We start from the raw sequence: 56,917 nt of genomic DNA, 5'->3' as shown, positions 1-56,917 counted from the left end.
CGTCTTCACCGGCGAGACCGGGGCCGGCAAATCGATCCTGATCGACGCGCTGACCCTGGCGCTGGGCGGACGCGGCGACGCCAGCGTGGTGCGCGAGGGCGCGGCCAAGGCCGACATCACGGCCGATTTCGCGCTCAGCGAGCAGGCCGGCGCCTGGCTGGCGGCCAACGAGTTCGCGGTCGAGGAGGGCGGCGCGCTGCTGCGCCGCGTGATCGACAACGCCGGCCGCAGCAAGGCCTACATCAACGGCATCGCGGCGACGGCGGCGCAGCTGCGCGAGGTCGGCGACATGCTGGTCGACATCCACGGCCAGCACGCGCATCAATCGCTGATGAAGACCGAAGCGCAGCGCGTGCTGCTCGACGGCCAGGCCGGCGCGGCGGGCGAGGCCAAGGCGGTGTCGCTGGCCTACAAGGCATGGCGCGCGCTGGCGAAACAGCTGGAGGAGTTCGAGACCAACGCCGCCAACGTGCTGTACGAGCGCGAGCGGCTGGAGTGGCAGGTCAACGAGCTGGAAAAGCTGGCGGTCAAGCCGGGCGAGTGGGCCGAGGTCAGCAACGAGCAAAGCCGCCTGTCGCACGCCGCCAGTCTGCTGGAGGGCGCGCAGGAGGCGCTGGCGACCATCTCCGAAGCCGAAGACCATCCGATCCTGTCGCAGCTGTCGTCGCTGAACCAGAAGCTGGGCAAGCTGGCCGGCATCGACACCGGCCTGCAGGCCATCGTCGACCTGATCGAGCCGGCGCGCATCCAGTTGCAGGAGGCGGTGTATGCGTTGAACGATTACCTGGATCGGGTGGAGCTGGATCCGGCGCGGCTGCATCAGGTGGAGGCGCGGATGGATGCGATCCATTCGGCGGCGCGCAAGTTCCGCGTCACCGAGGAGCAGCTGCCGGAGGAGCACGCCAAGCTGGCCGAGCGCCTGGCGCGCATCGCCGACGCCAGCGACATCGACGGCTTGCGCAAGCAGGAGCAGAAGCTGAAGGCGGCGTATCTGGACGAAGCGGCCGCGCTGTCGGTGACGCGTCTGAAGGCCGCGCGCCAGCTGGGCGAGGCGGTCACCAAGGCGATGCAGGAATTGAACATGACCGGCGGGCGCTTCGAAGTCGCGCTGAATCCTGTGGAGGCGAGCGCCTACGGCCTGGAGCAGGTCGAGTTCCTGGTCGCCGGCCACGCGGGCGTGGCGGCGCGGCCGCTGGCCAAGGTGGCGTCGGGCGGCGAGCTGGCGCGGATCTCGCTGGCGATTTCGGTGATCACGTCCAACGCCACCACCACCCCGACGCTGATCTTCGACGAGGTCGACAGCGGCATCGGCGGCGGCGTGGCGGAAGTGGTGGGGCGTTTGCTGCGTCGGCTGGGCCAGGAGCGGCAAGTGCTGTGCGTGACCCACCTGCCGCAGGTGGCCAGCCAGGCGGGCCAGCACTTCCAGGTGGCGAAAGGCACGCTGGCCAACGGCAAGACCGCCTCGCGCATCGACGTGCTGGACGCCAAGGCCCGCGTCGAAGAAGTGGCGCGCATGTTGGGCGGCCTGGAGATCACCGCCACCACCCGCAAGCACGCCCGCGAACTACTCGCCTCATGAAAAATCCGGGGTCAGGTCTGCCATTCGCACACGGACGCGGCCGTACTCTGGTCGAGCTTGTGTGCGATTGGCAGACCTGACCCCCAAGCGTGCGTTAAGATGGCGGCTGATCCCATTCGACTCCTCCGCCTTCATGACCTTCCAAAAAGAACCACCCTACAAGCACGGCGCCGTCGGCCGCAGCGCCATCGTGCTGGTCAACCTCGGCACGCCCGATGCGCCGACCCGCTCCGCCGTGCGCCGCTACCTGAAGGAATTCCTGTCCGACCCGCGCGTGGTCGAGATCCCGAGGGCGGTCTGGTGGTTCATCCTCAACCTGATCATCCTGCCGTTCCGCTCCGGCCAATCGGCTAAAAAATACGCAACGATCTGGACCCGCGAAGGTTCGCCCTTGAAAGTCCACACCGCCGCGCAAGCGCTCTACCTGCGCGGCGCGCTCGGCGAACGCGGCCATCAGGACCTGACCGTGGCCATGGCCATGCGCTACGGCTCGCCGTCGTTGCCCGACGTACTCGCCAAACTGAAGGCCGACGGCTGCGACCGCATCCTGGTGCTGCCCGCCTATCCGCAATACTCCGGCACCACCACCGCCTCGATCTGCGACGCCGTGTTCGACCACTACGGCACGGTGCGCAACATCCCGGAACTGCGCTTCGTGCGCAACTACCACGACCACGACGGCTACATCCGCGCGCTGCAACAATCTGTGCTGAACCACTGGGACGCCAACGGCCGCCCGGACAAGCTGGTGATGAGCTTCCACGGCGTCCCCAAGCGCACGCTGCTGCTGGGAGACCCTTATCACTGCGAATGCCTGAAGACCGCCCGCCTGCTGGCCGCCGCCCTCAAGCTGACGCCGGACCAGTATGTGGTCACTTTCCAGTCCCGCTTCGGCAAGGCCGAGTGGTTGCAGCCGTACACCGCGCCGACCGTGGCGCAGCTCGCGCGCGACGGCGTCAAGCGCGTCGACGTGATCTGCCCCGGCTTCATCGGCGACTGTCTGGAGACGCTGGAGGAGATCTCGATGGAGGTGCGCCACGACTTCGAACAGGCCGGCGGCCGCGAGTTCCACTACATCCCTTGCCTGAACGAATCCCCGGTCTGGATCGCCGCGCTGGCGGAAATCGCCGAGCAGCACATGATCGGCTGGCCGACCCAGCTGTCGCCGTCCCAGCGCGAGCTGCTCAAAAAAGAGGCGGAGACCGCCCGCACCGCCGCCTTGCAACTTGGCGCCGCCGACTGAAAAGAGGCAACCGCGCCACAATTCCCCTGCCGCACCGTAATCAGCACTTGCGGGCGACGAGTGCCAGCCTGTTAAAATAGCCGGCTGATGAATTGCGCGCGCTGATTAAGCGATGAGCAGAATAACCCTTGAAAAGGTAGGTTATCGCCCCATTTGCAGCCAGTGCAGTAACAAAAGTAATGTCAAACAAATACGATTGTAGGAGTCTCTAGATGCAAGATCAGGAAAACCAAGCCGTACCCCCTAATCAAGAAGCGGCCGCTGCCGCTGCGTCGGCCCCGCCATCGACCTCGGATCAGCCTTCGCTGGAAGAGCAGTTGTCCGCTACCGAAGCGAAACTGGCCGAAATGCACGACGCTTTCATGCGCGCCAAGGCCGACGGTGAAAACATCCGTCGCCGCGCCCAGGAAGACGTCGCCAAGGCGCATAAATTCGCCGTCGAAAGCTTCGCCGAGGCCATGGTGCCGGTCAAGGACAGCCTGGAAATGGCCCTGAAAGTCGAAACGCCATCGATCGAGTCGCTGAAGGAAGGCGTGGAAATGACGCTCAAGCAACTGACCTCGGCCTTCGAGAAAAACCGCCTGCTGGAGATCCTGCCGGCCCAGGGCGACAAGCTGGACCCGAACAAGCACCAGGCGGTCGCCGTGGTGCCTGCCGACCAGGAAGCGAATACGGTTGTTTCCGTACTGCAAAAAGGCTATATGATCGCGGACCGCCTGCTGCGTCCCGCCATCGTCACCGCCGCGCAAGCTAAATAAGCACTTGAAAACATACAGCTTTTCCACATATTAGTACCATCTGAACTTAGCAAAAAGGAAGAAAAATCATGGGTAGAATTATCGGTATCGATCTGGGAACCACAAATTCCTGCGTTTCCATCATGGAAAATGGTCAGCCAAAGGTAATCGAAAACGCCGAAGGTGCACGCACGACGCCATCGATCATTGCTTACCAAGAAGATGGTGAAATCCTGGTCGGCGCGCCGGCCAAGCGCCAGGCTGTGACCAACCCGAAAAACACGCTGTTCGCCGTCAAGCGCCTCATCGGCCGCAAGTTCGACGAAAAAGAAGTGCAGAAGGACATCGGCCTGATGCCTTACTCGATCATGAAAGCCGACAACGGCGATGCATGGATCGGCGTACGCGACAAAAAACTGGCTCCGCCGCAGATCTCGGCTGAAGTGCTGCGCAAAATGAAAAAGACCGCTGAAGACTACCTCGGTGAAGAAGTCACCGAAGCCGTCATCACCGTGCCTGCGTACTTCAACGACTCGCAGCGCCAGGCGACCAAGGACGCTGGCCGTATCGCCGGTCTGGACGTCAAACGCATCATCAACGAACCAACCGCCGCCGCGCTGGCTTTCGGCCTGGACAAGACCGAAAAGGGCGACCGCAAGATCGCCGTGTATGACTTGGGTGGCGGTACCTTCGACGTGTCGATCATTGAGATCGCCGACGTCGACGGTGAAAAACAATTCGAAGTGCTGTCGACCAATGGCGACACCTTCCTGGGCGGCGAAGACTTCGACCAACGCATCATCGATTACATCATCGAAGAGTTCAAGAAGATCAACGGCCTGGATCTGAAAAAAGATCCGATCGCCCTGCAGCGCATCAAGGCTTCGGCCGAGCGCGCGAAGATCGAACTGTCGTCGTCGCAGCAGACCGAAATCAACGAGCCGTACATCGCCATGGCGAACGGCGCGCCGGTCCACTTGACTCTGAAGATGACCCGCGCCAAGCTGGAATCGCTGGTGGAAGAACTGATCAACGCGACCATGGAACCATGCCGCACCGCGATCAAGGACGCCGGCGTCAAGGTTTCGGACATCGACGACATCATCCTGGTCGGCGGTATGACCCGTATGCCTAAGGTGCAGGAAAAGGTCAAAGAGTTCTTCGGCAAAGATCCACGCAAAGACGTGAATCCGGACGAAGCCGTCGCCGTCGGCGCAGCCATTCAAGGCTCGGTGCTGTCGGGCGAGCGCAAGGACTTGCTGCTGCTGGACGTGACGCCTCTGTCGCTGGGTATCGAAACCCTGGGCGGCGTGATGACCAAGATGATCCACAAGAACACCACGATTCCTACCAAGTTCTCGCAAGTGTTCTCGACCGCCGATGACAACCAGCCTGCGGTGACCATCAAGGTGTTCCAGGGCGAGCGCGAAATCGCGGCCGGTAACAAAGGCCTGGGCGAATTCAATCTGGAAGGCATCCCGCCGGCATCGCGCGGCACGCCACAGATCGAAGTGACCTTCGACATCGACGCCAACGGCATTCTGCACGTCGGCGCCAAAGACAAGGCCACCGGCAAAGAGAACAAGATCACGATCAAGGCCAACTCCGGCCTGACCGAAGCCGAGATCCAGAAGATGGTGAAGGACGCCGAAGTCAACGCCGAAGAAGACAAGAAAGTGAAAGAGCTGGCCGAATCGCGCAACCAGGCCGACGCGCTGGTGCACTCGACCCGCAAGTCGCTGACCGAATACGGCGACAAGCTGGAAGCGGGCGAGAAAGAGAAGATCGAAGCCGCGATCACCGATCTGGAAGCATCGATCAAGGCCGGCGACAAGGCTGAAATCGACGCCAAAGTGGCATCGCTGTCGACCGCTTCGCAGAAGCTGGGCGAGAAGATGTACGCCGACATGCAGGCGCAGCAGGCTGCGGCCGGCGGCGGTGCTGAAGGCGGCGCGCAGCCAGGCGCCGGCGCCGAGCAGGCCAAGCCACAGGACGACGTGGTCGACGCCGACTTCAAAGAAGTCAAAGACAGCAAGTAATCGGCAAGTAAGATCGCCGCCGCCCTTCGGGGCGCGGCGAGCGCCGAGCCGTGTGGCCGCCTAGGCGGTGCCGGCTCGGCTTTTTCACATAATCAGCACACGGTATAAATACAGCAAGGTCCCGACAATATGGCAAAGCGTGATTTCTACGAGACACTTGGTGTCGCAAAAAACGCGTCGGAAGACGAGATCAAGAAGTCCTATCGCAAACTGGCGATGAAGTACCATCCGGACCGCAATCCGGACAGCAAAGAGTCGGAAGAAAAATTCAAGGAAGTCAAAGAAGCCTACGAGATGCTGACCAATCCGGAGAAGCGCGAAGCGTATGACCGTTACGGTCACGCCGGCGTCGATCCGAACATGGGCGGCGGCGGTGGCTTCGGCGGCGGCGCCGGCGGATTCGGCGACGCCTTCGGCGACATCTTCGGCGATATCTTCGGCGGCGGTGGCCGCGGTCGCAGCCAGGGCCCGCAGGTTTACCGGGGCGCGGACCTGCGCTACAACCTGGAGATCACGCTGGAACAGGCGGCGCACGGTTTCGACACCACCATCCGTGTACCGTCGTGGGACAAGTGCGACACCTGCCACGGTTCCGGCGCCAAGCCTGGCACCTCGCCGGTCACCTGCTCGACCTGCGCCGGCCACGGCCAGGTGCGCATGCAGCAGGGCTTCTTCAGCATCCAGCAGACCTGCCCGAAATGCCACGGCACCGGCAAGATCATTCCCGAGCCATGCGCCGCGTGCGCAGGCCAGGGCCGCATCAAGCGCAACAAAACGCTGGAAGTGAAGATCCCGGTCGGCATCGACAACGGCATGCGTATCCGCTCGTCCGGCAACGGCGAACCGGGCACCAACGGCGGACCGTCGGGCGACCTGTATGTGGAGATCCATATCAAGCCCCACAGCGTGTTCCAGCGCGAAGGCGACGACCTGCACTGCGAGATGCCGATCTCCTTCGCCAAGGCGGCGCTGGGCGGCGATATCGAAGTGCCGACGCTGTCTGGTAAAGTATCGTTTACGATCCCCGAAGGCACCCAGTCGGGCAAGACCTTCCGCCTCAAGGGCAAGGGCATCAAGGGCGTGCGTTCCGGCTTCGCGGGCGATCTGTTCTGCCACGTCGCGGTCGAGACCCCGGTCAAGCTGACCGAGAAGCAGAAGGACATGCTGCGCGATTTCGAGAAGCTGACCACCGAAGGCGGCTCGAAGCATAGCCCGCAAAGCAAAACCTGGCGCGACAAGGTCAAGGACTTCTTTGAGTAACCTGGGCGTCATGCAGGGCTGGTAATATCAGACCGCCGCGCTGCCTTTTCGGCAGTCCGGCGGTCTTCTTATGTAAAAGAGGAGCATCATGAGCGATTTGGACAAGAGCACATCCCCGCTGCGCGGCCTGTTGGAAAACAATCGTCGCTGGGCGGCGTCGGAGGTCGAGCGCGACCCCGACTTCTTTAACCGCCTGGCCAACCAGGCCGCGCCCGAATACCTGTGGATCGGCTGCTCAGACAGCCGGGTGCCGGCGAACGAGCTGCTGGGCCTCGCGCCGGGCGACGTCTTCGTCCACCGCAATATCGCCAACGTGGTGGTGCACTCGGACCTGAACGCGCTGTCGGTGCTGCAGTTCGCGATCGACGTGTTGAAGGTCAAGCATGTGATCATCGTCGGCCACTACGGCTGCAAAGGCGTGCACGCGGCGATGACCGGCACCCGCGTCGGCCTGGTCGACAACTGGCTGCGCCACGTGCAGGACGTGCACCAGAAGCACGAGCGCTACATGGGCACCGTGGTCAATGAGCAGCGCCGCTCGGAGCGTCTGGTGGAGCTGAACGTGGTGGAGCAGGTGTCCAACGTCTGCCAGACCACGATCGTGCAGGACGCGTGGGAACGCGGCCAGGACCTGACGGTGCACGGCTGGGTCTACGGCATCAACGACGGCAAGCTGCAGGATCTGGAAATCACCGTCAACGGCCACGACCAGCTGTCCTCGCGCGTCGCCAAGCGACTGTCGGTGTACGCCGCCGCCTAAGCAAGTCGAGGCCATCATCCCGATGGCCTCCCTCTTGCGGCGGCTTAAATGCGGTAATCAATATTCGCTACGCTGGCTGTTCCTCCATTGAAAGGAACGCCAGATGAAATACTCCAATACAGCGCTCGCCAACGCAGCCGCCCTCACCATCTTTAACATCCGCGCTGAAGAGGCCGAGATCAAGAATGCCGATGGCAGCACTGCTGACACGCAGCCGATGAAGGTCAGCCTGACCGTGCGCTATTCGATCGAGCCGTCGCCGAAGCCGAGGCCGGCGCGATGAAGGCAACCGCCGCCGGCCAGGCCTACGTCACGCTGAAGACCGCCGCCGCGCAGGCCGACGCGCTGCCTGCCACCTTGTATGGTGACGCGCCGGTTCCTTTTCTGAACATCACCAAATAAGCCAGCAAAAATATATATAAGCGCTTATGTAAATGGTGCTAATATCGGGTCATGAAACAAGGACTCGGCACTCAACTACGTCACCTGATCGAACTGCTGGACGGCGCGGTTCAGCAGTCCTATGTGGACGCGGGCCTGGATTACCGGCCGCGCTACACGCCGGTGATGCGCGCGCTGGCGCAGCAGCAGAGCGCGACCATCGGTGAACTGGCCGAACTGGCCGGCATCACCCAGCCGGCGGCGACGCAAACCGTGGCGCTGATGAAGAAGGAAGGCCTGCTGCTGGTCGCCGCCGACGGCGCGGACGGCCGGCAGCGCATGGTGCGACTGAGCCCACAGGGTGCCGCGCTGCTGCCGCAACTGCAAGCGTGCTGGAAGGCGACCAAGCGCGCCGCCGATAGCCTCGACGCCGACCTGCCGTTCCCTTTGTCGGACTGTCTGGCGCAAGCCATCACCGTCCTCGAACAACGCCCCTTCGGCGAGCGGATTCGCGCCGCAACCAAGAAAGTACGACCAACTCCCTGAAAGCGATTATGGAAACTACGCTGAGCATGGCAACGCCCAAACCGACCCTGTCATCGCGCCTGATGGCCAACCCCGTGGTGCGCATCGTGCTCGGCCTCGTGCTGACCTTCGCCGCCGTGCCATTGACGATGATCCTCGCCTCGCAACTGGTGGCGAAGCCGTACCGCATCGTCTGGCCGCAGCTGCTGGCCGCCGTGCTGGTATGGTTCGGCTACCGCTTCTATGTGCGCCGCATCGAAAAGCGCCAGCCCACCGAACTGGCGACGCAAGGCATGGCGCGCGAACTGGGCGCCGGCCTGCTGATCGGCGCCGGCCTGGTGGCGTTGACCTTCGCGGTACTGGCCGCGCTGGGCGCCTACCGCTTCGACGGCGTCAACGCCGCCAGCGCGACCATGCTGCTGCCGCTGGCCGAACTGGTCCTGGTCGGCATGGCCGAAGAGATGATGTTCCGTGGCGTGATCTTCGGCGTCATCGAGCGTTCGCTGGGCAGCAAGGCAGCGATCGTAATCTCGGCACTGCTATTCAGTCTGGCGCATTTGCCCAACGAAGGCGTCTCCGTGCTGGCGATCTCGGTGATTGCCGCCTACGGCGTACTGCAAGCCGCGCTCTACATGAAGACGCGCCGGCTTTGGATCTGCATCGGCACCCACATCGCCTGGAACTACTGCGTCAGCCAGGTATTTTCATCGACCGTATCGGGGCACGCGGCCACCGACGGCCTGCTGCGCGGCGAACTGCTGGGCAACGCCATGCTGACCGGCGGCGCCTTCGGCATCGAAGGTTCGTTGGTGGCGCTGGTGCTGATCGCCGTCACCGCCGCCGCCTGGCCGCGCCGCGCATAGGCGCTATTCACATATCGATATCGGATAAGCTTCGTTTTCTAAATAAGCAGAGCGGCATAGACTGGGCACATACTCATTCAATGGGCAAGTGCCATGTCTGCCGTTCTCCAGGATACCTTCGAGGTCGAACTCTTCGACGCGCCACTGGGCGCCGAAATCATCGGCCTGGATCTGAACCGACCGCTGTCGCGACGCGACTTCCAGCGCATTCATAAAGCGCATCTGGACCACCACCTGCTGGTGTTCCGCGACCAGCGCATCACGCCGCAGCAGCAGGTCGATTTCAGCCGCCGTTTCGGCCCGCTGCAAATCCACGTGCTGCGCAACTTCCAGCTGCCTTCGAACCCGGAAGTGCTGATCATCTCCAACATCATCGAAGACGGCCAGCCGATAGGCCTCGGCGACGCCGGCCACTTCTGGCATTCCGATTTGTCGTACAAGGAAACGCCGAGCCTCGGCTCGATGCTGCACGCGCAGGAGCTGCCGGAAGAGGGCGGCGATACGCTGTTCGCCAATATGCACCTGGCCTGGGACACCTTGCCGACCGCGCTGCGCAACGCCGTGCAGGACGCGCGCGCCGAACACAGTTACCTGACGCAGTACGAAGAACTGCGTCGCCGCAGCCCGTTTCGTCCGGCGCTGACGCAAGCGCAGATCGACGAGGTCAAGCCAGTGGTGCATCCGGTGGTGCGCACGCATCCCGAGACCGGCCGCAAGGCGCTGTTCGTCAGCGAGCATTTCACCACCCGCATCGTCGGCATCCCGGAAGACGAAAGCCGCGCGCTGCTCGCCGAACTGTATGCGCACAGCGTGCTGCCGGAGCATGTCTACCGCCACCGCTGGGCGCCGCACGACATGGTGTTCTGGGATAACCGTTCGCTGATGCACCTGGCGGGCGGCACGCCGCCGCATCTGCGCCGCAAGCTGTACCGCACCACCATCGAAGGCGACACGCCTTTCTGACAACAAGGAAACCCATGTCCAGATTGATTCCAGCAGCAGTGCTCACTTTAATTTGCGCCATCGCCGCGCCGGCGCACGCCGAAGGTCGTATCCGCATCGCCGAGCAGTTCGGCATCGTCTACCTGCTGCTGAACATCGCGCAGGACCAGCAGCTGATCGAGAAGCACGGCAAGAAGAACGGTATCGACATCAATGTCGAACGCACACAGTTGTCCGGCGGCTCGGCGGTGAACGATGCGCTGCTGTCCGGCGCCATCGATATCGCCGGCGCCGGCGTCGGCCCGCTGCTGACGATCTGGGACCGTACCAACGGCAAGCAGAACGTCAAGGGCGTGGCATCGCTGGGCAGCTTCCCTTACTACCTGGTCAGCAACAACCCCAAGGTCAAGACCATCGCCGACCTGACCGAGAAGGACCGCATCGCATTGCCGGCGGTGACGGTATCGGTGCAGTCGCGCATCCTGCAATACGCAACGGCCAAGCAGTGGGGCGATAAGGAGTTCGCGCGGCTGGATAAGTTCACCCAGACCTTGCCGCATCCGGACGCCGCCGCCGCCGTCATCGCCGGCGGCACCGAGATCAATGGCCACTTCGGCAGTCCGCCATTCCAGGAACAGGAACTCGCGGGCAATCCGAACGCGCACATCGTGCTCAATTCCTACGACGTGCTGGGCGGCCCAAGCTCCGCCACCGTGTTGTACGCGACCGAGAAATTCCGCAAGGAGAATCCGAAGACCTATCGCGCCTTCACCGCCGCGTTGGCGGAAGCGGCGCAGTACGCGACCGCGAATCCGGAAGGCGCGACCGACGCGTATATCCGTATCAGCAAGAGCAAGATCGATCGTGCGCTGCTGCTGAAGATTATCAAGAACCCGCAGGTGCAGTTCAGCGTCGCACCTCAGAATACCTATGGACTGGCGCAGTTCCTGTACCGCGTCGGCGCGATCAAGAAGCAGCCGGCCAGCTGGCGCGATTACTTCTTCGACGATCCGGTCATCACACAAGGGGGATGAGAGCATGAGCTTCCAGGTTGTACGGCCGCCGGTCGGCGTGGCGCCTTTGCTGAAGGCGGAGGGCGTGAGCCTGGAGTACGGCGCGACGCGGGCCACGCATGACGTCAGCTTCGACGTGTATCGCGGCGACCGTTTCGTGCTGCTCGGGCCTTCGGGCTGCGGCAAGTCGTCGCTGCTGAAAGCGGCGGCGGGCTTCATCAAGCCGAGCGCGGGCCGCATCAGCATCGATGGCAAGACGGTCGAGGGACCGGGAGCGGACCGCATCGTGGTGTTCCAGGAGTTCGACCAGCTGCCGCCGTGGAAGACGGTCAAGGAGAACGTGGTGTTCCCGCTGCTGATGACCAAGCGGCTCAACAAGCAGGAAGCCGAACAACGCGCCTTGCACTGGATCGCCAAGGTGGGCTTGGGCGGCTTTGAGAACGCGCATCCGCATACACTGTCCGGCGGCATGAAGCAGCGCGTCGCGATCGCACGGGCGCTGGCGATGCAGCCGGAGGTGTTGTTGATGGACGAGCCGTTCGCCGCGCTCGATGCGCTCACGCGCCGCAACATGCAGGAAGAGTTGGGGCGCTTGTGGGAGGAGCTGCGCTTCACGCTGTTGTTCGTCACGCACTCGATCGAGGAGGCGCTGGTGATCGGCAATCGCATCCTGTTGTTGTCGCCGCATCCGGGGCAGGTGAGGGCGGAGTTGAACAGCCATCAGTTTGGCTTGCACAGCGCCGGCAGTGAAGAGTTCCAGGCCGCCGCGCAGCGCATTCACGGCTTGCTGTTCGGCGCGGAGCCATCGCGCGACGGCGCGCCGGCCGCCGCCGCGCCCGACAGTGACAGGAGCGCCGCGCTATGAGCCTGGTCCTCGATCCGCCGATCCGGCAGGAATACGAATACGCCACCAAGCCCGCCGCGCTGCGTCCCGCCGACGCCGCGCCGCCGCTGGCGCAACGGGCATGGCAGCAAGCCTGGCTGCGCAAGACCGCGATCCTGATCGTGCTGGCAGTGGCGTGGGAACTGATCGCACGCTGGCAAGCCAACGACCTGCTGCTGCCTGGCTTCCTGCAAACCGCGCAAGCCTTCGCCGACGGCATCGTCAGCGGCGAACTGCCGGACCGCGTGCGCATCTCGCTGGCGGTCCTGCTGCAAGGCTACCTGGCCGGCATCGCCGCCGCCTTCGCGCTGACCGCGCTGGCCGCGTCGACCCGCATCGGCCGAGACCTGCTGGAGACGCTGACCTCGATGTTCAACCCACTGCCCGCGATCGCGCTGCTGCCGCTGGCGCTGTTGTGGTTCGGCCTTGGAAAAGGAAGCCTGATCTTCGTCATCGTCCACGCCGTGCTATGGCCGCTGGCGCTGGGCGCCTACGCCGGATTCCAGAGCGTGCCCGAGACCCTGCGCATGGCCGGCCGCAATTATGGCCTGAGCGGCTTGCGGCTGGTGGTGCACATTCTGGTGCCGGCCGCGCTGCCGTCCATCCTGTCCGGCCTGAAGATCGGCTGGGCCTTCGCCTGGCGCACGCTGATCGCGGCGGAGCTGGTGTTCGGCACCACCGGCGGCCAGGGAGGCCTTGGCTGGTACATCTTCCAGAACCGCAATGAGCTCTACACCGACAAGGTGTTCGCCGGCCTGGCCGCCGTGATCCTGATCGGACTGTTGGTGGAGAACGTGGTATTTCGTCCACTCGAAACACTGACGATACGCCGCTGGGGCATGCAGCGCTGACGCGTTAAAAAATATTGGCGCTGGCGGGATTGCGGTTTTGTGCCGTAGAATCCCGTCATGGCCAACCTACGCATCGTCGTCGTCAACACCATCATCCACGCAGGTGACGAGGATGACGAGTTCCTGCGCGCACAGGCCGAACGCGCCCGCGTGCTGCGTATCGGCCTGCTGGAAGCGGGCTACGACATCATCGCCTCGCTGCCGCCGGACATGTACCTGCCGGAGCGGATCTCCCAGCTTCAACCCGACATGATCATCGTCGACGCCGAGTCGGACGCGCGCGATGTGCTGGAGCATATCGTCATCGCCACCCGCGACGAGCGCCGCCCCATCGTCATGTTCACCGAGAGCGACGACACCGAAAGCATGGAGGCGGCGGTGGCCGCCGGCGTCTCCGCGTACATCGTGGCCGGCTTGCAGAGCGACCGTATCAAGCCGGTGCTGAACGTGGCGCTGGCGCGCTTCAAACGCGAGCAGAAGCTGCTGGACGAGCTGTCCGACACCAAGAGCAAGCTCGCCGAGCGCAAGGTGATCGAGCGCGCCAAGGGCCTGCTGATGGAGCGCCAGCGCTTCACCGAAGAGCAGGCGTACCAGAAGCTGCGCAGCATGGCGATGAGTAAAAACCTCAAGCTGTCCGAAGTCGCCCAGCGCATCCTCGACGTCGAAGACCTGCTGGGCTAACGCCGGTCCAAAATGATGCGCTGCGCGTTCGCGGTGCGTTTTTTGCGCCATCAGGCCGCACCCGCGCGCCGCGATTTTCCTCCTTCTCCCTCTGTAAACCCTGCTGGCACGGACATTGCATAGCCTTTAGGCAAGCGCAATGGTGCGCACGATGTGTCCCGCCAACGGCGGTGGGGCCCACCAAGACAACGACGTCTACCGAAACATGAACAAGTTCATGTTGGGTAGGCGTTTTTTTTTGGACTGACTACTCAGAGGGATTACCATGGAACACAAGAAGCCTCAAGCGGACACCGTTTTGCCAGCAGCAGCCGCTGACGACGTGAATGTCACACGGAGAAAATTGATTCATGGTGCAGGTCTAGTAGCAGGAGGAAGCATGTTGGGATTGTCAACGGGTGGCGTATGGGCGGCGGGTTCCGATAAACCGGAAAAAGAAGAAATCAAGATCGGCTTCATTCCGCTGACCGATTGCGCTTCGGTGGTGATGGCGTCGGTGCTGGGCTTCGACAAGAAGTACGGCGTCAAATTCGTGTTGAGCAAAGAGGCTTCGTGGGCCGGCGTGCGCGACAAGCTGGCCAATGGCGATCTCGATGCGGCCCATGTGCTGTATGGCTTGCTTTACGGCGTGCAGATGGGCATCGGCGGCCAGAAGAAGGACATGGCGGTGCTGATGGGCCTCAATAACAACGGCCAGGCGATCACGCTGTCGAAGAAGCTGGCCGACAAGGGCGCGGTCGACGGCGCGTCGCTGGCGAAGCTGATGCAGACCGACAAGCGCGAATACACCTTCGCCCAGACCTTCCCGACCGGCACCCACGCCATGTGGCTGTACTACTGGCTGGCCGCGAACGGCATCAACCCGATGAAGGACGCCAAGGTCATCACCGTGCCGCCGCCGCAGATGGTGGCCAATATGCGGGTCGGTAACATGGACGGCTTCTGCGTGGGCGAACCGTGGGGCCACCGCGCCATCATGGACGGCATCGGCATCACCGCCACCACCACGCAGGACATCTGGAAGGACCACCCCGAGAAGGTGCTGGGCTCCACGCTGGAATTCGCCCGCAAGAATCCGAACACCTGCCGCGCGATGATGGCCGCCATCCTCGAAGCCAGCAAATGGATCGACGCTTCGCTGGCCAACAAGAACAAGATGGCCGAGGTCATCGCCGACAAGTCCTACGTCAACACCAGCAAGGACGCGATCGACCAGCGCATCATGGGCCGCTACCAGAATGGCCTGGGCAAGACCTGGGACGATGCCAATCACATGAAGTTCTACAACGACGGCACGGTCAACTTCCCGTATCTGTCGGACGGCATGTGGTTCATGACGCAGCATCGCCGCTGGGGCCTGCTGAAGGACGATCCGGATTACCTGGCCGTGGCCACCGCCGTCAACCAGATCGATCTGTACAAGGACGCCGCGACAATGACCAAGACGCCGGTGCCGAAAAGCCCGCTGCGCACGTCGAAGCTGATGGACGGTTCGGTATGGGACGGCAAGAACCCGAAAGCGTTCGCTGCCTCGTTCAAGATCAAAGCCTGATACGGGAGATGCCATGAACGCCTTGCTCAAATCCGACGGCGCCGAGCCGCCGGCAGCCGCTGCTTCGTCCGCCGTATCCTCCGAAGCCACCGCGCCGGCGCGCCGCCCGCGCCGTCCTCTCGCCGCCAATTCGACGGCGCGCGTGCGCCAGCAGGTCTCCACCACCGCCATGAAGATCGTCGCGCCGCTGGTGGGCGCCGCGCTGCTGGTGCTGGTATGGCAGCTCATCACGGTCAACAACGCCTCCTTCCCGACGCCGCTGGTCACGCTGCAGGAAGCGATCAAGCTGTTCTCCGATCCGTTCTACCGCAACAGCCCGAACGACCAGGGCATAGGCTGGAACCTGCTGGCGTCCTTGCAGCGCGTTGCCGTCGGCTTCGGCCTGGCCGCGCTGGTCGGCATCCCGCTGGGCTTCCTGATCGGCCGGGTGCAGTTCGTCGGCAGCATGTTCGGACCGATCATCAGTTTGCTCAAGCCGGTGTCGCCGCTGGCCTGGCTGCCTATCGGCCTGTTGGTGTTCAAGTCCGCCAACCCGGCAGCGATCTGGTCTATCTTTATCTGCTCAATCTGGCCGATGATCATCAACACCGCCGTCGGCGTGCAGCGCGTGCCGCAGGATTACATGAACGTCGCGCGCGTGCTGAACCTGTCGGAGTGGAAGGTGCTGACCAAGATCCTGCTGCCATCCGCGCTGCCGTACATCCTGACCGGTGTGCGCCTGTCGATCGGCACCGCGTGGCTGGTGATCGTCGCGGCCGAAATGCTGACCGGCGGCGTGGGCATCGGCTTCTGGGTCTGGGACGAGTGGAACAACCTGAACGTACCGCACATCATCATCGCCATCGTCGCCATCGGCTTTGTCGGGCTGCTGCTGGAGCAGGCGCTGATGGCGCTGGCCCGCGCCTTCACCTACGAACAAGTATCGAACTAAGGAGCTGGTCATGGACGATCCAAAATTCATCGATATCGAGGGCGTGGAGATGGTCTTCCACACCAGGAAGGGCACGTTCCACGCGTTGCGCGAGATCGACCTGACGGTGCGCAAGGGCGAATTCATCACGCTGATCGGCCACTCGGGCTGCGGCAAGTCGACGCTGCTCAACCTGATCGCCGGCCTGCTGAAACCGAGCGACGGCGTGCTGTTGTGCGCCAACCGCGAAATCGCCGGGCCGTCGCCGGAGCGTTCGGTGGTGTTCCAGAACCACTCGCTGCTGCCTTGGCTGACCTGCTACGAAAACATCCACCTCGGCGTGGAGCGCGTGTTCGGCAAGACTGAATCGAAAGCGCAGCTGCGCGAGCGCACCATGCAGGCACTGGCCCTGGTCAGTCTGACGGCGGCCGAAACCAAGCGTCCGCATGAGATCTCGGGCGGCATGAAGCAGCGCGTCGGCATCGCTCGCGCGCTGGCGATGGAGCCGAAAGTGCTGCTGATGGACGAGCCGTTCGGTGCGCTCGATGCGCTGACCCGCGCCCACCTGCAGGACGAGCTGCTGAAGATCGTCGCCGCCACCCAGTCCACCGTGGTCATGGTCACGCACGACGTCGACGAAGCGGTGCTGCTGTCGGACCGCATCGTCATGATGACCAATGGCCCGGCCGCCACCATCGGCGAAATCGTCGACGTCAAGCTGGAGCGACCGCGCGACCGCGTGGCGCTGGCGCAGGATGCGCGCTACACCGAGTACCGTTCGGCGGTGCTGGAGTTCCTGTATCGCAAACAGGCGCATCCCGCGAAGGAAGCCGCTTGATGGACATGTCCATGCGCGCTTTGGCGCCGGAGGGCGCGGCCGGCAAGGCGCTGTCCGGCGAGGTATTCAGCGCGCTGATCAACCTGTCGGGACGCCGGCGCTTCACGTCGCAGCGCATCGTGCTGTATGCGGTGCTGGCGTCGCAGGGGCATGCGGGCGGCGAGGCGACGGCGCGCGAAGCGCTGGCGCTGTTCCGCGGCGCGCATAAGTCGCTGTTGAGCGAGGCGGATGGCTTGCCGGGCGTGTTCTGCCCGGAGCTGCGCGACGCCTACTTCGGCAAGCTGGATGGCGACAGGAAGATCATCGCCTTCGCCGACCTGGGCGAGCGGACCTTGAAGGCGGTCGCGCAGGGATCGCCGCAAGCGGCGGAGCTGCTGGCTGAACTGGTGGAGAGCACCACGCCGACGCTGGCGATCCTCAACCAGATCACCGGCATCTACGAAGAGCAGGCCAAGCAGAACGCGCGACTGATGCGCAAGCAGCTGCGCGGCGTGATCACCGACATCGACACCATCAACCGCCAGGCGCGCATGGTGGCGTTCAACGCCCGCATCGTGGCGGCGCGGGCGGGGCAGGCAGGAAAAGAGTTTTCGGTGGTGGCGGGCGTCCTGTCCAACATCACCGGCGAGATCGACGAAATGGTCAACGCGGCGCTTGCCGCCGCTGGCTAAAGGAGAACAACATGAGCAGCGTGACTTTGGTGGGCGCAGGCCCAGGCGACCCGGAACTGTTGACGTTGAAAGCCATCCGCGCCATCGAGCGCGCCGACGTGGTGCTGATCGATGACCTGGTCAATCCCGAAGTGCTGGCGTATGCGCCGGCTGGAGCGCGCGTGATCCAGGTTGGCAAGCGAGGCGGCTGCGCCTCGACGCCGCAGGAATTCATCGAACGCCTGATGATCGCCGAAGCGCGGGCCGGCAACCGCGTGGTGCGGCTCAAGGGCGGCGATCCATACCTGTTCGGGCGCGGCGGCGAAGAACGCGCATCGCTGCGGGCGCAAGGGATCGAAGTCGACGTCATTCCCGGCATCAGCAGCGGCCTGGCCGCGCCGACCAGCATCGGCATCCCGCTGACCCACCGCGCCTGGAGCCAGGGCGCCACCTTCGTCACCGGCCACGGCAAGGACGCCGCCTCGGAGCCGAACTGGAAAGCCCTGGCGCAGAGCGGCCTGACGCTGGTGATCTACATGGGCGTCGCCCGCATCGACACCATCCAGGCCGGCTTGCTTGCCGGCGGCGCGGCGGCCGACACCCCGGTCGCGGTGGTGCAATCGGCCACGCGCGAGCATCAGCGCCAATTGCTGACGACACTGGGCGAACTACCACAAGCCCTGCGCGACAGCGGCCTGGGAAGCCCAAGCATCATTATCGTCGGCGACGTCGTCCGCTGCGCCGATGAATGGGGCGGGGTCAGTTCCGGCATCGTGCCACGGACTGAACCAGGAGCGCAGTCCTACGGCTAAGTTCGTGGCACGATGCCGGAACTGACCCCGGTGTTACAGTTCGGCTAAGCGCGCGCGGGTCAGATCCTTCAGCAGCTCCCGATCGACGTCCCATTCGACGGGCAGGTGGAAGCAGTTCTTCAGGACGACGAACCGCTTCAGCCTATCCTTGAAGTCTTCCATGACGAACAGGCTCCATGGCGAGAACGTCAGATGCTGCTTATAGGCGGCCAAGCCTACGACATATTTTCCCTTGTAGTGGATGGTCGGCACGTTCCAGGCGATCTTCGCTTCCAGCTGCGGGAACTCGGTCAGAATCAAATCGATGATGGACCGGAGCGTCTTGGCCTTGGTCGCATCTACCGAGGCCAGATAGGCTTCGATGGATTCGAATCTGGGCGTGCTCACTGCCATTCGCCTTTTTCATTGAGCAGCGTTTTCTTGCCCTGCACGACCAGCAGCGTTCCGTCGTCCAAAACCTGGTAATTGGTTTTCCCGTTGCGGAATTCGTAGCCGAGGAATCGGCATGGCGTCACGCCGTCGGCGCACAGCGTGTGCATCGTCTTGCCGTGCAGCTTGATGCGCTTGCCGGTCTTCTTGCTGGTGCCGACGTAGCCGACGTCGTCGCACGTGACATTGCCTTCCTCGCAGTTGACCGTCACCTCGACGATGAACGAGGGCGTGGTGAGCGTCGCCGCGCGCGCGAGCGACATGCCAAGCAAAAGCGACATACAGAGCAGGGTACGTTTCAAGACTGACTCCCGTGATGGTGGACGAACGATGCACCGTCAATGCGCACCGATAGCGTGCATTATGCACCGCCACATCGCACCGCGCCGCAGCGTTGGCGCGCCGATTTCCCCAATCTCCCTCTGTGGCGCGATGCTGGCCGCTCTGGCACGGCTCTTGCACTACAGAGGATAAGGAGTCAACGGCGATTCCCCCGAAACGAATTTATACGCTGGTCCAAAGACGGACTGGCAGGACAACGGCGTCCGCCCAACCCGGTCTTTTGAGACCTTGGTTGTGCGGACGCCTTTTTGTTTTCTGAACGGGATAAACAATGGCCAGCAAAGCTAACAGCATCAAGCTCTTTTCGATCTCAACGCCGCAGATGCGCGCGTTCCACCTGACCTGGATGGCGTTCTTCGTCTGCTTCTTCGCCTGGTTCGCCTGCGCGCCGCTGATGCCGGTGATTAAAGGCGAATTTGGCCTCAGCGTCGCGCAGATCGCCAACATCAACATCGCCGCCGTCGCCATCACGATCCTCGTGCGGCTGGTGGTCGGTCCGCTGTGCGACCACTTCGGCCCGCGCAAAACCTACACCGGCTTGCTGCTGCTGGGCTCCATCCCAGTAATAGGCGTCGCCTTCGCGCAGAGCTACGAGAGCTTCCTGTTCTTCCGCCTCGGCATCGGCGCCGCCGGCGCCAGCTTCGTCATCACGCAGTACCATACCTCGGTGATGTTCGCGCCCAAAGTGGTCGGCACCGCCAACGCCGCCGCCGCAGGCTGGGGCAACGCCGGCGGCGGCGTGGCGCAAGCCGTGATGCCGCTGCTGATGACCGCCATGGTCATGCTGGGTGTGAGCGAAACCTTCGGCTGGCGCGCCGCGCTGATCGTGCCGGGCGTGCTGATGATCGTCATGGCCGGCGTCTACTACCGCTACACGCAGGACTGCCCGCAAGGGAATTTCAGCGAACTGCGCGCCGCCGGCATCGCCATCGACGGAGGCGGCAAGAAAGGCGGTTGGGAGAGCTTCAAGCTGGCCGCCACCAACTACCGCGTATGGCTGCTGTTCATCACCTACGGCGCCTGCTTCGGCATCGAGATCTTCATCCACAACATCGCCGCCATCTACTACGTCGACCAGTTCCACCTGACGCTGGGCCAGGCCGGCATGGCCGCCGGCAGCTTCGGCTTGCTGGCGCTGTTCGCCCGCGCGCTGGGCGGCTGGGCATCGGACAAATTCGCCGCCGGCGGCAACCTGAATAACCGCGTTACGCTGCTGTTCGTGCTGATGCTCGGCGAAGGCGCCGGCCTGCTGATGTTCGCCCATGCCGGCAGCGCGATGCTGGCGATCGCCGCGATGCTGTTCTTCGGCCTGTTCACCCACATGGCATGCGGCGCCACCTACGCCGTGGTCCCGTTCATCGACAAGCGCGCACTGGGCGGCGTGGCCGGCATCATCGGCGCCGGCGGCAATGTCGGCGCGGTGGCCGCCGGCTTCCTGATGAAAGGCACCGGCAATACGCAACAGACGCTGAGCATCCTCGGCATCCTGGTCGCCATCTCCGCCCTGTGCGCGCTGGCCGCGCGCTTCGGCAGTAGCGCCGTCGAAGAATCCGCAATCGCCACCAAACTGGCAGCCTAAAGGAATACGCATCATGAAAATCATCGTCATCGGCCACGGCATGGTCGGCCACAAATTCCTCGAAAGCCTGGCCAACAGCGGCGCCGCCAACCTGCAGGTCACGGTCCTGTGCGAGGAGCCGCGCCCGGCCTACGACCGCGTGCACTTGTCCGAGTTCTTCTCCGGTAAATCGGCCGACGACCTGACGCTGGTGAAGCCCGGCTTCTTCGAACGCGACGATATGGTGCTGCGCCTGAACACCCGCGCCACCAACATCGACCTGAAGGCGAAGACGGTCACCATCGCCGACGGCAATGTGCTGGCCTACGACAAGCTGGTGATCGCCACCGGCTCGTATCCCTTCGTGCCGCCGCTGCCGGGCAAGGAGCGCAAGGACTGCTTCGTCTACCGCACCATCGAAGACCTGGAAGCGATGCTCGAATGCGGCAACCGCTCGAAGACCGGTGTGGTGATCGGCGGCGGCCTGCTGGGCCTCGAATGCGCCAAGGCGCTGCGCGACATGAAACTGGACACTCACGTGGTCGAGTTCTCGCCGCGCCTGATGGCGGTGCAGGTCGACGACGGCGGCGCGCGCGTGCTGCGCCGGAAGATCGAAGAACTGGGCGTCACCGTCCACACCGGAAAAAACACCACCGCCATCATCGACGGCGAAGACGGCACGCACCGCATGCAGTTCGCCGACGGCGGCCACCTGGATGCCGACATGATCGTGTTCTCGGCCGGCATCCGCCCGCGCGACATGCTGGCGCGCGAGAGCGGCCTGACCATCGGCCCGCGCGGCGGCATTGAAATCAATAACAACTGCGTCACCTCGGACCCGGACGTCTACGCCATTGGCGAGTGCGCGCTGTGGGGCGGCTTGATCTTCGGCCTGGTGGCGCCGGGCTACGAGATGGCGCGCGTCGCGGCCAAGCACATGTTGGGCGAGGCGGCGGAATTCGCCGGCGCCGACATGAGCACCAAGCTGAAACTGATGGGCGTGGACGTGGCCAGCATCGGCGACCCGCACGGCAACGTCGCCGGCAGCCGCTCCTACCAGTTCACCGACGAACGCAAACAGATCTACAAGAAGATCGTGGTTTCCGACTGCGGCAAATACCTGCTGGGCGGCGTCATGGTGGGCGACGCCGCCGAATATGGCACGCTGCTGCAAATGATGCTGAACAAAATCGAGCTGCCGGAATCGCCGGAGTTCCTGATCCTGCCGCAGTCCGACGGCGCCGCGAAGCCTGCGTTGGGCGTCGACGCGCTGCCGGATGGCGCGCAGATCTGTTCTTGCAACGACGTCTCCAAAGGCGCGCTGTGCGCGGCGGTGGCCGGCGGCATGACCACCATCGGCGAACTGAAAAGCTGCACCGGCGCCGGCACCTCGTGCGGCGGCTGCGTGCCGCTGGTGACGCAGATCATGAAGGCCGAGATGAAGAAGCACGGCATGGAAGTCAACAACCATGTCTGCGAACACTTCGCCTATTCGCGTCAGGAGATTTTCCACCTCGTCAAAGTAGGCCAGATCAAGAGCTTCGGCGATCTGCTGCACAAGCACGGCAAGGGTCTCGGTTGCGACGTGTGCAAACCGCTGGCCGCCAACATCCTGGCCAACGTATGGAACGATTTCGTGCTGAAGAAGGAGCACGCCAGCCTGCAGGATACCAACGACTACTTCCTCGGTAACATCCAGAAGGACGGCACCTACTCGGTGGTGCCGCGCATGCCGGGCGGCGAAGTCACCGCCGACGGCCTGATCGCGGTCGGCATGGTGGCCAAGAAGTACAAGCTGTACACCAAGATCACAGGCGGTGCGCGGGTCGATCTGTTCGGCGCGCGCGTCGATCAGCTACCGCTGATCTGGGAAGAGCTGATCGCCGCCGGCTTCGAATCCGGCCACGCCTACGGCAAGTCGCTGCGCACCGTGAAGTCCTGCGTCGGCTCGACCTGGTGCCGTTACGGCGTCGATGACTCGATCGGACTTGCCATCGAACTGGAGAACCGCTACAAGGGCCTGCGCACGCCGCACAAGATCAAGTTCGGCGTCTCCGGCTGCACCCGCGAGTGCGCCGAGGCGCAAGGCAAGGACGTCGGCATCATCGCCACCGACAAGGGCTGGAACCTGTACGTCTGCGGCAACGGCGGCATGAAGCCGCGTCACGCCGAACTGCTGGCGACGGAATTGGACAAAGAAACGCTGGTCAAGTACATCGACCGCTTCCTGATGTTCTACAGCCGAACCGGCGACCGCCTGCAACGTACCAGCACCTGGCGCGAGAACCTGGAAGGCGGCCTGGATTACCTGAAGCAGGTGGTGGTGAAGGACAAGCTGGGCATCGCCGCCGAGCTGGAAGCGGACATGCAGCACGTGGTCGACACCTACGCGTGCGAGTGGAAGGAGGCGGTCGAGAATCCGGAGACGCGCAAGCGCTTCCGCACCTTCGTCAACAGCGACAAGGCCGATGAGAACGTGCTGTTCATGGAAGAGCGCGGCCAGATCCGCCCGGCCACCATCGAAGAGCGCAAGCGCGTGATTCCTATTGCAGTAGTTTGAGGAGCAGATATGCATCGCGATATTCAAACCGATAAATGGATCGCCGTCTGCGACCTGGACGACATCGTGCCCAACACCGGCGTCTGCGCCTTGCTGAACGATGTGCAGGTCGCGGTGTTCCATGTGGACGACGGCGGCAGCCGCGTGTTCGCCATCGATAACTACGACCCGAATTCCGAAGCGGCGGTGCTGTCGCGCGGGCTGGTGGGCAGCGTCGGGGAGCGCATCGTGGTGGCCTCGCCGATCTACAAGCAGCACTTCGACCTGCAGACGGGCGAGTGCCTGGAAGCGCCGGAGCATTCGGTGGGCACCTATCCGGCGCGCATCGAGGACGGCAAGGTCTGGGTCGGCCTATGAAACCGTCGCTGGTCGTGATCGGCAACGGCATGGCCGGCATGCGCACGGTCGAGGAGCTGCACAAGCTGGCGCCGGACATGTACGACATCACCGTGTTCGGCGCCGAGCCGCACGGTAACTACAATCGCATCCTGCTGTCGCCGGTGCTGGCGGGCGAGAAGAGCATGGAAGACATCATGCTCAATACCCGCGAGTGGTACGTCCAGCATGGCATCACGCTGCATGCCGGTGATCCGGTCGAGCATATCGACCGCCGCAAGCGCATTGTGCGCGCCCGCTCCGGCCTGGAGGTGCATTACGACCGCCTGCTGATCGCCACCGGCTCCAAGCCTTTCATCATTCCGGTGCCGGGCCACCAGCTGCACAATGTGCTGGCCTTCCGCGATATCCAGGACGTGGAAACCATGCTGGCGATGGCGCGCAATCACCGTCACGCGGTGGTCATCGGCGGCGGACTGCTTGGGCTGGAAGCGGCCAATGGCCTGCAACGCCAGGGCATGTCGGTGACGGTGGTGCACGTCGGCGACGCCCTGATGAACCAGCAGCTCGACAAGCCGGCCGCGCTGTTGCTGCAAAAAGCGCTGGAGGCCAAGGGCCTGACCTTCATGATGAACGCGCAGACCGAGGAAATCGTCGGCCCGGAGCGCGTCACGGCCGTGCGCTTCAAGGATGGCGCGACCATCCCGGCTGACCTGGTGGTGATGACCGCCGGCGTGCGCCCGAACATCGAGCTGGCGAAATCCGCCGGCCTGCATTGCGAGCGCGCCATCGTCGTCGACGACACACTGCAAACCTACGATCCGCGCGTCTACGCGGTGGGCGAGTGCGTGCAGCACCGCAGCGCCACCTTCGGCCTGGTGGCACCGATCTGGGACCAGGCGCGCGTCTGCGGCGCCCACCTCGCCGGCGCCGGCGTGCGCCGCTACGTGCAGCAAACCTCGCCGACGCGGCTGAAGGTCACCGGCGTCGACCTGTATTCGGTCGGGGACTTCATCGGCGGCGAGGGCAGCGAAGACCTGGTGCTGCGCGACGCGCGGCGCGGCGTCTACAAGCGGCTGGTGCTGAAGGATAATCGCGTCACCGGCGCCGTGCTGTATGGTGACGTCAAGGACGGGCCGTGGTACTTTGGCTTGATCCAGAACCGCACCGACATCGCGCCGATCCGGCAAAACCTGTTGTTCGGCGAGGCGCTGTCCGCGCGCGTCGCCTGATTTTAGCGAGCAAGCATCTTGAACCTGTCCACCGACCATCTCGCAGTACGCACCACCTGCGCCTATTGCGGCGTCGGCTGCGGCGTGCAGGCCACACCCCTGGCCGACGGCGTGATCGCCATCGCCGGCGACAAGCTTCATCCCGCCAACAAGGGGCGCCTGTGCGTCAAGGGTTCCGCGCTGGGGGAAACGGTGGGCCTCGACGGCCGCCTGCTGTATCCGCAGCTGCGCGACGCCGGTGGCCTGCGCCGGGTGTCATGGGACGAGGCGCTGGACAAGGTGGCCGACGGCTGGCGCGCCATCATCGACGAACACGGGCCGGACGCGGTGGCGCTATACGTCTCGGGCCAGCTGCTGACTGAGGACTACTACGTCGCCAACAAGCTGATGAAGGGCTACATCGGCAGCGCCAACATCGACACCAATTCGCGGCTGTGCATGTCGTCGGCGGTGGCGGGCTACAAGCGCGCCTTCGGCGAAGACCTGGTGCCGCTGTGCTACGACGACCTGGAATTGGCCGACATGGTGGTGCTGGTCGGTTCCAACACCGCGTGGTGCCATCCCATCCTGTTCCAGCGCATCCTGAAGGCGAAGGAGGCGCGGCCCGAGATGAAACTGGTAGTGATCGACCCGCGCCGCACCGCGACCTGCGAGCTGGCCGACCTGCACCTGCCGGTCAAGGCGGGCACCGATGTCTGGCTGTTCAACGGCTTGCTGAGCTATCTGGCGCGCATCGGCGCGGTTGATCCACGCTTCATCGCGCAGCACACCAACGGCTTCGACGCCGCGCTGGCCACCGCCAACGTCGATTGCAGCGATCCGGCTGCCGTGGCGAAGATCTGCCGCATCGAACTGGCGGTGCTGATGGAGTTCTACGAAGCCTTCGCCGCCACACGCAAGACCATCACCGCGTATTCGATGGGCGTGAACCAGTCGTCAGCCGGCACCGACAAGGTCAACGCCATCATCAACTGCCACCTGATCGGCGGCCGGATCGGCAAGCCCGGCATGGGGCCGTTCTCGATCACCGGCCAGCCGAACGCCATGGGCGGTCGTGAAGTGGGCGGTCTGGCCAACATGCTGGCCGCGCACATGGACCTGGAACGCGCCGACCATCGCGATGTGGTGCAGACCTTTTGGGACTCGCCGGCGATCGCCGACAAGCCGGGCCTGAAGGCGGTCGATCTGTTCAAGGCGATCGAGGACGGCAAGGTCAAGGCGGTGTGGGTGATCGCCACCAATCCCATCGTCAGCCTGCCGGACGCCGACCAGGCGCGCCGCGCGCTGGAGAAGTGCGACCTGGTGGTCGCCAGCGATATCATGCAAAACACCGACACCAACGCCTACGCCGATGTGCTGCTGCCGGCGCTGGGCTGGGGCGAGAAGGACGGCACCGTCACCAACTCCGAGCGCCGTATCTCGCGCCAGCGCGCCTTCCTGGCCGCACCGGGCGAGGCGCTGCCGGACTGGAAGATCATTTCGCTGTTCGCACAGCGCATGGGCTACGGCGGCTTCGACTTCGGCGGCGCCGGCGAAGTCTTCGACGAACACGCGCGCCTGAGCGGCTTCCGCAACGCCCACGGCGATGTGCCGCGCGCGTTCGACATGTCCGGCCTGGGTGGCCTCGACAATCGCGAGTACGACGACCTGGAGCCGATCCAGTGGCCGGTGCGCCGCACCGCCGCCGGCGAACTGCAAGTCGAGGCGCGCCTGTTCAAGGACCATGTGTTCGCGCATGCGGACGGCAAGGCGCGGTTCATCGCCACCGCGCCGCGCGCGCCGATGCACGCCGTCAGCGAGGAATATCCGCTATCACTCAATACCGGTCGCGTGCGCGACCAGTGGCACACCATGACGCGCACCGGAAAATCCGCCACGCTGGCGGATCACATCGCCGAGTCCTTCGTCGACATGCACCCGCAGGACGCGTTGCTGCACGGCGTGCGCGAAGGCGAACTGGCGCGCGTCAGCTCCGCCTGGGGCGCAATGGTGGCGCGGGTACAGCACGGTGGCGGCATCCCGCGCGGCAGCATCTTCGTGCCGATCCACTGGTCGGGCCAGACCTCGTCGGACGCGCGCGTGGGCGCGCTGGTCAATCCGGTGGTCGATCCGGTGTCCGGCGAGCCGGAGTTCAAGCACACGCCGGTGCGCATCGAGCAGTTCCGCGTCAACTGGCACGGCTTCATCCTCAGCCGCGACGAACTGGATCTCGACAGCGTGGCGCATTGGACCCGCGTCCAGGGGCGCCAGTTCGCGCGCTACGAACTGGCCGGTCGCAACACCATCGACGATTTCAGCGGCTGGGCGCGCGGGCTGCTGGCCGTGCGCGATCCCGAAGCCGATTGGCTCGAATACGAAGACCGCAGCGCCGGCGTGTACCGCGCCGTGCATGTGGTGAACGACCGCATCGAACAATGTTTGTTCCTGTCGCCGCGCCAGGACATGCCGCCGCGCGCCTGGCTGGCCAGCCTGTTCGTCAAGGATCAGCTGAGCGAAATCGACCGCGTCGGCCTGCTGGTCGGCATGCCGGTGGAGAAGGGCGCCGACACCGGGCCGACCGTGTGTTCCTGCTTCGGCGTGGGACGCAATACGATCTGCCAAGCCATCGTCGAGAAGGACTTGAAGACCGTGCCGGAAGTGACGGCCTGCCTGAAAGCCGGCGGCAATTGCGGTTCCTGCGTCCCCGAGATCAAGAAAATATTGGTGCAAACCCGTGCCGAGGCGGAGGAAGCAAGGTTGTAGATATGGTAAATTAGACCGTCGATCGCTTGATCATGAAAAAAGAGAGCGAACATGTCTATCCGTGAAAACTTCTCCGACGCCGATATGGACCTGTGGCTCAACGAGAACCGGGTCACTGAAATCGAATGTCTGGTGCCCGACTTGACGGGCGTGGCGCGCGGGAAGATCCTGCCTCGCGCCAAATTCACCAAGGAGCGCGGCATGCGCATCCCCGAGGCGGTGCTGGGCATGACCGTCACCGGCAACTACCCGACCGAGAACGTGGCCTACGACCGCGCCATCTCCAACACCGACCGCGACATGATCCTGCGCGCGGACCCCGGTAGCATCACCACCGTGCCCTGGGCGATGGACCCGACCGCGCAGGTGATCCACGATTGCTACTTCGCCGACGGCACCCTGGTCGATTACGCGCCACGCTCGGTGCTGCGGCGCGTGCTCAAGCTGTATGCGGATCGCGGCTGGAAGCCGGTGGTGGGCCCGGAACTGGAGTTCTACCTGACCGAGAAGAACATCGATCCCGATCTGCCGCTGAAAGCGCCGGTGGGCCGCAGCGGCCGCGCCGAGACCAGCCGCCAGGTCTACAGCATCGACGCGGTCAACGAATTCGATCCGCTGTTCGAGGACATCTACGACTACTGCGCGCTGATGAATCTCGACGTCGATACGCTGATCCACGAAACCGGCGCCGGCCAGATGGGCCTCAACTTCCAGCACGGCGACGCGCTGGCATTGGCCGACAACGTGTTCTACTTCAAGCGCACCTTGCGCGAGGCGGCGCTCAAGCACGGCATGTACGCCACCTTCATGGCCAAGCCGATGGCGGGTGAGCCGGGATCGGCGATGCATATCCACCAGAGCGTGAGCGACGCGGTCACGGGGCACAACATCTTCAGCGCGCCGGACGGCTCGCCGTCGGCCATCTTCAAGCACTACATCGGCGGCCTGCAACGCTACACGCCGGCGGCGATGGCGATCGTGGCGCCGTACGTGAACTCGTATCGCCGCATCGTGCGTCACACGGCGGCGCCGATCAACATCCAGTGGGGCATGGACAACCGCACCGTGGGCTTCCGCATCCCGATCTCCGGGGTCGAGCAGCGCCGGGTCGAGAACCGCATCATCGGCGCCGACGCCAATCCGTATCTGGCGATGGCGGTGACGCTGGCATGCGGCTACCTCGGCATGATCGATCAGCTGGAGCCGACGCCGATGATCGGCGGCAGCGCCTACGACCATAGTTTCGAACTGCCGCAAGGACTGCCGCAGGCGCTGGAGATGTTGCGCAGCGAGGACCGGCTGCGCGCTGTGCTGGGCGAGCGCTTCATCGACGTCTACACCGCGATCAAGGAGCTGGAGCACCAGGAGTTCATGACGGTCATCAGCCCGTGGGAGCGGGAACACCTGTTGCTGCATGTTTGATCCCCGCTGCATTTATAATCACGGGTTCGTGAAAATATCTTTTTACATTTTAATAACATGACCATAGAGCGCGCTGCTGAACCCTTTCTGTTGATCCGCAACCTGATTAAGGAATTCGACGGCGTCCGCGCCGTCAACGATGTCTCGGTGGGGATCAACAAGGGTGAGATCTTCGCGCTGCTTGGCAGTTCCGGCTGCGGCAAGTCGACGCTGCTGCGGATGCTGGCCGGCTTCGAGACGCCGACCCAGGGCGCGATCACGCTGGGCGGCAAGGATATCGTCAATGTGCCGCCGCACCAGCGCCCGATCAATATGATGTTCCAGTCGTACGCGCTGTTCCCGCACCTGTCGGTATGGGACAACATCGCCTTCGGCCTGCGCCGCGACGGCCTGCCGAAGGAAGAAATCGCGACGCGCGTCGAGCAGATGCTGGCGCTGGTGCAGTTGGGCGCCTACGGCAAACGTAAGCCGCACCAGCTGTCCGGCGGCCAGCAGCAGCGCGTGGCGCTGGCGCGCAGCCTGGCAAAGCGGCCGCAGTTGCTGCTGCTGGACGAGCCGCTGGGCGCCCTGGACAAGAAGCTGCGCGAGCGCACCCAGATGGAGCTGGTCAGCATCATCGAGGAGGTCGGCGTGACCTGCGTGATGGTGACCCACGACCAGGACGAGGCGATGAGCATGGCGACCCGCATCGCGGTGATGAGCGAAGGCCGCATCCTGCAGGTCGGCGCGCCGGGCGAGATCTACGAGACGCCGAACTGCCGCTTCGTCGCGGACTTCATCGGCAGCGTCAATCTGTTCAACGGCAGCGTGGCGGTCGACGAGCCGGACCACGTCATCGTCGATACGCCGGAGGGCCGGCACTACGTCACCCACGGCATCACCGGCACGATGGGCATGCCGGTGTCGGTGGCGGTGCGGCCGGAAAAAATCGCGCTGCAAGCCGAGGCGCCGACGCTGGAACAGCGCGCCGTCGCCGGTGAGCATGGCTACAACTGCGTGCAGGGCGTGGTCACCGCGCTGGCCTACTTCGGCAACGAGACCAGCTACCACGTGCGGCTCGACAGCGGCATGGTGCTGAAGGTCACGCGCACCAACGCGGCGCGCCATGACGACTCGGCGCTGAAGCGCGACCAGCGCGTCTTCGCCTGGTGGGACGGCGCCGACGTCGTCGTGCTGACCAGCTAAGGCGGAGCGGGCATGAACTTTGTAAAAAATTTACTGACACTGCGATGGATCACCGGCCGCCGCGTCGTGATCGCCGTGCCGTTCGTGTGGCTGGCCTTCGCCTTCCTGGTGCCGTTCCTGATCGTGCTGCGCATCAGCTTCACCGAGGCGGACAACGGTGGCAACCCGTTCGGCACCCTGATGACGCTGGTGGACGGCGTGGTCACGCTGAAGGTCAAGATCTCCAACTACCTGTTCATCGCGGAAGATGAGCTGTACGCGGTGACGTATCTGAACTCGCTGAAATTCGCCGCGGTCACGGCGGCGCTGTGCCTGATCATCGGCTACCCGTTCGCCTACTTCATGGCGCGCGCCAAGCCGACTATGCGGCCGGTGCTGCTGATGCTGGTGATGATGCCGTTCTGGACCTCCTTCCTGCTGCGCATCTACGCATGGAAAGGCATCCTGGCCAATCACGGCATCCTGAACAGCTTCCTGATCGGCGTCGGCGCGATCAGCGAGCCGCTACATCTGATGAACACCCAGTTCTCGCTGATCATCGGCATGGTCTACGCCTACCTGCCGTTCATGATCCTGCCGCTGTACGCCAATCTGGTGAAGATGGACGTGCGCTTCCTCGAAGCCGCCGCCGACCTGGGCGCCACGCCGTTGCAGGCGTTCTGGCGCATCACCGTGCCGCTGTCGAAGTCCGGCATCATCGCCGGCACCATGCTGGTGTTCATTCCGGCGGTGGGCGAGTACGTGATCCCGGAACTGCTGGGCGGTCCGGAAACGCTGATGATCGGCCGCCAGCTGTGGGATGAATTCTTCACCAATAACGACTGGCCGCTGGCGTCGTCGGTGACGGTGGTGGTGATCATGCTGATCCTGGTGCCGATGGCGATCTTCAATAAATACAAGGCGGACCAGGAGGCACGGTCATGAGCAATTTCGTACAGCGCTGGTTCGGGCGCGGCTGGCTGTCGCTGGGCTATCTGTTCCTTTACCTGCCCATCATCGTGCTGGTGGTGTTCTCGTTTAACAGCTCGCGTCAGGACATGGTGTGGAGCGGTTTCTCCACGCAGTGGTACGCGGAGCTGATGAACGACTCGGAGATCATCAGCGGCTTCGGCCTGTCGCTGCGCATCGCGCTGTTGACGGCCTTCGCTTCGGTCACGCTGGGCACCTTCGCCGCCTTCGTGCTGCATCGCTACCAGCGCTTCAGCGGCCGCACGCTGTTCGCCGGCATGGTCAGCGCACCGCTGGTGATGCCGGAGGTGATCATCGGTCTGTCGCTGCTGCTGATGCTGGTGTCGGTGCAGAAGCTGTTCGGCTTCCCTGAGCGCGGCCTGATGACGATCTGGCTCGGCCACACGCTGCTGGGCATGGCCTACGCGGCGGTGGTGGTGCAGTCGCGCCTCCAGGAGATGGACAAGTCGCTGGAGGAAGCGGCGATGGACCTGGGATGCAAGCCGTACCAGGTGTTCTTCCTGGTGACGCTGCCGAACATCAAGCAGGCGCTGGGTTCCGCGTGGCTGCTGACGTTCACCCTGTCGCTGGACGACGTGGTGTTGTCGGCCTTCCTGTCCGGTCCCGGCTCGTCGACGATGCCGATCGTGATCTTCTCGCGCGCGCGCCTGGGCCTGGACCCGCGCGTCAACGCGGTGGCGGCGTTGACCATCCTGGTGGTGTCGATCGGTGTGATCGCATCGAGCCTGTACATCGCGCGCGCCGAGCGGCTGCGCCAGAAGCAGGTTGCCGCTGCGGCCAAGGGCTAGCCCCGCTTATATTCCCACCACGCGCTGGCGATGAAGATCGCCGCGCCGCACCACAACACGGCCGGCAGCGCATTGATGCCGGCCGTTTGCATGAGAACGCCCGTCAGCAAAGGCCCGCCGGCGCTGGTGATGCCCCAGCTGGCATTGACCACCGCGCTGGCGGCGACCAGCGACTGGCCCTTGAAGCGCTCACCGCACGCCACCAGCGACAGCATGTAGATCGCGCCCGCCGTCGCGCCCAGCATCAGCAGCAGCGTCCACCATAGCCACGGCGTGCCGGCGGCGAAGGGCAGCGCCGGCAGCAGCACGCAGACCGCGATGCCGCAGCCGACGTGCACGCGGCGTCGCCCCAGGTGATCCGCCAGCCAGCCGAAGGCGAATTGCAGCGCCGTGTCGCCAACCAGGACCACCGTCGCCGACAGCAGCGCCAGTTCGGTGACGATCCCTTGCCGCATCGCGTACAGCGGCAACAGGCTTAGCGCCAGCGTATCGAACAGCGCGAAGAACGCTGCGCCGATGGCGATCATCCACATGCGCGGCAGGATGCGTTGCCAGGCCACGTGCGCTTCGTCGTCGGCGCCGTGGCCGGCGTCGCTGATCAGCAGCATGCCGGGTAGCGCGAGCAGGAATAGCGCACCGCAGGAGGCGAACGGCAGCGCGATCCGGTTGGCGACGCCCGCCACCAGCGCGGGGCCGATCAACTGAAAGAGCGTGAAGCTGGTGGTGTACATCGCCACCACGCGCCCGCGCGAATTGACCGGCGCCAGGCGGTTGACCCAGGCCTCGCCGATGGTGAACAGCACGCCCATGCAGGCGCCGAACACAAAGCGCAGCAGGCCCCACAACAGCAGGTTGTCGGTGGCCTCCATCAGCGCGGTGGACAAGCCGCCGGCGACGATGGCGCCTATCATGCAGCCGCGCGGACCGTGGCCGGCCACCCAGCGCGAGACGAAGGGCGCCGCCGCCAGGATGCCGAAGGCGCTGACGGCGGTGATGATGCCGATGATGTCGGTGCCGACGCCGCGCTGGTGCAGCGTCAGCGCGGTCAATGGGATGGTCGCGCCCAGCCCGAGGCCGACGACGCCGATGCTGGCCACCAGCGCGATGAAGTCGCGCCACGGCATGGTCTTCAAGCGTCCACTCCCGATATGATGATGGCCGCCAGCAGCGGGGCGCATTCGGCGATCTTCTCGAGCGTGCAGTAAGCGTAGCCGACCAGCAGGCCGCGACGCACCGGCGGCTTCAGAAAGTAAGCCGACAGCGCCTTGACCTGGATGCCCGCGTCGGCGGCGCGTTGTTCCAGCGCGACGTCGTCGACGTCGTCCGGTAGCTCCAGCACCAGGTGCAGGCCGGATTCCTCGCGCGAGATGCTCACCGGCTGGCCGTCCAGACGCTGCTCCAGCGTGCGGCGCAGCAGCTCGCGCCGTGCGCCGTAGATCTGGCGGATCTTGCGGATGTGGGTGGTGAAGTGGCCCAGCCCGATGAAGTCCGCCAGCGCCGCCTGCACCATCAGCTGGCCGGGCCGTTGCAGGTCGTACAGCGCGCTCTTGAAGGCGTCGATCAACGCCGGCGGCACCACCAGGTAGCCGACCTTGATGCCGGGGTAGATCACCTTGGAGAAGGTGCCCATGTAGAGCACGCGGTCGTCGTGGTCCAGGCCCTGCAATGCGGCCAGCGGACGGCCGGTGTAGCGGAACTCACTGTCGTAGTCGTCCTCCAGTATCCAGGCGTCCTTGTGCACGGCGACGTCGAGCAGTTCGCGGCGGCGTGCGAGGCTCATCACGGCGCCGGTCGGATACTGGTGCGATGGCGTCACGTAGATCAGGCGCGGCCTGGTGGCCAGGTCGGCGGCGTCGAGCGCCATGCCGTCGCCGTCGACCGCGATCGGGCGCAGTTTCAGTTCGCGCGCCTGGAACGCGCGGCGCGCGCCCCAGTAGCAGGGGTCTTCGATCCAGGCGGTATCGCCGGCGTCGGCCAGCAGTTGCGCGCACAGGTCAAGCGACTGCTGGGTGCCGGCGGTGATCATCACCTGCTCGACCTCGACCTTGACGGAGCGCGACATGCGCAGGTATTCGGTGATGGCCTGGCGCAGCGGCAGGTGGCCGCCGGACTGGCCGTAGTCCAGCAGCGCTTCGGGCGCCTCGCGCCAGACGCGGTTTTGCAGCCGCTGCCACAGCTTGAACGGGAACGACGAGAAGTCCGCCTCACCGGCGAACGGCTGGATCTCGAAGCGCGGACCGGCCGCGTAGCTGGTCAGTTCCTGCCCGCGCCGCGAAAGGTCGGCGGGCCGTTCGCCTGTGCGCGAGCCCGCGCGCGGCGGCGGATGGCCAACGCGTGGCGTCGCGCCGGACCCGCGCATGCGCGCGCTGTGCGCCTGAAGATCGGCCACATAAGTCCCGCTGCCCAGCGTACTGCTGACATACCCTTCCGCCGCCAACTGCTCGAACGCGGCGATCACCGTATTGCGCGATATGCGCAGGTCGCGCGCCAGATCGCGGCTGGACGGCAGCTTGCTGCCGGCGCCGAGCTGCTGTCGATGGATCGCTGCCTTGGCGGCTTCGTACAAGCGGCGTTGCTGCGGCAGACGGGGATGGAAATCGGCTTGCGCCAGCGCGTGGCCAAGCAGATCGGAGGCGGGTGACATGAAAGTGGTTCTAGTGTTTATCAATAAGTGGCACTCGCAATGATACCAAATTCGGCATATCATTGACACAAATCTAATAGATCAAACCACAGATGAAAGCCCTTATGCGCCGTCCCATCGTCTTGGTCCCCGCATGCGTCAACCAGATCGGCGCCCATCCGTATCACACGGCGCAGCTGAAGTACGTCGCCGCCGTCGCCGATGGCGCGCACTGCGCGCCGCTGATCATTCCGGCGCTGGGCGCCGCCACCGACATCGAGGCGCTGCTGGCGGTGGCGGACGGCGTCATGCTCACCGGCTCCCCGTCCAACGTGCACGCCGGCCTGTATGGCGAAGCGCTGCTCGATCCATCGTTGCCGCTGGACCCCGCGCGCGACGCCACGATGCTGCCGCTGATCCGCGCCGCGATCCAGCGCGGCATTCCGCTGCTGGCGATCTGCCGCGGTTTCCAGGAGATGAACGTGGCGCTGGGCGGCACGCTGCATCAGGCGGTGCACGACGTGGAAGGCATGGCCGACCACCGCGAGAAAAAAGAGCACACGCTGGAGCGACAGTACGCGCCGGCGCATCGCGTGCTGCTGGAACCCGGCGGGCGCCTGGCGCAAATACTGGGCGGCGCCACCGGGATCATGGTCAATTCGCTGCATGGCCAAGGCATCAATCGGCTCGCGCCCACCCTCGCGGTGGAGGCGCGCGCCGACGATGGATTGGTCGAGGCCTACCGCGTGGAGGACGCCATTGGATTTACGCTCGCGGTACAGTGGCACCCTGAATGGCGCCTTTCTGAAAATCCCGATTCGATCAAATTGTTCTCGGCCTTCGGGGAGGCCTGCACCGAGTATCAACACCACCGATAAAAACAAACGAGAGAAGCGCATGGCAATTCGAGAAAATTTTACCTACACCGATATGGACCTGTGGCTCAACGAAAAGCGTGTCACAGAGATTGAATGCCTGGTGCCCGACTTGACCGGCGTGGCGCGCGGGAAGATCCTCCCGCGCGGTAAGTTCACCCAGGAGCGCGGCATGCGCATCCCGGAAGCGGTGCTCGGCATGACCGTGACCGGCAATTATCCGACCGAGGATGGCGGCTACGACCGCGCCATCTCCGCCACCGACCGCGACATGATCCTCAAGGCCGATCCGACCACGATCACCATGGTGCCGTGGGCGACCGATCCGACCGCGCAGGTGATCCACGACTGTTATTTTTCCGACGGCCGTCTGGTCGATTTCGCGCCGCGCTCCGTGCTGCGCCGCGTGCTCAAGCTGTACGAGGACAAGGGCTGGAAGCCGGTGGTGGCGCCGGAACTGGAGTTCTACCTGACCGCGAAAAACACCGATCCCGATCTGCCTTTGAAGCCGCCCATCGGCCGCAGCGGCCGCGCCGAAACCAGCCGTCAGGTGTACAGCATCGACGCGGTCAACGAGTTCGACCCGCTGTTCGAGGACATCTACGACTATTGCGAAACGATGAACCTCGACGTCGATACGCTGATTCACGAAATCGGCGCCGGCCAGATGGAGATCAACTTCCTGCACGGCGATCCGTTGGGCCTGGCCGACAAGGTGTTCTTCTTCAAGCGCACCTTGCGCGAAGCGGCGCTCAAGCACGACATGTACGCCACCTTCATGGCCAAGCCGATGGCCGGCGAGCCGGGTTCGGCGATGCATGTGCACCAGAGCGTGGTCGACGTCAAGACGGGCAAGAACATCTTCAGTTCCGACGACGGTTCCGCCGCGCCGATCTTCAAGCATTACATCGGCGGCCTGCAGCGCTACATGCCGTCGGCGATGGCGATCGTCGCGCCTTACGTGAATTCGTATCGCCGCATCGTGCGCCACACTGCGGCGCCGATCAATATCCAGTGGGGTATGGACAACCGCACCGTCGGTTTCCGCGTGCCGGAATCGGGCGTGCAGGATCGCCGCGTCGAAAACCGCATCATCGGCGCCGACGCCAATCCATACCTGGCGCTGGCGGTGACGCTGGCCTGCGGCTACCTCGGCATGACCGAGCAGCTGGAGCCGACGCCGATCACCGTCGCCAGCGCCTATGACCTGAAGGTCGAGCTGCCGCAAGGCCTGCCGGAAGCGCTGCAACTGCTGCGCGGCGAGGACAAGCTGCGCAGCGTGCTGGGCGACCGCTTCATCGACGTCTACGCCGCGATCAAGGATCTGGAACACCAGGAATTCATGACCGTGATCAGTCCGTGGGAGCGCGAGCACCTGCTGCTGCACGTTTAAAGGAGGCGACATGACCATTAAAGAATTCGATACCGCCACCATCCAGAAGCTGGATACCGCGCACTTCATGCATCCGTTCACCGACCACAAGTCCCTGGGCGACAAGGGCGCGCGCGTGATGGTGCGCGGCGAGGGCATTTATCTGTGGGACTCGGAGGGCAACAAGATATTGGACGGCATGTCCGGCCTGTGGTGCGTCAACGTCGGCTACGGCCGCACCAGCATCTCCAAGGCGGTGTACCAGCAGATGGAGACGCTGCCGTTCTATAACAGCTTCTTCAACACCACCAACGTGCCGGCGGTGCAGCTGGCGGCCAAGCTGGCGCAGATATCGCCGCCGCAGTTCAATCATGTGTACTTCACCGGCTCCGGCTCGGAAGGCAACGACACCAATCTGCGCATGGTGCGCCGCTATTGGGATGTGCGCGGCTACAAGGAGCGGCACACCATCATCAGCCGCCACAACGCCTATCACGGCAGCACCGTGGCCGGTGCTTCGCTGGGCGGCATGGAGGGCATGCATGCACAGGGCGGGCTGCCGATTCCGGGCATCGTGCATATCGGTCAGCCGAATTACCTGGAGTCCGGCCGTGGCATGACCGAGGACGAATTCGGTATCGAGGCCGCGTCATGGCTGGAGAAGAAGATTCTCGAAGTCGGGCCGGAGAAGGTCGCGGCTTTCATCGGCGAACCGATTCAGGGCGCCGGTGGCGTGATCATTCCGCCCGCCAGCTACTGGCCGGAGATCCAGCGCATCTGCGACAAATACGAAGTGCTGCTGATCGCCGATGAAGTCATCTGCGGCTTCGGGCGACTCGGCAAATGGTTCGCGTCCGAGCTGTTCGGCATCAAGCCCGACCTGATCACTTTCGCCAAGGGCGTGACCTCGGGTTACGTGCCGCTGGGCGGCGTGCTGGTCGGCGACCGCGTGGCCAAGGTGCTGATCGAGCAGGGCGGCGAGTTCAATCACGGCTTTACGTATTCCGGCCACCCGGTCGCGTGCGCGGCGGCGCTGGAGAATATCCGCATCATCGAAGACGAGAAGCTGGTCCAACGCGTCGCCGATGAAACCGGACCGTATCTGAAGCAGCGCTTCGCCGAACTGGCGCACCATCCGCTGGTGGGCTACGCCGACAGCTGCGGCTTCGTCGCTGGCCTGAACCTGGTGCGGGTCAAGGGCGTGACGGTGCACGACAACGTCACCTTCGACGAGTCGCTGGGTGTTGGCATGGTCTGTCGCGGCTATATGTTCAACAACGGCATGATCATGCGCGCCGTCGGCGACCGCATGATCATCGCGCCGCCGCTGGTGATGACGACGGAGCAGATCGACGAGATGGTGGCGCTGATCCGCCACTGCCTGGATCTGACTTACGCCGATCTCAAAGAGCGCGGCTGGGTATAAGGAGAGAGTGATGACGACATCGTGGCATGAACGGGCGGCGGCCTTGCAGATCGACGGCCGCGCCTTTATCGACGGGCAGCGCGTATGGGCCAGGTCGGAACAGCAGTTCGAAAACCTGTCGCCGATCGATGGCCGCAAGCTGGGCATGGTGGCGCGTTGCGACGCGGCCGACGCCAATGCGGCGGTGGCTTCCGCGCGCCTTGCCTTCGAAGAGCGCAGCTGGGCCGGCAAGTCGCCAGCGCAGCGCAAGCGTGTGCTGATCAAGTTCGCGGACCTGATCCAGAAGTATGGCCCCGAGCTGGCGCTGCTGGAGACGCTGGATATGGGCAAGCCGATCAAATACAGCCAGAGCGTGGACGTGGGCGCGACCGCCAACTGCATCCGCTGGTACGGCGAGGCGATCGACAAGATCTACGACGAGATCGCGCCGACCGCCGCCAACAGCCTGGCGCTGATCACGCGCGAGCCGGTGGGCGTGGTGGCCGCCATCGTGCCGTGGAATTATCCGATGATCATGGCGGCGTGGAAGATCGCGCCGGCGCTGGCCGCCGGCAACAGCGTGATTCTCAAGCCGTCGGAGAAGTCGCCGCTGACGGCGCTGCGGCTGGCCGACATCGCGCTGGAGGCGGGGATTCCGGCCGGCGTGTTCAATGTGCTGCCGGGCTACGGCCACGAAGTCGGCGCCGCGCTGGCGCTGCACATGGATGTCGATTGCATCGGCTTTACCGGCTCCACCCGCGTCGGCAAGCAGATCCTGCAAATGGCCGGCCAGTCCAACCTGAAACGCGCCTGGACCGAATTGGGCGGCAAGTCCGCCAACATCGTCTGCGCCGATTGTCCTGACCTGGATGCGGCGGTGGCGTCGGCCATCGGCTCCATCTACTTCAACCAGGGCGAGAGCTGCAACGCGCCGTCGCGCCTGTTCGTGGAAGCGTCGATCAAGGATCGTTTCATCGAGAAGGCACTGGCCATGATGCCGAAGTTCCAGCCGGGCGATCCGCTCGACGCGAACACGGTGATGGGCGCGATCGTCGATGCGACGCAGCTCAAGACGGTGATGGGCTATATCGAATCCGGTCACTCGGATGGCGCCAGGCTGTTGTGGGGCGGCCGCCAGGTGGATGGCGAAAGCGGCGGCTACTACATCGAGCCGACCTTGTTCGACCAGGTCGACAGCACCATGACTATCGCGCGCGAGGAGATCTTCGGGCCGGTGCTGTCGGTGCTGAGCTTCACCGACCTGAAGGAGGCGGTCAAGCAGGCCAACGCCACCAGCTACGGCTTGCAGGCCGCCGTCTGGACCTCCGACATCAGCAAGGCGATCCAGACCGCGCGGGCGCTGCGGGCGGGCACGGTGCACGTCAACCAGTACGACGGCGACGACATCACCGTGCCGTTCGGCGGCTACAAGCAGTCAGGTAATGGCCGCGACAAATCGCTGCACGCATTCGATAAATACACCGAACTTAAAACCACATGGATACAGATCGGCTAGAAAACCTGCAAGGCGAACTGGCGGCGCAGGGCGTGCGTTACGTGTTCGCGCAGTTCACGGACATCCATGGCACGGCCAAGGGCAAGCTGATACCGCTGGCGCATCTCGGCGATATCGTGTCGCCGGGCGCCGGCTTTTCCGGGCCGTCGATCTGGGGCACCGGCCTTCCGCGCAACGGCCCGCGTTCCGAGTACTACGGCCGCGCCGACCTGTCGACGCTGCAGCCGATGCCGTGGCTGCCGGGCTATGCGCGCGTGGCGCTGGACGGTCACGTGGCCGGAGAACTATTCGACGCCTGTCCGCGCCAGGTGCTGCGCCGGCAGGTGGCGCGGCTGGCGGCGCATGGCTGGACGCTGAACGCCGGTCTGGAGCCGGAGTTCTTCCTGCTGCAACAGGGCGCCGGCGGCTACGACGCCGAAGCCGCCGATACGCTGGAAAAGCCCTCCTACGATACCAAAAGCCTGCTGCGCCGCCGCGTCTTTCTCGACAAGCTGACCACGTCGCTGGACCAGTGCGGACTTGGCGTGTTCCAGATCGATCATGAGGACGCGACCGGCCAGTTCGAAGTCAACTACAAGTACGCGGATGCGCTGAAGGCGGCCGACAACTTCATGCTGTTCAAGATGGCGGCGCATCACATCGCCGAAGAAGAGGGCATGCTGTTCTCGATGATGCCCAAACCGTTCGCCGACCGTCCGGGCAGCGGCTTGCATTTCCATTTGTCGCTGGCGGACGCGCAGGGCCGGCCGGTGTTCGCGCTGGATGGCGGCGCGGAGCCGGGCGGGCGTGGCCTCGGCTTGTCGCCGCTGGCCTATCATTTCATGGCCGGCCTGCTGCGCCATGCGCCGGCGTTGACGGCGCTGTGCGCGCCGACGGTCAACTCGTACAAGCGCCTGATGTGCGGGCAGTCGCTGTCCGGCACCAGCTGGGCGCCGGCCTTCATCGGCTACGGCGACAACAACCGCACCGTGGTGGCGCGCGTGGTCTATCAGCGCATCGAATGGCGCCTGCCGGACAGCTCGGCCAATCCCTACCTGGCGCTGGCGGGCGTGATCGCCGCCGGCCTGGATGGCATCGAGAACCGGCTGGAGGCGCCCGATCCGGTAGACCAGGATGTCTACCAGATGAGCGATGCGCAGCGCGCGGAGGCCGGCTTGAAGATACTGCCACAGAATCTCGGCGAAGCCGTCGACGCGTTGAAGGCCGACACCGTGCTGGCCGCTGCGCTGGGCGGGGAGATCGTCAGGGAATTCACCGCGCTGAAGAGCGCCGAATGGATCGAATACAGCCAGCATGTCAGCGCGTGGGAGACGGCGCGCTATCTCGACCGCTTCTAGTTCGGATACAAATCTGTACATATCCGGCTCCACTATGTGTCCCAGCGAACCGAAGTGACCGAATCCTGAGCCTACACTTTCAATCGCGCCCGCCGGCATGCAGTCCGACGCGCGCCTTTGACAGGTGTACAACGCTAAGGAAACGATATGCAAATCGGCATGATAGGACTGGGGCGCATGGGCGCCAACATGGTATGGCGTCTGGCCCGCGACGGTCATCAATGCGTGGCGTATGCGCGCCACGCGGAGACCGTCAACGCGGTGCTGCGCGACGGCGTCACCGGCGCCTCGTCGCTGGAGGACCTGGTATCCAAGCTTGAAACGCCGCGCGTGCTCTGGCTGATGGTGCCGGCGGCCGCCGTGGATTCGACGCTGGATGTGCTCAAGCCATTGCTGTCGCCGGGCGACATCATCATCGACGGCGGCAATTCCCACTACCAGGACGATATCCGCCGCGCCGAACAGCTCAAGGAGATGCAGCTGCATTATGCCGACGTCGGCACCAGCGGCGGCACGCATGGTCTGGAACGCGGCTATTGCCTGATGATCGGGGGGGAGAAGGATATCGTCGAGCATCTGAAGCCTTTGTTCGTGACGCTGGCGCCAGGCCATGCGGCCGCCGCGCCGACGCCCGGCCGCGACAAGCCTGACAGCAGCGCGGAGCAGGGCTTCCTGCACTGCGGTCCGAGCGGCGCCGGCCACTTCGTCAAGATGGTCCACAACGGCATCGAGTACGGCATCATGGGCGCCTATGCCGAGGGCTTGAACATCCTGCGCAACGCCAACATCGGCAAGCTGGAACATGAGGTCGATGCCGAGACCACGCCGCTGCGCAATCCGGAACACTTCCAATACGATCTTGACCTGGGCGAAATCGCCGAGGTGTGGCGGCGCGGCAGCGTGATCAGCTCCTGGCTGCTGGACCTGACGGCCGACGCGCTGCTCAAGGATCCGCAACTGGACGCCTTCGCCGGCCGCGTCTCCGATTCCGGCGAGGGACGCTGGACCATCAACGCCGCCGTCGACGAGGGCGTGCCGGTGCCGATCCTGAGCGCGGCGCTGTTCCAGCGTTTCAGCTCGCGCGGCAATGGCGATTTCTCGGGCAAGGTGCTGTCGGCCATGCGCGCCGGTTTCGGCGGCCACGCCGAAAAGCCCGCCAAGTAAGGCGGTATCGCGATGACCGACGATATCGTGTTCCTGATCGATTGCGACAACACGCTGATGGACAACGACCGCGTGCAGCAGGATTTGCGCGAGCATATGGAAAAGCAGTTCGGCGCCGAGGCGCGCGACCGCTATTGGAGCATCTACAACGCGCTGTTCGCGGAGCTGGGCTATGCCGATTATCTGGGCGCCTTGCAGCGCTACCGGCTGGACGCGATGAACGATCCCAAGCTGCTGCTGATGGCGGGCTGGCTGATGAACTATCGCTTCGCGGATCGCCTTTATCCGCAGGCGCTGGAGGTCATCAAGCATCTGCGGCAGTGGGGCAAGGTGGTGATCCTGTCCGACGGCGACGTGGTGTTCCAGCCACGCAAAGTCGAGTATTCCGGCCTGTGGGATGCAGTGGAGGGCAATGTACTCATCTACATCCACAAGGAGACCATGCTGGAGCAGATCGAACTGGCTTATCCGGCGCGCCGTTATGTGATGGTGGACGATAAGGTCCGCATCCTGGCGGCGATGAAGGAGGGTTGGGGCGAGCGGCTCAGCACCGTTTTTCCGCGCCAGGGACATTATGCCTTCGCGCCCGACGTCGCCAGCTTCACCATGCCGGATCTGACGGTCGAACGCATCGGCGATTTGCTTGATTACGATTTAGCGGCCTTCAGCGGCCGGCAGAAGGAGACCATATCATGAACCCCGCAATGCGCTTGTACGAAATGGGCCAGAGTCTTTGGCTGGACAATATCACCCGTGGGCTGCTGACCAGCGGCACGCTGGAGAAGTATATCCATGACTATGACCTGAAGGGGCTGACGTCCAATCCGAGCATTTTCGAAGCGGCGATCCATGGCGCCGATTTTTACGATGAGGCTATCCGCACCAAGAGCGCGGCGGGGCTGAAGGGCGAGGCGCTGTTCCTGGAGCTGGCGCTGGAGGACTTGCGCGCCGCCGCCGATCTGTTCCTGCCTATGCACGTGGAGACGCACGGTCTGGAGGGCTGGGTGTCGATGGAGGTGTCGCCGCTGCTGGTGCATGATGCGGACGGTACGCTGGCCGAGGCGAAGTCGCTGCACAAGAAGCTGCAACGGCCGAACGCCTTCATCAAGATTCCCGGTACGCCGGAGGGCGTGAAGGCGATCGAGGAGGCCATCTTCGCCGGCATTCCGGTCAATGTGACGTTGCTGTTTTCGCGCGAGCATTATCTGGCCGCGGCGGAGGCTTACTTGCGCGGCATCGAGCGGCGCATCGAGCAGGGGCTTGATCCCAAGGTGGCGTCGGTGGCGTCGCTGTTCGTCAGCCGCTGGGATGCGGCGGTCAAGGACAAGGTGCCGGATGAGCTGAAGAACAAGCTGGGGATCGCGGTGGCGGGGCAGACCTATGCGGCGTATCGGGAGTTGCTGGCGTCGCCGCGCTGGAAGCAGTTGGCGGAGCAGGGGGCGCTGCCGCAGCGCCTATTGTGGGCCAGTACCGGGACCAAGGATCCGGCGGCGTCGGATATTTTGTACGTGCAGTCGCTGACTGCGCCGAACACCGTCAACACCGTGCCGGAGAAGACGCTCTTGGCGTTTGCGGATCATGGCGTGGTCAATGGCAGCATGCCGACCGAGGGTGGGGGGGCGGAGAAGGTGTTGAAACAGTTCGCCGAGGCGGGTATCGATGTTGCTGCGCTGGGCGCTCAGCTGCAGACCGAGGGCGCCGAGGCGTTCAGCAAATCGTGGAAGCAGTTGCTGGATGTGATCGCTGAGAAGAGCCGGTGATCCGTCATTCCCGCGCAGGCGGGAATCCATACGGCGCGTGAGGAGACGCGTTCTATGGATTCCCGCTTTCGCGGGAATGACGGGGTAGGCGGCTATTGGTTGTTCTTGCCGAGGACCGCCTGCGCGCGCAGCAGCACATTTTCCACGCTGTAGCCGTATTCGCGCAGCAGCTTGTCGCCCGGCGCGGAGGCGCCGAAGTCTTCGATCGACAGCACGTCGCCGCGATCTCCCACATAGCGGTGCCAGCCCTGCGCCACGCCGGCTTCAATCGCCAGCCGCGCCGTCAGCGCCGGCGGCAGCACCTGGTCGCGATATTCCTGCGGCTGCTCGTCGAACAATTCCCAGCTCGGCATCGACACCACGCGCGCGCGCACGTTCTGCTCACGCAGTGCGGTCTGCGCCTGCAAGGCCAGATCGACTTCGGAGCCGGTGGCGATCAGCACCAGTTGCGGCTCGCCGCCTTCCGCCTCGCTCAGCACATAGGCGCCGCGACGCAGGCCGTCGGCCGGTGCGAACACCGTGCGGTCCAGCGTCGGCAGATGCTGGCGCGTCAGCACCAGCGCCACCGGACGTCCCGCTGATTGCACCGCGACGCGCCACGCTTCGGCGGTCTCGTTGGCGTCCCCAGGACGGATCACCACCAGTCCCGGCATCGCACGCAGGCTGGCCAGATGCTCGATCGGTTGGTGCGTGGCGCCGTCTTCGCCCAGCGCGATGCTGTCGTGCGTGAACACGTACACCACCTGCAAACCCATCATCGCCGACAAGCGCAACGCCGGCCGCAGATAATCGGAGAACACGAAGAAGGTGGCGTTGAATGGAATCGCGCCGCCGTGCGCGGCGATGCCGTTGCAGATCGCCGCCATCGCATGTTCGCGCACGCCGAAGTGCAGGTTGCGGCCGGCGCGGCTCCAGCCGCCGCCGTTCGAACCCTGTCGGTCGCCGGTGCTGTCGTCCATGCCGTCCGGCTGGAAGTCGCCGAAGTTCTTCAACGCGGTGAAGGTCGACGGATCCAGGTCGGCCGAGCCGCCGATCAGCGCCGGCAGCTTCGCCGCGATGGCGTTGGCCACCTTGCCGGCGGCGGTGCGGGTGGCGACACCCTTGGCGTCGGCCGGGAATACCGGAATGTCCCCGTCCCAGCCTTGCGGCAGGCCGTCGGTGCCGCCTTTCATCAGTAGCGTCAGCTCCTGCGCCAGCTCGGGGAAGGCCAGCGCATAGGCATCGAGACGCTCGCGCCATTCGCCTTCGTTGTGGCCGCCGCGCGCGCCGGCGTTGGTGAAGGGCTTGCGCGCTTCGTCGGGGATCAGGAAGGCCGGCTGCTCCGGCCAGCCCAGCGCGCGCTTGGTCAGCGCCACTTCGTCGGCGCCGAGTGGCGAGCCGTGCGCGTCGATCTTGTCCTGCTTGTTGGGCGAGCCGAAACCGAGGTGACTGCGCACCAGGATCAGCGAGGGCTTGTGCACTTCGGCGCGCGCAGTGGCCAGCGCCTGCTCGATGGCTTCAACGTTGTTGGCGTCCGTGACCGTCAGCGTTTGCCAGCCGTAGGCGGCGAAGCGCGCGGCGCGGTCTTCGCTGAAGGTCATGTCGCTGCCGGCCGACAGCGTGACCTCGTTGTCGTCATACAGGTAAATCAGTTTACCCAGTTTCAGGTGGCCCGCCAGCGACGCCGCCTCCGACGCGATGCCTTCCATCAGATCGCCGTCGCTGACGATGCCGTAGGTGTGGTGGTCGATGACGTTGTGGCCGGGACGGTTGTAGCGCGCCGCCAGGTTGGCTTCGGCGATCGCCATGCCGACGCCGTTGGCGAAGCCCTGGCCCAGCGGCCCGGTGGTGATCTCGACGCCCGGCGTCACGCCGCGCTCCGGATGGCCGGGGGTGATGCTGTCCCACTGGCGGAATTGCTGCAGCTGTTCCAGCGGCAGTTCGTAGCCGCTCAGGTGCAGCAGGCTGTAAAGCAGCGCCGAGCCGTGGCCGGCCGACAGCACGAAGCGGTCGCGGTCGAACCAGTGCGGATTGGCGGGATGGTGTTTCAGGAAGCGCGTCCACAGCACGTAGGCCATGGGCGCGGCGCCAAGCGGCAGGCCGGGATGGCCGCTGTTGGCTTTTTGAACCATGTCGACGCTGAGAAAACGTAGCGTATCGACGCTGAGTTGATCGTTGCTGTTCATGCCGTAGTCCTTCAAAGGGGAGCCTCCGCCCAGTGTAGACCCGGGCGGGGCGCCGCTCTGTACGGCATACAACTTAGAAGCAATGCTCCAGTGCGGGGAAGCTGCCGTCCTTGACGGCGGCGACGTAAGCGGCGATGGCGGCGTCGATGCTGGTCTGGCCGTCCATGAAGTTCTTGACGAAGCGTGCCTTGCGGCCCGGGAACACGCCCAGCAGGTCGTGCATCACCAGCACCTGGCCGGAGCAGTCGGGGCCCGCGCCGATGCCGATGGTCGGTATCGCCAGCAGTTCCGTCACTTCCTTGCCCAGCTGCGAAGGGATCGCCTCCAGCACCAGCACCGAAGCGCCGGCGGCCTGCATCTTCAGCGCATCGGATTTGAGCAGCTCCGCGCTTTCGGTGGTCTTGCCCTGGACCTTGTAGCCGCCCAGCTGGTGCACCGATTGCGGCGTCAGGCCGAGGTGGGCGCAGACCGGGATCGCGCGCTCGGTCAGGAAGCGCACGGTGTCGGCCAGCCAGGCGCCGCCTTCCAGCTTGACCATGTGGGCGCCGGCCTGCATCAGCTGCACGGCGTTGGCGTAGGCGGTTTCCGGCGTGCCGTAGGCGCCGAACGGCAGGTCGGCGACGATCAGCGCCGACTTGGTGCCGCGCGCGACGGCGGCGGTGTGATACGCGACTTCGGCCACCGTCACCGGCAGCGTCGATTGGTGGCCGTTGCAGACCATGCCCAGCGAGTCGCCGATCAACAGCATCTCGACGCCGCAGCGGTCCATCAGCGAAGCGAAGCTGGCGTCGTAGCAGGTCAGCATGGTGATCTTTTCGCCTGCGGCGCGGTGCGCGTTCAGCGTCGGGATGGTGACGGCCTTGGTGGCGGCCGATTTGACCGGTGCCGGCGTGGTGGCGGCGGGCTTTGGGCTCGCGGCCATTTCATTACCTTGCAAATAACCAGACATGATGGTTCCTTTAGTGTTGAAGTCAGGCCGGGGCGATGCCTTGGCCGGCGACGCCGGCGGCGTACTGCTGCGCCGCGCCGCGTCCTGGGATGTGAATCGAGGGCGCCAGTTCCAGCAGCGGCACCAGCACGAAGGCGCGTTCCGTCATGCGCGGATGCGGCACCGTCAGCGTCGGGCTGTTGATGATCGCGTCGCCGTACAGCAGCAGGTCGAGGTCGAGCGTGCGCGGCGCGTTGTGGTAAGGCCGTTCGCGGCCGTGCGCCTGCTCGATGCCGTGCAGCGCGCGCAGCAGCGCTTCCGCGTCCAGCGTGGTGGCGATGCGGGCGACCGCGTTGATGTAGTCGTCGCCGCTGGAGTCGATCGGCGCGGTGCGGTACAGGCTCGATGCCGCCATCAGCGTGCAGCCGGACAGCCGTTGCAGGCGTTCCAGCGCGTCGGCCACGTTGGCGCGGGCGTCGCCGAGATTGGCGCCGATGCCGATGTAGGCGAGGGTGAACGCGAACGGCGCCTTGTCGTCCTGCGGCGTTGCGGGCGCGAGGCCCGCGGAGATCGGCGTGTTCATGATGCGGTCGGGCGCAGTTTAGTCCGCGCCGCCGTCGCCGCCATGGCCGGCGTCGACGCCGCCCGTGGCGCCATCGCCGGTGCCTTTGCGCGGACCACGGCGCGGGCCGCGCTTGCGCTTGGCGCCGCCGGCGGCCGCCGGCTGGTTGGCGGTGGCGATCAGGTCTTCGCGCGTGGCTTCGTCGCCTTCATAGAAAGCGGTCCACCATTCGCCGATTTCGGCGTCGATCTCGCCGGAGGCGCAGCGCAGCAGCAGGAAGTCGTAGCCGGCGCGGAAGCGCAGGTGCTCCAGCAGCTTGTGCGGCGACTTGCCGGTGCGGCGCTCGAAGCGCGGCTGCATCGACCAGATGTCGCGCATGTCGGAGCCGATCTTGCGCTGCAAGGCCAGCTTCTCGGTCTGCGAATCGAGCACGTCGTCGGCGGCCAGGTGCAGCGCCGGAATGGTCTGTTCGCCGGCGGCGCGGTAGGCGGTCCACTTCTCCAGCACCTGATGCCACAGCAGCGACGCGAACAGGAAGCCCGGCGACACCGTCTTGCCGGCGTGGATGCGGGCGTCGGTCGAATCCAGCGCCAGCGTCACGAACTTGACGCCCAGCGGCTGTTCCAGCACCACGTCCAGCAGCGGCAGCAGGCCGTGGTGCAGGCCTTCCTTGCGCAGCTGCTGCAGGCAGGCCAGCGCCTGGCCGCTCATCAGCAGCTTGAGCATCTCGTCGAACACGCGCGCGGCCGGCACGTTGTTGATCAACGGCGCCATGATGGCGATCGGCGCGCCGGTGGCCGGTTCGATGGTGAATTTGAGCTTGGCGGCGAAGCGCACCACGCGCAGCATGCGCACCGGGTCTTCGCGGTAGCGCGCTTCCGGCTGGCCGATGATGCGCAGCGTCCTGGCGCGGATGTCCTCCACGCCGCCGTGGTAGTCCAGCACCTGTTCGTTGGCCGGGTTGTAGTACATGGCGTTGATGGTGAAGTCGCGCCGCACCGCGTCCTCCGCCTGCGAGCCGAAGGTGTTGTCGCGCAGGACGCGGCCATGTTCATCCTTCGGCGCGTTGTCCAGCGTGGTGCCGCGGAAGGTGGTCACCTCCAGCAGGTCCTGGCCGAACATCACGTGCACGATCTGGAAGCGCTTGCCGATGATGAAGGCGCGGCGGAACAGGCGCTTGACCTGCTCCGGCGTGGCGTTGGTGGCGATGTCGAAGTCTTTCGGCTTGACGCCCAGCAGCAGGTCGCGCACGGCGCCGCCGACCACGAAGGCTTCGAAGCCGGCTTCCTGCAGGGTGCTGGTGACGCGCACCGCATTGTTCGACAGCAGGCGCGGATCGATGCCATGGGCGTCCGGGCCGAGCACCACCGGCGTGCTGGTGTCGCGCACGCTCTTGTCTTTGGTGCCCAGGATTTTGCGGATCAGTTTCTTAATCATTGAATAGGTCAATTAATGGCCAGCCATGCGCGGCGGCGTGCGTTTTCAGTTGAGCGTTCGGATTGGTGGCGACCGGATGGCTGACGATGGACATCAGCGGCAGGTCATTGTGCGAGTCGCTGTAGAAGTGGACGCTGTCGAAGTCCTCCAGCTTTTTGTCCATCGCGGCCAGCCAGGCCTGGGTGTGGACGATCTTGCCCGGACCCTGGGTCGGGGTGCCGAGCAGCTTGCCGGTCAGGTTGCCGTCGGCGTCGATCTCCGGCATCGCCGCGATCAGGTGCTCGACGCCCAGGGCCTTGGCGATCGGCGCGGTGACGAAGTGGTTGGTGGCGGTGACGATGGCCACCAGGTCGCCGGCGTCGAGGTGCTTTTGCAGCAGCGCGCGGGCGGACGGGCGGATCGCCGGCAGCACCACTTCCTGCATGTACTGCGCCTGCATTTCATCCAGCTTGGCGCGCGGGAAGCCGGCCAGCGTGCCGAGCGCGAACTCCAGGTACGCCACCGGATCCAGCGTGCCGGCCTGGTACTGGGCGAAGAATTCATCGTTGCGGCGGGCGAAGCTGGCGGCGTCGACGGCGCCGATGCGGACCAGGAACTGACCCCACTCGTGGTCGGAGTCGATCGGCAGCAGCGTGTGGTCGAGGTCAAATAAGGCAAGGTTCATTGCAGGCGTCATCATTCTTTCGCTTCCGCCTGCAGCCATTCGCGCAACAGCGGCAGGGTGATCGGGCGTTGGGTTTCAAGGGAATACTGGTCCAGCGAATCGAGCATGGTCGACAAGGACCGCATGTCGCGCTGGAAGTGGGACAGCAGGTAGGGTATCACGCCCGGCGACAGCGTCAAACCACGGGCGGTGGCGGCGGCGGTCAGCGCGGCCACCTTTTCATCGTCGGACAGGCCGTGGATCTGGTAGATCAGGCCCCAGCCCATGCGCGTGCGCAGATCTTCGCGCACCGGCAGCACCGCCGGCGCCACCGCGCCGCTGCACACCATGAAGGCGTTGTTGGCGCGGATTTCGTTGAACAGGGCGAAGGCGTCGATCTGCGCCAGCGGCGACAGTTTCTCGCAGTCGTCGAGCAGGTACAGGTCCACTTCCGGCGAATACACGAACTCCGACTCGATCGAAAACGGCGAGATGTAGCGTGCGCGCTGCTGCTCGGCCTCGCCGCCGGCGCTGGCCAGGGCCTTCAGCAGGTGGGTCTTGCCGACGCCGCCGGCGCCCCACAGGTAGGCGAAGTGCTCGCGCGACGAACGATCGGCGAACTGCTCCATCAGCGCTGCCGGTTCGGCATTCTGTCCCACCTCGAACGATGCGAGGCTGTGCGCCTGGTCCGCGCCTAAATCGAGCACCAGCTGTTTCATGGCGATCGCCTGATTATCTTTTGCATAACGTTTTTCGTTTCCACGTCACGCATTATAGAAGCTGCTGCACAGATAATGGCGACGCAAGTGCTTAAATGCCACCATCAGCACCGCCGAAGCGGGCAAGGCGAGCAGCACGCCGACGAAACCGAACAGCTGGCCGAAGGCCAACAAGGCGAAGATCACCGCCAGCGGATTGAGGCCGATGCGCTCGCCGACCAGGCGCGGTGTCAGGAAAAAGCCCTCGAGCACCTGGCCGGCGCCGTAGATGACGGCCACCGCGATCACGCCGCTCCAGTCGGTGAACTGCAGCACCGCCGAGATCAGCGCCAGCACCAGGCCGAGGCCGAAGCCGAGGTAGGGGATGAACACCAGCAGGCCGGTGATGATCCCGACCGGCAGCGCGACGTCGAAGCCGGCGATCGCCAGCGCCGCCGAGTAGTACACCGCCAGCACCACCATCACCAGCAGCTGGCCGCGCAGGTACTGCGCCAGCAGCGTGTCGACCTCACGCGCCATGGCCATGGTGGCGGCGATGAAGCGGCGCGGCACGGCGGCGGCGATGCGGGCCAGCATCTGGTGCCAGTCCAGCAGCAGGTAGAACAGCACCACCGGGATCAGCACCAGGGTGGCGATCCAGCCCAGCACCGCCGTGCCGCCGACGCGGGCGGAATTGATCACCGCGCTCCAGATGGCGTCGCCCGAGGCGGCCATCTGCTCCGAGGCCAGCTGCTTGATGCCGGCGCTGTCGAGACGCACCTTGACGCCCAGTTCCTGCAATTTCGGCCCCAGCAGGTCGTTGGCCTTGGCCAGGAAGGCCGGGATCTGCGCCTGCAACAGCGGGATTTCCTTCTGCAGCACCGGCAGCACGATCAGCACCATCGCCGTGATGGCGGCGAAGAACAGCACCACCACGATCACCACCGACAGCGCGCGCGGCATGGCGATGCGGCGCCAGCGCAGGCGGTCGAGGCGGTCGACGCCCGGATTGAGCGCGTAGGCGAAGATCGCGGCCGCCAGGAAGGGCGTCAGCACCGGTCCAAGGGTGATCAGGAGGAACAGGAAGGCGGCCCACACCGTCACCCAGAATGCCGTTTGCTTTTGCTCTACCGAGAGGGGAAATGGCATGAAGTGTGATTTAGATGGTTAAAAAAGGCTGTTGGACGGGGCATTTTGATAAAATAGCGGATTGACCGGGTTGAATTTCGGTCTCCGCCTTCTATTTTACCGCCTCCGCTGCGAAATACACCATGAGCCAAACTTCTAATGTTTCCCTGTCCTACCGTGACGCCGGCGTCGATATCGACGCGGGCGACGCTTTAGTCGAAGCGATCAAGCCCTTTGCCAAGCGCACCCTGCGCGAAGGCGTGATGGGCGGCCTGGGCGGTTTCGGCGCCATGTTCGAGATCAGCAAAAAGTACAAGGAGCCGGTACTGGTGTCCGGCACCGACGGCGTGGGCACCAAGCTGAAGCTGGCCTTCGAGCTGAACCGCCATGACACGGTCGGCATCGACCTGGTCGCGATGAGCGTCAACGACATCCTGGTGCAGGGCGCCGAGCCGCTGTTCTTCCTCGACTACTTCGCCTGCGGCAAGCTGGACGTGGCGATCGCCACCGACGTCATCAAGGGCATCGCCCAGGGTTGCGAACAGGCCGGCTGCGCGCTGATCGGCGGCGAGACGGCGGAAATGCCGTCGATGTACCCGGCCGGCGAATACGACCTGGCCGGCTTCGCGGTCGGCGCGGTGGAAAAATCCAAGATCATCGACGGCACCAAGATCGCGCCGGGCGACGTCATCCTCGGCCTGGCCTCGTCGGGCGTACACTCCAACGGTTACTCGCTGGTGCGCAAGATCATCGAAGTGGCCAAGCCGGACCTGGAAGGCGACTTCCACGGCCGCAAGCTGTCGGACGTGTTGATGCAGCCGACCCGCATCTACGTCAAGCCGCTGCTGGCGCTGATGGACGCGATGGAAGTCAAAGGCATGGTGCACATCACCGGCGGCGGCCTGGTCGAAAACATCCCGCGCGTATTGCAGCCTGGCCTGGTGGCCGAGCTGGACTCGAAGGGCTGGACGCTGCCGCCGCTGTTCACCTGGCTGCAACAGCACGGCGGCGTCGCCGACGCTGAAATGCACCGCGTGTTCAACTGCGGCATCGGCATGACGGTGATCGTGTCGCAGGAAAACGCCGCCGCCGCGATCGAGCAGCTGGAAGAGGCTGGCGAGATCGTCTACACGATCGGAAAAATCCGCGCCCGCGTCGGCGACGAGCACCAGACCATCGTCGTCTAATGTCCTAAAAAATCCGGGGTCAGAGCTAAAAACTGGACACGGGCTCTACTGTAACGTCGTGACGGTAGAGCCCGTGTCCAGTTTTTAGCTCTGACCCCGGAGTTACATGGTGTATCAAGTAAGTTGACGTGCACCTCATTTATTGCTCGCTGCGGAATAAGTATAGTGGTTTCTCACTCACCAACCGCAGAGGAGCAACACCATGCCATACGTTAATATCCGCGTGACCAATGAGGGCGTCACCCCGGCCCAAAAGCTGGAGCTGATCGAGGGCGCCACCGACCTGCTGAGCCGCGTGCTGAACAAGGATCCGGCCACCACCTTCGTGATCATCGATGAGGTGGAAACCGACAACTGGGGCGTCAACCGCGAAAACGTGACCACGTTGCGCGCCCGCCAGGCGGCCGCCAAGAAAGCCAAGGCTTGAGCATGAAGCTGATCTTCGCCGGCGATCCGATGTGCTCGTGGTGCTATGGCTTTGGCAAGGAATTGACCGAGCTGATGGCCCGCCATCCCAATCTGCCACTGCAAATCCTGGTCGGCGGCGTGCGCGCCGGCGCCACCGACCTGCTCGACGAGAGCGGCAAGCAGTTCCGCCTCGCCCACTGGGCGCGGGTGGAACAGGCCAGCGGCCTGCCGTTCAACCGCGACGCCTTCATGGGACGCGAGAACTTCGTTTACGACACCGAACCGGTTTGCCGCGCCGTGGTCGCCGCGCACCGCCTGGCGCCGGCCGCCGATCAGCTGGCCGTGTTCCGCGCCTTGCAGCACGCCTTCTACGTTGACGGCCTCGACACCACCGACGGCGATGTGCTGGCCGCCGTCGGCGTCAAGGCGCTGGCGCTGCAAGGCTTGGTGTTCCCGGCCCAGGCGCTGCGCGACGAATGGGACCAGGCGGCCACCATCGCCGCCACCGCCGCCGAGTTCGCCAAGGTGCGCGCCATGGGCATCCGCAGCTTCCCGGCGCTGTTGCTGGAGGTCGATGGCCGGATGGTCGACATCAGTCCCGGCTACGCGCCGGCGGACCGGCTCGACCAGCAGTTGCGCTCCGCATTGGTGCAATACGGCGTGGCGGCCTGACGGCAGCGCGCGGCGCGCGGGGCGGGACGCCGTCGCTGCCTTCCGCCGGTGCGCCGCAGTCGTGCCTTGCGGCAGCTCGCCGCTCGCCACGCACCGCGCGCTGCGCCGGTCCGGCTTATTTCTTGAGGATCTTCTGCACCGGCGCCGGGCGCAGACGGAACGCGTCCGGCATGCCGGAACCCAGCAACGGCCGCAGGTACAGGCGGAACGCGTCGGTGACGTCGGTGCCGCTGGCGCTGATGAACTCATCCTCCATGACGCGCGTCTTGCCGGCCACATCGGCCAGCGCCTGCAAGGTGTAGTCGACCGAATAGTAGCCGTTGCGCTTGATCGCCACCGAGCCGTCGCGGTCGCCCCACATGGCGAACTGCACCGCCTTCTCGCCGACCTCGCGCGCCTCGCGCTGGTCGACGTCCGACACGCAGCCGATGAACGAGCGTTGCAGATAACCGAAGGTGTCGCCGCGCACGCGCTTGATGCCGAGCTTGGCCTTGATCTCGTCGCACAGCAGGTCGGCCAGCGCGCCGGTGCCGGACAGCTGCACGTTGCCGTGCGCGTCGCGCTCGACCTCCTTGGCCAGCAGCGCCGCGATCGCTTCGCCCGACGCGTCGTGGATGCCCTCCGACACCGCGATCACGCAACGCCCGTAGCGCTCATACACCGCCTTGACATCGGCCAGGAAGGCGTCGAGCGAGAACACCCGCTCCGGCAGATAGATCAGATGCGGGCCGTCGTCGTGGAACTTCTTGCCCAGCGCGGCGGCGGCGGTCAGAAAACCGGCGTGCCGCCCCATCACCACGCCGACATACACGCCCGGCAACGAAGCGTTGTCCAGGTTGGCGCCCGCGAAGGCCTGCGCCACGAAGCGCGCCGCCGACGGGAAGCCCGGCGTGTGGTCGTTGCCGACCAGGTCGTTGTCGATGGTCTTGGGGATGTGGATGCAGCGCAGCGGATAGCCGGCCGCCTGCGCCTGCTCGCTGACGATGCGCACCGTGTCCGACGAATCGTTGCCACCGATGTAGTAAAACTGCTCGATCTCATGCGCGCGCAAGACCTTGAAGATTTCCTCGCAGTAGGGCAGGTCCGGCTTGTCGCGGGTCGAGCCCAGCGCCGACGACGGCGTGGCCGCCACCAGCTCCAGGTTGTGGCTGGTCTCCCGGGTCAGGTCGACCAGATCCTCATTGATGATGCCGCGCACGCCGTGCATCGCGCCGTAGACGTGGCTGCAATTGCGGAAGCGGCGCGCCTCCAGCACCACGCCCGCCAGCGACTGGTTGATGACGGCGGTCGGACCGCCTCCCTGTGCGACCAGAATTTTTCCCGACGACATGTGCGCTCCTCCGTGATCCGTTGATCCAGCTGAACCCAGACTATAACGCGAGTTTCAGCGCGCCGCGCCGATATTCTTGTCGAGGAATTTTTCCACCCGGCCCCAGAAATCGATGCGGTTCTTCGGCAGTTCCCAGCCGTGGCCTTCCTCTTCGTATTCGATCCATTCGACGTTGGGGTTGCCCTGCTTGACGGCGTTGTAGAACTTGGTGCCGTGCGGCAGCGGCACGCGTTCGTCGGCGCCGCCGTAGGCCAGCAGCAGCGGCTGCTTGATGCGCGCCGCCTGCAACAGCGGCGAGGTCGCTTTCAGCTGCTCGGCGTCCTTGACCTGGTCGCCCACCAGCGACGGCATGCCGTACTGCTTCCAGCCGTCCGGCAGGTCGGAGGTGAAGTTCCAGTGGCCGTCGTACAGCAGATTGATGTCGGTGACGCCGGCCCAGTCGATGCCGCATTGGTACAAGTCGGGATCCTTGACCAGGCCCATCAGCGTGGCATAGCCGCCGTAGCTGGCGCCGGCGATGCAGACCCGCTTGGCGTCGGCGATGCCCTGGGCCGCCGCCCAGCGCGTGCCGTCGGCCAGATCGTCCTGCATCTTCAAACCCCATTGCTTCCAGCCGGCGCGGAAGTGCTGCGAGCCGAAGCCGGTGCTGCCGCGGAATTCCGGTTCCAGCACCGCGTAGCCGCGCGAGGCAAGGAATTGCACCTGCGCGTCCCAGCCCCAGCTCTTGCCGCGCACGTAAGGGCCGCCGTGCACCAGCACCACCATCGGCAGGTTCTTGCCGGCGCCCTGCGGTACCGTCAGCCAGGCCGGAATCTCCAGCCCGTCGCGCGCCTTGTAGTGCACCAGCTTCTGGTGCGCCATCTGCGGCGCCTGGATGTTGGGATGGCTGCCGCCGACCACGGTCAGCTTTTTGGTGGCGCTGTTGTACAGCATGGTGCGCATCGGGAACAGGTCGGAATACGCATGCACCAGCACCCACGGCGCTTCCGGCCGCAGCGGCGGCGTCAGCAGGTTGATGGTGTTGGGCAGCAGCTCGTCTATCCTTTCCTGCATCGCCTTCATGCCGGCGTCGATCCAGGTCGTGCCTTGCGCGTCGGTCAGGTGGCGGATGCCGAGCAGCTTGTCCTTGTTCATGATCAGGCGGCCGCTGAAGTCGTAGCCCTCCAACGAGATCAGCGGTTTGTCCGACAGCGCGCCGGTCGCCAGGTTGTAGGTGTGCACCGCCGACTTGTCCTTGTGCGCGTTGCTGACCACGTACAGCGTGCCGTCCGGGCCGAAGGCCAGCGGCGAGAAGGCGTCCTGGCCGCCGGTATAGGTGTTGTAGTGCGTCAGCGGACGCCATTCCTGGTTCTTGGCCGGGTCGCGGTAATACAGCGTGTTGACGCCTTTTTCCTCGGTGATGGTCAGGCGCGGTTCGCCGTTGTTGTCCAGCAGCCAGTGCATGGTGTCGCCGGGGCGCTTGAACGAGGTGTGGTTGCCGGTCAGCGTATTCAGGCGCTGCAGGTCGATATAGTCGATCTGGCCGCGCGTGTACGAGGCGTACACCACGTAGACGAATTCCGAATCCTGGCCGCCGCGCTGGCCCAGCAGATAGGTGTTCCACGGCAGCAGCTCGCGCGGGCTGA

Annotated in this window: 53 protein-coding genes (2 of these 53 only partly in view); 40 read left to right on the top strand and 13 right to left on the bottom strand. The window is 64.7% G+C overall.

The genetic code is table 11. From position 1 onward, the window contains the following. From recN to cobA, 20 genes are all read left to right on the top strand, one after another. Positions 1-1,579: the 3' portion of a DNA repair protein RecN gene (gene recN / locus GW587_RS21740; RefSeq protein ID WP_166106697.1), read on the top strand. The gene continues 74 nt to the left of window position 1, outside the view; the window shows 1,579 of its 1,653 coding nt (coding positions 75-1,653); its start codon lies beyond the left edge, outside the window; it ends in the stop codon at positions 1,577-1,579. A gap of 133 nt (positions 1,580-1,712) precedes the next feature. Continuing rightward, the gene (hemH, locus tag GW587_RS21735; protein ID WP_166106696.1) at positions 1,713-2,822 is read left to right on the top strand and encodes a ferrochelatase; all 1,110 of its coding nucleotides are present in this window, start codon (positions 1,713-1,715) and stop codon (positions 2,820-2,822) included. Positions 2,823-3,034: 212 nt separating this feature from the next. Continuing rightward, complete coding sequence (gene grpE, locus GW587_RS21730) at positions 3,035-3,580, top strand: nucleotide exchange factor GrpE (RefSeq protein WP_166106695.1); 546 nt, start codon at positions 3,035-3,037, stop codon at positions 3,578-3,580. A gap of 68 nt (positions 3,581-3,648) precedes the next feature. Further along, positions 3,649-5,598 (top strand): molecular chaperone DnaK, encoded by a 1,950-nt coding sequence (gene dnaK, locus GW587_RS21725; protein ID WP_166106694.1) that lies wholly within the window; start codon positions 3,649-3,651, stop codon positions 5,596-5,598. Positions 5,599-5,727: 129 nt separating this feature from the next. Then, entirely contained in the window at positions 5,728-6,858 is a 1,131-nt protein-coding gene (gene dnaJ, locus GW587_RS21720) for a molecular chaperone DnaJ (RefSeq protein WP_166106693.1), read from the top strand. An 88-nt stretch (positions 6,859-6,946) separates the two neighbouring features. Beyond that, positions 6,947-7,618 carry a carbonate dehydratase gene (gene can / locus GW587_RS21715; RefSeq protein WP_166106692.1) on the top strand — a complete coding sequence of 224 codons (672 nt, stop codon included), beginning with the start codon at positions 6,947-6,949 and terminating at the stop codon, positions 7,616-7,618. A 103-nt stretch (positions 7,619-7,721) separates the two neighbouring features. Beyond that, positions 7,722-7,901, top strand: a complete 180-nt coding sequence (locus GW587_RS31055) for a hypothetical protein (RefSeq protein WP_207393596.1) — start codon at positions 7,722-7,724, stop codon at positions 7,899-7,901. Beyond that, positions 7,898-8,020: a hypothetical protein gene (locus GW587_RS31680; RefSeq protein ID WP_267878124.1), complete on the top strand. Its 123-nt coding sequence runs from the start codon at positions 7,898-7,900 to the stop codon at positions 8,018-8,020. Before GW587_RS31055 ends, GW587_RS31680 begins: the two co-directional genes overlap by 4 nt. A 51-nt stretch (positions 8,021-8,071) precedes the next feature. Beyond that, positions 8,072-8,545 (top strand): MarR family winged helix-turn-helix transcriptional regulator, encoded by a 474-nt coding sequence (locus tag GW587_RS21705; RefSeq protein WP_166106691.1) that lies wholly within the window; start codon positions 8,072-8,074, stop codon positions 8,543-8,545. Positions 8,546-8,571: 26 nt separating this feature from the next. After that, positions 8,572-9,387, top strand: coding sequence for a CPBP family intramembrane glutamic endopeptidase (locus tag GW587_RS21700; protein ID WP_166106690.1), 816 nt, complete (start codon positions 8,572-8,574; stop codon positions 9,385-9,387). Positions 9,388-9,480: 93 nt separating this feature from the next. Then, entirely contained in the window at positions 9,481-10,350 is an 870-nt protein-coding gene (locus GW587_RS21695) for a TauD/TfdA dioxygenase family protein (RefSeq protein ID WP_166106689.1), read from the top strand. Between the two features lie 14 nt (positions 10,351-10,364). Further along, positions 10,365-11,363, top strand: coding sequence for an ABC transporter substrate-binding protein (locus tag GW587_RS21690; RefSeq protein WP_166106688.1), 999 nt, complete (start codon positions 10,365-10,367; stop codon positions 11,361-11,363). Positions 11,364-11,367: 4 nt separating this feature from the next. Then, positions 11,368-12,207 carry an ABC transporter ATP-binding protein gene (locus GW587_RS21685; RefSeq protein ID WP_166106687.1) on the top strand — a complete coding sequence of 280 codons (840 nt, stop codon included), beginning with the start codon at positions 11,368-11,370 and terminating at the stop codon, positions 12,205-12,207. Next, positions 12,204-13,076 carry an ABC transporter permease gene (locus GW587_RS21680; protein WP_166106686.1) on the top strand — a complete coding sequence of 291 codons (873 nt, stop codon included), beginning with the start codon at positions 12,204-12,206 and terminating at the stop codon, positions 13,074-13,076. The genes GW587_RS21685 and GW587_RS21680 overlap by 4 nt, the downstream gene beginning before the upstream one ends. 57 nt (positions 13,077-13,133) lie before the next feature. After that, on the top strand, positions 13,134-13,757 hold the full coding sequence (locus GW587_RS21675) for an ANTAR domain-containing response regulator (protein WP_166106685.1): 624 nt from the start codon (positions 13,134-13,136) through the stop codon (positions 13,755-13,757). Positions 13,758-14,136: 379 nt separating this feature from the next. Further along, entirely contained in the window at positions 14,137-15,309 is a 1,173-nt protein-coding gene (locus GW587_RS21670) for a CmpA/NrtA family ABC transporter substrate-binding protein (RefSeq protein WP_166106684.1), read from the top strand. A 13-nt stretch (positions 15,310-15,322) separates the two neighbouring features. After that, complete coding sequence (ntrB, locus tag GW587_RS21665) at positions 15,323-16,240, top strand: nitrate ABC transporter permease (RefSeq protein WP_166106683.1); 918 nt, start codon at positions 15,323-15,325, stop codon at positions 16,238-16,240. A 10-nt stretch (positions 16,241-16,250) separates the two neighbouring features. Further along, positions 16,251-17,057, top strand: coding sequence for an ABC transporter ATP-binding protein (locus GW587_RS21660; RefSeq protein WP_166106682.1), 807 nt, complete (start codon positions 16,251-16,253; stop codon positions 17,055-17,057). Then, entirely contained in the window at positions 17,057-17,728 is a 672-nt protein-coding gene (locus tag GW587_RS21655) for a methyl-accepting chemotaxis protein (RefSeq protein WP_166106681.1), read from the top strand. Before GW587_RS21660 ends, GW587_RS21655 begins: the two co-directional genes overlap by 1 nt. A gap of 11 nt (positions 17,729-17,739) precedes the next feature. After that, positions 17,740-18,519 (top strand): uroporphyrinogen-III C-methyltransferase, encoded by a 780-nt coding sequence (cobA, locus tag GW587_RS21650; RefSeq protein WP_166106680.1) that lies wholly within the window; start codon positions 17,740-17,742, stop codon positions 18,517-18,519. A 33-nt stretch (positions 18,520-18,552) separates the two neighbouring features. On the opposite strand, the gene GW587_RS21645 is transcribed toward cobA, so the two are convergent. Further along, the gene (locus tag GW587_RS21645) at positions 18,553-18,906 is read right to left on the bottom strand and encodes an iron chaperone (protein WP_166106679.1); all 354 of its coding nucleotides are present in this window, start codon (positions 18,904-18,906) and stop codon (positions 18,553-18,555) included. After that, on the bottom strand, positions 18,903-19,229 hold the full coding sequence (locus GW587_RS21640; RefSeq protein WP_166106678.1) for a hypothetical protein: 327 nt from the start codon (positions 19,227-19,229) through the stop codon (positions 18,903-18,905). Before GW587_RS21640 ends, GW587_RS21645 begins: the two co-directional genes overlap by 4 nt. A gap of 332 nt (positions 19,230-19,561) precedes the next feature. Between GW587_RS21640 and GW587_RS21635 the strand changes: the two genes are divergently transcribed. The 9 genes from GW587_RS21635 to GW587_RS21595 are packed head-to-tail and all read left to right on the top strand — an operon-like array spanning position 19,562 to position 32,082. Then, entirely contained in the window at positions 19,562-20,869 is a 1,308-nt protein-coding gene (locus tag GW587_RS21635) for an MFS transporter (protein ID WP_166106677.1), read from the top strand. Positions 20,870-20,882: 13 nt separating this feature from the next. Next, positions 20,883-23,408 carry a nitrite reductase large subunit NirB gene (nirB, locus tag GW587_RS21630; protein ID WP_166106676.1) on the top strand — a complete coding sequence of 842 codons (2,526 nt, stop codon included), beginning with the start codon at positions 20,883-20,885 and terminating at the stop codon, positions 23,406-23,408. Positions 23,409-23,417: 9 nt separating this feature from the next. Then, the gene (nirD, locus tag GW587_RS21625; RefSeq protein ID WP_166106675.1) at positions 23,418-23,765 is read left to right on the top strand and encodes a nitrite reductase small subunit NirD; all 348 of its coding nucleotides are present in this window, start codon (positions 23,418-23,420) and stop codon (positions 23,763-23,765) included. Continuing rightward, positions 23,762-24,976, top strand: a complete 1,215-nt coding sequence (locus GW587_RS21620; RefSeq protein WP_166106674.1) for an NAD(P)/FAD-dependent oxidoreductase — start codon at positions 23,762-23,764, stop codon at positions 24,974-24,976. The genes nirD and GW587_RS21620 overlap by 4 nt, the downstream gene beginning before the upstream one ends. Positions 24,977-24,994: 18 nt before the next feature. Next, entirely contained in the window at positions 24,995-27,718 is a 2,724-nt protein-coding gene (locus tag GW587_RS21615; protein WP_166106673.1) for a nitrate reductase, read from the top strand. Between the two features lie 51 nt (positions 27,719-27,769). Beyond that, positions 27,770-29,140, top strand: coding sequence for a glutamine synthetase family protein (locus GW587_RS21610; RefSeq protein WP_166106672.1), 1,371 nt, complete (start codon positions 27,770-27,772; stop codon positions 29,138-29,140). 57 nt (positions 29,141-29,197) lie between these two features. Further along, on the top strand, positions 29,198-30,325 hold the full coding sequence (locus GW587_RS21605) for an ABC transporter ATP-binding protein (protein ID WP_166106671.1): 1,128 nt from the start codon (positions 29,198-29,200) through the stop codon (positions 30,323-30,325). A gap of 12 nt (positions 30,326-30,337) precedes the next feature. Beyond that, entirely contained in the window at positions 30,338-31,249 is a 912-nt protein-coding gene (locus tag GW587_RS21600; RefSeq protein WP_166106670.1) for an ABC transporter permease subunit, read from the top strand. Then, entirely contained in the window at positions 31,246-32,082 is an 837-nt protein-coding gene (locus tag GW587_RS21595; protein WP_166106669.1) for an ABC transporter permease, read from the top strand. The genes GW587_RS21600 and GW587_RS21595 overlap by 4 nt, the downstream gene beginning before the upstream one ends. Here the strand turns inward: GW587_RS21595 and GW587_RS21590 are convergent. Together GW587_RS21590 and pdxR are read right to left on the bottom strand one after the other, a co-directional pair. Further along, on the bottom strand, positions 32,079-33,215 hold the full coding sequence (locus tag GW587_RS21590; RefSeq protein ID WP_166106668.1) for an MFS transporter: 1,137 nt from the start codon (positions 33,213-33,215) through the stop codon (positions 32,079-32,081). The two genes, GW587_RS21595 and GW587_RS21590, sit on opposite strands and share 4 nt — an antisense overlap. After that, on the bottom strand, positions 33,212-34,726 hold the full coding sequence (gene pdxR / locus GW587_RS21585; protein WP_166106667.1) for a MocR-like pyridoxine biosynthesis transcription factor PdxR: 1,515 nt from the start codon (positions 34,724-34,726) through the stop codon (positions 33,212-33,214). Before pdxR ends, GW587_RS21590 begins: the two co-directional genes overlap by 4 nt. A gap of 104 nt (positions 34,727-34,830) precedes the next feature. On the opposite strand from pdxR, the gene GW587_RS21580 reads away from it, so the two are divergent. From GW587_RS21580 to tal, 8 genes are all read left to right on the top strand, one after another. Continuing rightward, positions 34,831-35,583, top strand: coding sequence for a gamma-glutamyl-gamma-aminobutyrate hydrolase family protein (locus GW587_RS21580; protein WP_166106666.1), 753 nt, complete (start codon positions 34,831-34,833; stop codon positions 35,581-35,583). 19 nt (positions 35,584-35,602) lie between these two features. Then, entirely contained in the window at positions 35,603-36,973 is a 1,371-nt protein-coding gene (locus GW587_RS21575; RefSeq protein ID WP_166106665.1) for a glutamine synthetase family protein, read from the top strand. 10 nt (positions 36,974-36,983) lie between these two features. Continuing rightward, entirely contained in the window at positions 36,984-38,378 is a 1,395-nt protein-coding gene (locus GW587_RS21570) for an aspartate aminotransferase family protein (protein ID WP_166106664.1), read from the top strand. 7 nt (positions 38,379-38,385) lie between these two features. After that, positions 38,386-39,873: an aldehyde dehydrogenase gene (locus GW587_RS21565; RefSeq protein WP_166106663.1), complete on the top strand. Its 1,488-nt coding sequence runs from the start codon at positions 38,386-38,388 to the stop codon at positions 39,871-39,873. Further along, positions 39,855-41,210: a type III glutamate--ammonia ligase gene (gene glnT / locus GW587_RS21560; protein WP_166106662.1), complete on the top strand. Its 1,356-nt coding sequence runs from the start codon at positions 39,855-39,857 to the stop codon at positions 41,208-41,210. Before GW587_RS21565 ends, glnT begins: the two co-directional genes overlap by 19 nt. Before the next feature lie 147 nt (positions 41,211-41,357). Then, positions 41,358-42,374: a phosphogluconate dehydrogenase (NAD(+)-dependent, decarboxylating) gene (gene gnd / locus GW587_RS21555; RefSeq protein WP_166106661.1), complete on the top strand. Its 1,017-nt coding sequence runs from the start codon at positions 41,358-41,360 to the stop codon at positions 42,372-42,374. Between the two features lie 12 nt (positions 42,375-42,386). Then, positions 42,387-43,070: an HAD family hydrolase gene (locus GW587_RS21550; RefSeq protein ID WP_166106660.1), complete on the top strand. Its 684-nt coding sequence runs from the start codon at positions 42,387-42,389 to the stop codon at positions 43,068-43,070. Next, on the top strand, positions 43,067-44,134 hold the full coding sequence (tal, locus tag GW587_RS21545) for a transaldolase (RefSeq protein ID WP_166106659.1): 1,068 nt from the start codon (positions 43,067-43,069) through the stop codon (positions 44,132-44,134). Before GW587_RS21550 ends, tal begins: the two co-directional genes overlap by 4 nt. A 92-nt stretch (positions 44,135-44,226) precedes the next feature. On the opposite strand, the gene tkt is transcribed toward tal, so the two are convergent. From tkt to GW587_RS21510, 7 genes are all read right to left on the bottom strand, one after another. Continuing rightward, a complete protein-coding gene (gene tkt / locus GW587_RS21540) occupies positions 44,227-46,299 on the bottom strand; it encodes a transketolase (protein ID WP_166106658.1) in 2,073 nt (690 codons plus the stop codon). A gap of 73 nt (positions 46,300-46,372) precedes the next feature. Continuing rightward, positions 46,373-47,221: a 3-methyl-2-oxobutanoate hydroxymethyltransferase gene (panB, locus tag GW587_RS21535; RefSeq protein WP_166106657.1), complete on the bottom strand. Its 849-nt coding sequence runs from the start codon at positions 47,219-47,221 to the stop codon at positions 46,373-46,375. A gap of 49 nt (positions 47,222-47,270) precedes the next feature. After that, positions 47,271-47,810, bottom strand: a complete 540-nt coding sequence (gene folK / locus GW587_RS21530) for a 2-amino-4-hydroxy-6-hydroxymethyldihydropteridine diphosphokinase (protein ID WP_207393593.1) — start codon at positions 47,808-47,810, stop codon at positions 47,271-47,273. Between the two features lie 18 nt (positions 47,811-47,828). Beyond that, entirely contained in the window at positions 47,829-49,226 is a 1,398-nt protein-coding gene (gene pcnB / locus GW587_RS21525) for a polynucleotide adenylyltransferase PcnB (RefSeq protein ID WP_166106656.1), read from the bottom strand. After that, positions 49,219-49,890, bottom strand: a complete 672-nt coding sequence (locus tag GW587_RS21520; protein ID WP_166106655.1) for a histidinol-phosphatase — start codon at positions 49,888-49,890, stop codon at positions 49,219-49,221. The genes pcnB and GW587_RS21520 overlap by 8 nt, the downstream gene beginning before the upstream one ends. A gap of 11 nt (positions 49,891-49,901) precedes the next feature. Continuing rightward, complete coding sequence (gene hda, locus GW587_RS21515) at positions 49,902-50,588, bottom strand: DnaA regulatory inactivator Hda (RefSeq protein WP_166106654.1); 687 nt, start codon at positions 50,586-50,588, stop codon at positions 49,902-49,904. 45 nt (positions 50,589-50,633) lie between these two features. Further along, positions 50,634-51,716 carry an AI-2E family transporter gene (locus tag GW587_RS21510; protein ID WP_166106653.1) on the bottom strand — a complete coding sequence of 361 codons (1,083 nt, stop codon included), beginning with the start codon at positions 51,714-51,716 and terminating at the stop codon, positions 50,634-50,636. Between the two features lie 122 nt (positions 51,717-51,838). On the opposite strand from GW587_RS21510, the gene purM reads away from it, so the two are divergent. From purM to GW587_RS21495, 3 genes are all read left to right on the top strand, one after another. Then, a complete protein-coding gene (purM, locus tag GW587_RS21505; RefSeq protein ID WP_166106652.1) occupies positions 51,839-52,882 on the top strand; it encodes a phosphoribosylformylglycinamidine cyclo-ligase in 1,044 nt (347 codons plus the stop codon). Positions 52,883-53,084: 202 nt separating this feature from the next. Next, positions 53,085-53,309 (top strand): tautomerase family protein, encoded by a 225-nt coding sequence (locus tag GW587_RS21500; protein ID WP_166106651.1) that lies wholly within the window; start codon positions 53,085-53,087, stop codon positions 53,307-53,309. A 2-nt stretch (positions 53,310-53,311) separates the two neighbouring features. Further along, positions 53,312-53,962 (top strand): DsbA family protein, encoded by a 651-nt coding sequence (locus tag GW587_RS21495; RefSeq protein ID WP_166106650.1) that lies wholly within the window; start codon positions 53,312-53,314, stop codon positions 53,960-53,962. A gap of 115 nt (positions 53,963-54,077) precedes the next feature. On the opposite strand, the gene GW587_RS21490 is transcribed toward GW587_RS21495, so the two are convergent. Next, on the bottom strand, positions 54,078-55,292 hold the full coding sequence (locus tag GW587_RS21490) for a 6-phosphofructokinase (protein ID WP_166106649.1): 1,215 nt from the start codon (positions 55,290-55,292) through the stop codon (positions 54,078-54,080). Positions 55,293-55,346: 54 nt separating this feature from the next. Then, on the bottom strand, positions 55,347-56,917 hold the 3' portion of the coding sequence (locus tag GW587_RS21485; RefSeq protein WP_166106648.1) for a S9 family peptidase. It continues 427 nt past the right edge of the window; only the last 1,571 of its 1,998 coding nucleotides appear in the window; its start codon lies beyond the right edge, outside the window — the gene reads right to left on this strand; it ends in the stop codon at positions 55,347-55,349.

The sequence above is a fragment of the Duganella aceris genome (genome assembly GCF_011090165.1).
GTDB lineage: Bacteria > Pseudomonadota > Gammaproteobacteria > Burkholderiales > Burkholderiaceae_D > Rugamonas > Rugamonas aceris.
This window is presented reverse-complemented; position numbering and strand designations above follow the sequence as displayed.

Excerpts from the sequence above, each read along its gene's own strand:
- cobA (WP_166106680.1), top strand. The coding sequence starts at position 17,740 with ATGAGCAGCGTGACTTTGGTGGGCGCAGGCCCAGGCGACCCGGAACTG.
- glnT (WP_166106662.1), top strand. The coding sequence starts at position 39,855 with ATGGATACAGATCGGCTAGAAAACCTGCAAGGCGAACTGGCGGCGCAG.
- GW587_RS21490 (WP_166106649.1), bottom strand. The coding sequence starts at position 55,292 with ATGTCGTCGGGAAAAATTCTGGTCGCACAGGGAGGCGGTCCGACCGCC.
- GW587_RS21700 (WP_166106690.1), top strand. The coding sequence starts at position 8,572 with ATGGCAACGCCCAAACCGACCCTGTCATCGCGCCTGATGGCCAACCCC.
- hemH (WP_166106696.1), top strand. The coding sequence starts at position 1,713 with ATGACCTTCCAAAAAGAACCACCCTACAAGCACGGCGCCGTCGGCCGC.
- pdxR (WP_166106667.1), bottom strand. The coding sequence starts at position 34,726 with ATGTCACCCGCCTCCGATCTGCTTGGCCACGCGCTGGCGCAAGCCGAT.
- folK (WP_207393593.1), bottom strand. The coding sequence starts at position 47,810 with ATGAACACGCCGATCTCCGCGGGCCTCGCGCCCGCAACGCCGCAGGAC.
- GW587_RS21670 (WP_166106684.1), top strand. The coding sequence starts at position 14,137 with ATGTTGGGATTGTCAACGGGTGGCGTATGGGCGGCGGGTTCCGATAAA.
- GW587_RS21635 (WP_166106677.1), top strand. The coding sequence starts at position 19,562 with ATGGCCAGCAAAGCTAACAGCATCAAGCTCTTTTCGATCTCAACGCCG.
- nirD (WP_166106675.1), top strand. The coding sequence starts at position 23,418 with ATGCATCGCGATATTCAAACCGATAAATGGATCGCCGTCTGCGACCTG.
- GW587_RS21495 (WP_166106650.1), top strand. The coding sequence starts at position 53,312 with ATGAAGCTGATCTTCGCCGGCGATCCGATGTGCTCGTGGTGCTATGGC.
- GW587_RS21595 (WP_166106669.1), top strand. The coding sequence starts at position 31,246 with ATGAGCAATTTCGTACAGCGCTGGTTCGGGCGCGGCTGGCTGTCGCTG.
- GW587_RS31680 (WP_267878124.1), top strand. The coding sequence starts at position 7,898 with ATGAAGGCAACCGCCGCCGGCCAGGCCTACGTCACGCTGAAGACCGCC.
- GW587_RS21675 (WP_166106685.1), top strand. The coding sequence starts at position 13,134 with ATGGCCAACCTACGCATCGTCGTCGTCAACACCATCATCCACGCAGGT.
- GW587_RS21570 (WP_166106664.1), top strand. The coding sequence starts at position 36,984 with ATGACCATTAAAGAATTCGATACCGCCACCATCCAGAAGCTGGATACC.
- GW587_RS21605 (WP_166106671.1), top strand. The coding sequence starts at position 29,198 with ATGACCATAGAGCGCGCTGCTGAACCCTTTCTGTTGATCCGCAACCTG.
- panB (WP_166106657.1), bottom strand. The coding sequence starts at position 47,221 with ATGGCCGCGAGCCCAAAGCCCGCCGCCACCACGCCGGCACCGGTCAAA.
- GW587_RS21695 (WP_166106689.1), top strand. The coding sequence starts at position 9,481 with ATGTCTGCCGTTCTCCAGGATACCTTCGAGGTCGAACTCTTCGACGCG.
- GW587_RS21640 (WP_166106678.1), bottom strand. The coding sequence starts at position 19,229 with ATGTCGCTTTTGCTTGGCATGTCGCTCGCGCGCGCGGCGACGCTCACC.
- nirB (WP_166106676.1), top strand. The coding sequence starts at position 20,883 with ATGAAAATCATCGTCATCGGCCACGGCATGGTCGGCCACAAATTCCTC.
- hda (WP_166106654.1), bottom strand. The coding sequence starts at position 50,588 with ATGAAACAGCTGGTGCTCGATTTAGGCGCGGACCAGGCGCACAGCCTC.
- purM (WP_166106652.1), top strand. The coding sequence starts at position 51,839 with ATGAGCCAAACTTCTAATGTTTCCCTGTCCTACCGTGACGCCGGCGTC.
- GW587_RS21520 (WP_166106655.1), bottom strand. The coding sequence starts at position 49,890 with ATGAACCTTGCCTTATTTGACCTCGACCACACGCTGCTGCCGATCGAC.
- GW587_RS21705 (WP_166106691.1), top strand. The coding sequence starts at position 8,072 with ATGAAACAAGGACTCGGCACTCAACTACGTCACCTGATCGAACTGCTG.
- gnd (WP_166106661.1), top strand. The coding sequence starts at position 41,358 with ATGCAAATCGGCATGATAGGACTGGGGCGCATGGGCGCCAACATGGTA.
- pcnB (WP_166106656.1), bottom strand. The coding sequence starts at position 49,226 with ATGATTAAGAAACTGATCCGCAAAATCCTGGGCACCAAAGACAAGAGC.
- GW587_RS21685 (WP_166106687.1), top strand. The coding sequence starts at position 11,368 with ATGAGCTTCCAGGTTGTACGGCCGCCGGTCGGCGTGGCGCCTTTGCTG.
- dnaJ (WP_166106693.1), top strand. The coding sequence starts at position 5,728 with ATGGCAAAGCGTGATTTCTACGAGACACTTGGTGTCGCAAAAAACGCG.
- GW587_RS21690 (WP_166106688.1), top strand. The coding sequence starts at position 10,365 with ATGTCCAGATTGATTCCAGCAGCAGTGCTCACTTTAATTTGCGCCATC.
- tal (WP_166106659.1), top strand. The coding sequence starts at position 43,067 with ATGAACCCCGCAATGCGCTTGTACGAAATGGGCCAGAGTCTTTGGCTG.
- GW587_RS21600 (WP_166106670.1), top strand. The coding sequence starts at position 30,338 with ATGAACTTTGTAAAAAATTTACTGACACTGCGATGGATCACCGGCCGC.
- tkt (WP_166106658.1), bottom strand. The coding sequence starts at position 46,299 with ATGAACAGCAACGATCAACTCAGCGTCGATACGCTACGTTTTCTCAGC.
- GW587_RS21660 (WP_166106682.1), top strand. The coding sequence starts at position 16,251 with ATGGACGATCCAAAATTCATCGATATCGAGGGCGTGGAGATGGTCTTC.
- GW587_RS21500 (WP_166106651.1), top strand. The coding sequence starts at position 53,085 with ATGCCATACGTTAATATCCGCGTGACCAATGAGGGCGTCACCCCGGCC.
- GW587_RS21575 (WP_166106665.1), top strand. The coding sequence starts at position 35,603 with ATGGCAATTCGAGAAAATTTTACCTACACCGATATGGACCTGTGGCTC.
- GW587_RS21610 (WP_166106672.1), top strand. The coding sequence starts at position 27,770 with ATGTCTATCCGTGAAAACTTCTCCGACGCCGATATGGACCTGTGGCTC.
- ntrB (WP_166106683.1), top strand. The coding sequence starts at position 15,323 with ATGAACGCCTTGCTCAAATCCGACGGCGCCGAGCCGCCGGCAGCCGCT.
- grpE (WP_166106695.1), top strand. The coding sequence starts at position 3,035 with ATGCAAGATCAGGAAAACCAAGCCGTACCCCCTAATCAAGAAGCGGCC.
- GW587_RS21510 (WP_166106653.1), bottom strand. The coding sequence starts at position 51,716 with ATGCCATTTCCCCTCTCGGTAGAGCAAAAGCAAACGGCATTCTGGGTG.
- GW587_RS21655 (WP_166106681.1), top strand. The coding sequence starts at position 17,057 with ATGGACATGTCCATGCGCGCTTTGGCGCCGGAGGGCGCGGCCGGCAAG.
- GW587_RS21620 (WP_166106674.1), top strand. The coding sequence starts at position 23,762 with ATGAAACCGTCGCTGGTCGTGATCGGCAACGGCATGGCCGGCATGCGC.
- dnaK (WP_166106694.1), top strand. The coding sequence starts at position 3,649 with ATGGGTAGAATTATCGGTATCGATCTGGGAACCACAAATTCCTGCGTT.
- GW587_RS21680 (WP_166106686.1), top strand. The coding sequence starts at position 12,204 with ATGAGCCTGGTCCTCGATCCGCCGATCCGGCAGGAATACGAATACGCC.
- GW587_RS31055 (WP_207393596.1), top strand. The coding sequence starts at position 7,722 with ATGAAATACTCCAATACAGCGCTCGCCAACGCAGCCGCCCTCACCATC.
- GW587_RS21580 (WP_166106666.1), top strand. The coding sequence starts at position 34,831 with ATGCGCCGTCCCATCGTCTTGGTCCCCGCATGCGTCAACCAGATCGGC.
- GW587_RS21550 (WP_166106660.1), top strand. The coding sequence starts at position 42,387 with ATGACCGACGATATCGTGTTCCTGATCGATTGCGACAACACGCTGATG.
- can (WP_166106692.1), top strand. The coding sequence starts at position 6,947 with ATGAGCGATTTGGACAAGAGCACATCCCCGCTGCGCGGCCTGTTGGAA.